We start from the raw sequence: 57,050 nt of genomic DNA, 5'->3' as shown, positions 1-57,050 counted from the left end.
GAACTCGGCCAGCGCCCAGCCCAGGGGCAGCAGCGAAGAACGGAAGACCTTCACCTGGCTGCGCGCCCCAGGCCCCGAGCCGACGATGACATTGTCCGCGCTCGTTCCATCGATCTGGGCGACGGCGACGCTGACGCCGCCCTTCTCGGCCGGGTCGAAGGCCGTGAAGCGGGCCAGCTCCCGGGAGAAGGGGAGGGCGCCGTTCCTGGCCGCTCCCGAATAGACGACGACCTCGGGCGCCTGGCCCGGCCCGGCGCCGACGACGAGGTCGTAGACACCGTCCCCGTCCACGTCACCCATGGCAACGCTCGCGGTTCCCTCGAAGCCGGCGAACGGGGTGACCGTGGCGATCAGCCGGTCGCCGTTGCCGTCGAGCACCCGGACCGTCGCCGGCCGCCCCGGCGCGCCGGGGACGGACACCGCGTAGGATGAGACCGCCGGGATGACGTTGACCAGCGCCATCAGGCCGTTGTCCTCGTGATTGAGGCGATGGCAGTGCATGACGAAGAGCCCGGCATAGTCCAGGAACCGCGTGCGCATGGCGAGCGTGCCGGGCTGGATCACCGATTCCCCGGGGCCGAGGTTCGGCGCCGGCACGTTGGCGTTGTCGACGGCCTGCATCTCCGGCCCGATCTTCAGGTCGATCGTCGGGTCCGACGCGGCGGTGACCTGGAAATCGTTGACGTGCACATGGATCGGGTGCTCGTCGTTGTTCTCGTTCCGGAACACCCATTCCTCCACCGAGCCGAGGCGCGGCTGGATCAGCGGGACATTGGGGAAGGCTTCGCTGTCGAAAGCGTAGATGAAGGTCTTGGGGTCGGCCTTGCTGGCGAGATCGTTGAGGAATCCGCCGTTGATCAGGATGTGTCGCGTCAGGTCCGGCGTGAGCTTCGACAGATCCTCGAAGACATTGGGGGTGCCCAATGGCTGGCCGTCCGCAAACGCCGTGGTCTCGCCCTTGCCGCCGGCCGGCACGGCCCGCAGCAGGCGCTGGGTGGGAAAGAAGAAGAAGCCGTCGAAATAGCTGACCGCCGACGGCGCGACGCTCAGCGTGCCCAGCACGCCGGGCGGGTTCGCGGTGCCGTTGCTGGTGTAGAGGATGCCCGGCGCGTTTTCCGTGCGCGCGCCGCCGCCCAGGGGTGGCATTTCGAGGACCAGGTCGCCCTCCTCCGGCATGGTCACCGCGATGGCGAAGCGCGACGCTGGCGGGATCAGCAGCCGGGTGCCGCCTTCGCCCACAGGATAGCGGACGACAGGGCTGGGATTGCCGTCCTGCCCGACGATCGCGAACCGGGGGTGGCGACCGGTCGCCGTCTCGGTGAGGCGGAGGTTCATGTAGCCGATGTCGCTGATGTTGGAGAGGACCCAGATCTCCGTCTGCCCCGGCTTGCTGCGGAGGGTGGGCTGGAACTGGCCGTTCACGGTGAACTGCATGTCGCGCAGGTGGTCGGGGAGGCTCGGATTGGCCGGGACCCGCTCTCCGGTGCCGGCATGGGGGGTGAAGGCTTGCAGGTTGTTGGGAATGAACTGGAAGCGCCCGCGCATGTTGTTGATCGACAGGGGGCCGGCATACCAGACGGTGGCAAAGCGCGTGCCGGGCCTGGAGGCCGTGAAGTTCACCGGCGCGAGCAGCGGCCGATAGGTGCCGTTCGCCAGCGCCTCCCCGGCCGGCGGCTCCAGCGTGCTGACGAACTGGCTCCAATACGGGTTGTTGAACTGCGGGTTCGGGCCCTGGCGGTCGAACACGAAATTGTACTGGAACGCCATGTTGCGGATCGAGATGGCCTTCTGCGTCACCACCGGCAGGTTGCCGTCGGTGCGCCCGATGTTGAGCAGGCCGGCGAGACCGAAATAGACATGGGTCGTCGTCAGCGTGTGGAGGTGAGGGTGGTACCAGTAGGCCCCCTGCGGATGATCGGCGGGGATGCGGTAGGTGTAAGTGTTCGATGTGCCCGCCGGCAGGTGCAGGAGCACATTGTCCGAATTGCCCTTCGGGCTCACATGCAGGCCATGGGTGTGCAGGTTGAGCGGCGATTGCGTGAGCTGCTCGGGATAGGTCGGGACCGTGCCGCCCAGCGGCGTGTATTTCGGATCGAAGAACTCCCGGATCGTCAGGTCCTGGAGGCCGTTCTCAAGATGGATGACCAAGGTCTCGCCGGGGGAGACCTGCAGCGTCGGGGCCGGGTAGCTATCCGTCGCGGATGCGGCGCCGTTCGACGCCGTGCCGCGGATCAGGGTGTAGCCGAAGACCAGTGCGTTCCCCACCGGGGCGCTTGCCGTGTCGAGCCGGACCGACCCCTGGCGCGCCGTGAGCGTGACTTCGAGCACGCCGTCCTTGCTGGCGAGCGTCACCGGCTCCCGGAGTTCGGGCGCCGTCCGCTCCTGCGCATGGACGCGGTCCTGGGCAAGCACGAGACCGACCCCGGAGAGGGCCCAGAGCGCGAGCATCGCCTGGACGGCAGGAAAGCGACCGCTTGGAGGTCGTTCAGCTTGAGCCGATGTCATGGATTTCCCCCTGCCGATCCCGCCTGGGCAGGACCTTAGCACCAAGCGGGACGCCCCGCCCATCATCCGCCCGCCGTCGCGGCGGTGTCGTCGGCCGGCGGGTAAGGGGGTGGCGTTCGGCCGATCTCGGTCGATCAGGCGGGGCGCGGGGATGTGAGCGTGGCGCCATCCTGCGCGCCACGAATTTGGTCAGCTCGCGCAGCCACAGCACCGAGCTCGCGACCGCCACGCACAGCAGCCAATCCCCGGCGCCGAGGCCGACGGTGGAGAACGCCTGCTGCAGCACGGGCACGTAGATCGCCAGGGCATGCATCATCAGCGAGGCGACAACGGCGAGGAGCAGCCACCGGTTGGCGAAGGGCCGGAGGAACGCGCTCTGCTCGTCCGAGCGTGCGTTGAACACGTTGAACAGCTGGAACATCACCAGCGTGGTGAAAGCCATGGTCTGGCCGTAGGCGAGCGTGCCCGATCCCTCGATCCATCCACCCGGCAGCGAAGCGTCGAGCACGAGCAGGGTGCCGGCCGCCATGACCGTGCCGACGAAGAAGATGCCGCGCCACATGCGTCCGGTGATCACGCCCTCGCCGGGCGAACGGGGTGGGCGGAGCATCACGTCCGCATCGGCCGGGTCGACCCCCATGGCGAGCGCCGGCGCCCCATCGGTGATGAGGTTGATCCAGAGGATCTGCGTCGCCAGCAGCGGCAGCGCGATGCTGCCCGCAGCCGCGGCGGAAAGCCCGATGGCATCGGCGAAGAGGATGCCGAAGAACATGGTCATCACCTCGCCGATGTTCGACGAGAGCAGGTAGCGCAGGAACTTGCGGATGTTGGCGAAGATCGCGCGCCCCTCCGCGACGGCGGCGACGATGGTGGCGAAATTGTCGTCCGCCAGCACCATGTCGGCCGCCTCCTTCGACACGTCGGTGCCGGTGACCCCCATGGCGATGCCGATATCGGCGGTCTTCAGCGCCGGGGCGTCGTTGACGCCGTCGCCGGTCATGGCAACGGTCTCTCCCGTGCGCTGGAGCGCCTGCACGATCCGGAGCTTGTGCTCGGGATCGACGCGCGCATAGACCGAAGCCTGCCGCACCGTCCGGTCGAGTTCCTCCCCGGTCATGGCCGCGACCTGCGCGCCCGTGACGGCAAGGCCGTCCGACGAGATGCCCAGCTCGATGGCGATGACGGCTGCGGTCTTGGGGTGGTCGCCGGTGATCATGATGGAGCGGATGCCCGCGCGCTGCGCCCGCAGCACCGCCTCGCGCGCCTCCGGCCGCGGCGGGTCGATCATCCCGATCAGACCGATGAAGACAAGGTCGCGCTCGTCCTCCTCGTCGAACGTGGCGCCGTCGGGGCGATCGATCGGAAGCGAGCGGAACGCGACGCCGAGGGTGCGCAACGCCTCCTCGGCCAGCCCGTCATTGCTGGCCGTGATGGCGGCCCGGCGCCCGGCGCCCAGCGGAACGGCCTCATGCCCGACCAGTTCGTGGGCGCAGCGCGCGAGCAGGACGTCGGGGGCGCCCTTGGTCACCATGACGAGGCGCTCGGGGCGCTCGGCATCCGAGTGGATCGTGCTCATCAGCTTGCGTTCGGAGGAGAACGGCACCTCTCCGATGCGCGGGAAGCGCGCATCGAGGATCTCGGCCGACACTCCGGCCTTGCGCGCGGCAACGATCAGGGCCCCCTCCGTCGGATCGCCCTGCACGACCCAGCCGGCATCGCCCTCGCTCAGAAGGGCGTTGTTGGCGCGCTCGACGGCGGTCAGGGCGCGGATCAATTCCAGTTGCAGCGCCGCGCCGGAGCCTTCGGCCGCCACCAGGTCGACCGCGCCGTGCGGCGCATAGCCGGTCCCCGTGAGGGTCGCGCTTCCGCTCGCCGTGACCACCCGGCGCACGGTCATCTCGTTCTTGGTCAGCGTGCCGGTCTTGTCGGAGGCGATGATGGTGGCCGAGCCCAGCGTCTCCACCGCCGAGAGGCGGCGGACGATGGCCTTTTTACGCGCCATGCGCTGCATGCCCAGCGACAGCACCGCGGTGACCACCGCCGGCAGGCCTTCGGGCACCGCGGCGACGGCGAGGGCGACGCCGAGAATGAGCACGTCGAACGCTTGGGCGAACCCATGCACGCCGCCCATGAGGAAGATGGTGCCGATCATGGTGACGGCGATCGCGACCACGACGATCGCCAGCGACCGGCCGACGCGCGCCAGTTCCCGCTGAAGCGGCGTCACCTCGTCCGGCGCCTTCTCCAGCATGCCGGCGATGCGCCCCATCATGGTCCGCATGCCGGTGGCCGTGACCACCGCCAGCCCATGGCCGTAGACCGCGGTGGTGCCGCTGAAGAGCATGTTGCGGCGGTCGCCGAGCTCGGCCTCCCCCGGGATCACGGCGACATCCTTCGAGGTCGGAATGCTCTCACCGGTAAGCGCCGCCTCCACCGTCTGCAGGGCGGCGGACTGGATGAGCCGCGCGTCGGCCGGGATCGTATCCCCCTCGGCGACCCGTATGATGTCGCCGGGCACCAGCTCGGCAGCGTCGAGGCTGGTCTGCGCGCCATCGCGGATGACGTTCGATCGCGTGGCGGACATCTGCTGCAGGGCCGCCGCCGCCTGTTCCGCCCGCGCTTCCTGGATGTAGCCCATGAGGGCGTTGAGGAGCACGATCGCCAGAATCGCCAGGGCTTCGTAGGGCAGGGGCGCATCGCGCTCATGCAGCCACACCGCGGCCGAGATCAGCCCCGCGACGAGCAGAAGCAGCACCAGCACGTCGGCGAACTGGGCGAGGAACTTTCGCCATTCCGGGCGCGGCGGCACCGCGTCGAGCACATTCCGCCCGTGGGCCTTCAGGCGTTGCCCGGCCTCGGCCCGGCTGAGGCCGGAGCGGGGATCGGCACCGAGCGCGGCGAGAACCGCCTCGGGGTATTCCGGTAGGAGTCGTCAGGTGGGATAACGGCTGGGGCAATCGGCATGCCGTAAAGATAATCGGCTTCCGGCCGCGCGTACCCTGATCCAGGCCAAAGTTCGAGCAAATCCTGCCGAAGCGTTCCTCCGCCCAGAAAAGGTGGGAGTTCCCGATCGGCAGGCGCCGCCGCCCGCAACGGCCGACGCCATGACCGCACGCGCCATGACGGCACGCGCGATAACCGCGCCCGGGCCCGACCTCAAGCACCGTGTCGCTCTCCTATCGCGGGGCTGACGGTGATCTGCCTCTTCGACGCAACCATTTGAGGCGCGGGTCCGCTTGGTGCCCGGCTCGAGGCGGCCCTTGCCGGCCGGACGGCGGCGCGCGACTATCCCGCCCCCGTGCCGAACGACAAAGCATGCAGCGGCGCGGGCCGGTGGTCGCCGTGGCCGACCGGACAAGAGGCCCGCCGCCACCTGGAACCCGCAAGACATGTCCGTCGCCTTCACGCGCGAGAATGACCTCGAAGCCACCGCCGCCGACCTGCCGGACCGGCCGATCTCGCCGCATCCCAATCTGGTGACGGCGGCCGGGCTGGCGGCGCTGGATGCGGCCTTGGCCGAGGCGCGGGCGGCCTATGGGGCGGCGCAGACCGGCGACGTGCAGGCCGACCGCACCGCCATGGCACGGGCCACCCGGGACCTGCGCTATTACAGCGCCCGCCGGGCCAATGCGCAGCTGATCGAGAGTCATCCCGACCCCCGGACGGTGCAGTTCGGCACCACCGTCACCCTCGACCGCGAGGATGGCCGCCGGCAGACGTTCCGCATCGTCGGCGAGGACGAGGCGGACCCGGCGAGGGGCTCGGTGTCCTACGTCTCGCCGCTGGCCAGCGCCGTGATGGGCAAGACGGTCGGCGACGTGGCTCTGGTGGCCGGTCGCGAGGTGGAGGTGGTGGAGATCGCCTGAGGCCCGCCCCGGGGCAGGGGCAGGGGCGGCTTGCCCGGAACCCCGACCATATCGGCGTGGTGGATCGCCTTCACGGCAATCCGCCTCAGACCGGAGCGGGAACTTGACCATTGCGCGGGAGCCAGACCGGCCGATACATTCGGTAAAATAGCACGTCCTGCCCCTGCGTGCCGCGGCGACAAACCTGGTTCAACGCCAAAAAATCCGAGTTGCGCATGACCCGCCTCATCTCATCGCGTCTGCTCGCTTCCACCTCCGTCATCGCCATCGCCCTGGCGGCTTCCGGCGCCCGGGCTGAAGATTTCATCATCCCCTCCGGCACGGTCTTCACGACCCCCGTGGTGGTGGACATGAACACCGCCGGCGCGCCCTTCGGGAGCGTTCTGAACCTCGGCGGCATCGTCATCACCGAGAACACCAGGAACAGCGCGGAGGCGCTGACCATCTACCGCACGGCGATTTCCGGAAGCATCGTCAATTCCGGCACGGTCAACATCGCGCAGACCCTGTCGAAGCTGGACATCCACGGCGGCGGCACCTCCGTCTCCGCGTCGGGGGAAACCAAGGGCATCGTGCTCTACAACAGCGCGCCGCTGAATGGAGGCTTCCAGAACAGCGGGTCGGTCACGGTGAGCCGGAACGCCGTCGCCGACGTCGTCGTCAAGACCAGCGGCACCGTGGCGCTCTCCGAATATGCCTACGGCGTGCAGCTGGACAGCTACATGGCCGGCGGCATCGTGAACACCAACACCGGCGTCATCGACGTCTCCAACGACATCACCGCCGCCCTCACCCCCTCCGACCACTACTCGCAGCTCAATCCGGTGACGACGGTCTACGCCTACGGCGTGATCGCGTACGACACCGCCGCCGCGAGCGGGTTCGACAATGCCGGCTCCATCTCCGCGAGCGCCAGGGGCACGATCACCCATAACCTCGCCCGCTCTTCGAGCGCGACCTTGCTGGCTGCCTCCACGGCGCGGGCGGTGGGGGTGGTGATGTCGCAGAGCGGCGCGGCCATGCCGTCCGGGGTGACCGGAACCTCGATGACCAATTCCGGCATCATCGACGTCGTCGGCGCCATGACGCAGGCCACCAATTTTTCCGTGGTCGCAACCTCCGCCAATGCCGGCCTCGGCCGGCTGATCGAATCGAGCGCGGTTGTCTTCGCGGCCGGCGTCCTGGCCAACGAGGCACAGGTCACGAGGTTCGAGAATACGGGCACCCTCTCCGTGTCCGGCACGGCGAGCGTCGTTGCCGTGGGCAGCGTGATCGGCCCCGGCAAGGCCTCGCTCATCAACCACAATTCGCCCACCAGTCCCGAGACGAGCTTCGAATCCGGCTCCGTGGGCGGTTCCGTGACCGCCTACGGTGTCTCCATCGCCAATGGCAGCCTGGGCGGCCTGAGCAACACCGGCGTCATCGACGTCAGCGGGCAGGCGACCACGACCCTCACCGGGACCGCCACCGGAACGACCGCCGCCGAGGTGGGGCTGCAGGCCTTCGCGGCGGTCCAGCTCACAGGCATCGACGTCGCCACCCAGACCCTCACCGGGCCCGTGCTGAACAGCGGACAGGTGACGCTGGATGCCACCGCCGCTTTCACCAGCCAGCAGACGGCGACCGGATCGGGCGGGGCCACCAGCCATGACGCGAAGGTGGAAAGTTCCGGCTTCGTGCAGACCCGGCTCGCCGGCATCAGCGTGGCCTCGTCCGGCTTCGAGGCGGCGAACTACAACGCCACGGTGGGCAATTCCGCCCAGATCACCCTCTCCGCGACCGCCACCGGAAGCCAGGGGGGCACCGCCCAGTCGCAGGGCGAGGCGGTTGCCGATGTGAGCTTCAGCTCCGGCTCGTCCTTCCTCGTGGGCGCCCTGCTGTTCGCTACCAACACGGCGAGCGGCATCCTCGTCGACGCGCCGAACGTGGCCGAGGTCACGAACTCGGGCATCATCGACCTCTCCTCGGCTTTCTCCTCCGGCCTCGTGGCGACGGCGACGGGCGGCACCAAGGCGACCGCCTCCGCCAATTCGGCCGCCCCCTCCCTCACCAGCTTCGGCCTGAACATCCAGGAAGTCGCGGGCGGCCCTTCGGCCGGGACGGTGCCGACCACGCGGATCGCCAATTCCGGCACCATCGGCCTGAGCGCGACTGTCACCATCGCCAACGTGGCGAGCGCAGCGGCGAACCTCGCCGGCGGCACGGCAAGCGCGAGCGCCGCGAGCCAGTCGACCACGGTGAGCACCACGCCGGGCCTGGATGGGGCCGTGGCGGCAAGCTACGGCATCTACCTGTCGCTCGACGGACTCGCGGGCAGCCTCTCCAATTCCGGCGTCATTTCCGTCAGCCAGGCGCTGTCGATCACCGATCGCGCGACGGCGACCGCCGACAAGGCGGAGGCGATGGCCGTGTCGGACGGCCTGTCGCTGGCGCTCGGCGTCCTCGCCGCGCCCGGCGCCGTCACCGGCTCCTTCCTCAACACCGGCGCCATCTCCGCGGCGGCCCTCGGAAACTTCACGGCCTCCGCCACCGCCACGGGGGGACCGGACAGGCGAGCGCGGATGCCGGCGCGACCGGGATCGTCTTCGGCGGCGGCGTCCTTCTTGCCACCGCCGGGCTGTCCGGGTTCGACAATAGCGGCACCGTGCGGGTGACGGCACAAAACACCACCACGGTCACGGCCTCCGCCGGGGGGGCCGGGAGCACTGAGGCCACCGCCGCCGGCAACGGCAGCGCACTGGGCCTCGGCCTCATGGTCACCGGCTCGGCGGGGATTTCCGGTTCCCTCGCCAATTCCGGCGACATCAGCGTCGGGACGACGGCGCGTGTCACCGCGGACGGAGCGGCGGGGCCCCTGGCGACGACGGCGATCGCGAACGCGTCGTCCATCGGACTTCTGACGGCGGGTGGCGCCGGGATCGGCGGCGATTTCTCCAACAGCGCGCGAATTCTCTCTTTGGCCAATGCTGCGGCGAGGGCCGGCGGCACCGGCACCGCCGAGGCATCGGCCTATGCCTACGGCATCGCCATCGACGCCACGGGCGGCATCGGCGGCAGCATCTCGAATTCCGGTTTCATCGGCGCGGCGGCCGAGGCCACGGCGACCGGGAGCAGCACCGACGCCCGCGCCGTCGCCACGGGTCTGCAGATCGCGCAGGGCAGCGTGGGGGGCTCCATCAGCAATAGCGGCACGCTGGCGGCCGTCGCCTCCGGCACCGACGTCACCGTGGTGGCGCTGGCGCTCGGCACGAGCCTCGCCGGCGGCACGCTCAGCCCCGCCGAAAGCACGCTTCTCGCCACGCTCGGAGCGCCGGCCACCCTCGCAGGCGATGGACCGGTGACGGTGGCATCCGGCATCGTCAACAGCGGCCTCATCAGCGCCAATGCCATCGGAACGCAGTCGGCGAGCGCAACCGCCATCCGCGTGGCCGGAGGCAGCGTCATCGGCACGCTCACCAATACGGGCACCATCAAGGCCACCGCATCGGGGGGCTCCGCCACGGCCATCGACCTCGCCGGCGAGGGCGGGGCGACACGCGTCTTCCTCCAGGATGGCGGCGTCATCGGCGACATCGTCCTGTCGTCCCACCATGTCGACACCATCGTCTGGAGCGGCGGCACCTTCGCCGGTGACGTCTTCGGCGGCGGCCTCGGCAGCCTCGCCGTCCTGGCCGGCACCGCCAGCAGCTTCGCCTATTCCGGCACGCTCGAAAGCCTCGCCTCGGTGACCGTGGGCGGGGAGGGGCGCCGGTGGCGCTGGCATTCACCGGCTCGGCGGTCGCCATCGGCACCTTCACCGTGGCAAATGGCGGCAGTTTGCTCCTCGCCGCCGACAGCGCCATCTCCGCCTCCTCCTACATGCAGGCCCCCGGCGGCACCCTTGGTGTCTACCTCTCCCCCGAATGGACCGCCGCGCCCATCTCCGCCACCAGCGCGAGCCTTTCGGGCACCCTCGCGGTGCAGGGCGCCTCGGGCCTCAGATCGAGGACCACCACCTACGATCTCGTGAGCTCGACCGATATCGACGGCGCCTTCACCGACGTGACGACGCCCAACCGCCTGCTTTCCGCCGGCGTCATCTATGACGCGGACGGCGCGAGCCTGGTCCTGACGCGCAACGCCACCACCTCCCTGGCGGGGTTGAACGCCAGCGGCCGGTCGCTTGCCGCCGGCATCGACCTGAACTATGCGCGCCTGTCCCTCGCATCGCCGCTGAGCCCGGTGATCGATAGCTTCTATTCCGGCACCGACGCCCAGGTCGCGACGCTCATCAACCAGATGTCGGGCGCGCCGCTGGCTCAGGCGAAATCCGCCGGCGGCGCCATGTTCGGCACGCTGAACGGGCAGATCAGCCAGCAGCTCGCCGCCACCCGCGACCTGCCCCTCGCGCCCGGCGGCGGCAGCGCCCTGCTCTCCTATGCCGGGGGGCAGGTGAGCCTCGAAGCCCCGAGCCCATGGGCCGGGCTGGCCGGCGCACCTGGCGACGGCGGGGGCGCAGCGCCCACATCCGGGGTCTGGCTGCGGCCGTTCGGCAGCTGGGGTAGCCTTTCCACCGGCGACGGCACGGTGTCCAGCTCCGGCGGTGGTGTCCTCGGCGGCGTGGAGCGCGCCTTTGGCGACGACGCGCGCGGCGGCGCCGTGTTCAGCTACCAGACCGCCGACCTGTCATTCACCATGCCGGCCGCGGGCTCCATCGACCAGTGGACCGGCTCGCTCTATGTGGAGCGGCAATGGGGCCCGCTCTATGCCAACCTGTTCGGCACCTATGGTCACCAAGCCTATGACCTGAACCGCAGCATCGCCTATGCCGGTTCCGTGCGCACGGCCCGCTCCGCCTATGCCGGCAATGCCGGCGCGGTGGTGGGGAGGTGGGCTACGATTATGCCTTCGCCGCATCGAGCCGGTTCGAGCCCTATGCGCGGCTCGCCTATGCGGCGCTGGCCACCGACGCCTTCGTCGAGCGCGGCGCGGGCGTCTTCAATCTCGCCGCGACGGCGGACACCACCAACTCCCTGCAGTCGACGCTCGGGTTCCGGCTCGTCCAGCCCCTCGGCCTGCCCGGCGGCGTGCCCCTGACCGCCCGGCTGGAGGCGGGCTGGCAGCATGAGTATCTCGACGCCGACGCGAGCCTCGGCGCCGCCTTCCTCGCCGACAGCACCATTTCGTTCGATATCCTCAGCAACGGCCCGCGCGACCAGGCGCTCGCCGCCGCCGGCCTGTCCTTCGCCTTCAGCCGCAATCTGGACGGCTACTTCGAATATCGGGGAAGCTGGGGCGACGGCTATTCGAACAGCACCGCCTCCGCCCAGCTGAGGCTGCGCTTCTGAGGGGATGGTCCATGGGGAGGAAGGCGGAATGAGTCCGGCGCGGCCGGGGCCCGTGCTCGGCTCGGCCCAGGCCCTAGTGCAGGCGTGGGACCTCTATCGCGCCGGGCAATGGCCGGCGGCGGAGGCGCTGGCCCGCGCGGTGCTGGAGAAGACAGGCGCGTCGGCCGAGGCGGCGCATCTCGTCAGCGTGATCCTTGCCCAGTCCGCGCGGCTGGCGGAGGCTGCGGCCTTCATGGAGCAGGCGGTCGCCCTCGACCCCGGCCGCAGCTCCTATCACAGCAACCTGTGCGAGATGCGCCGGCAGCTCGGCGATCTCGCCGGCGCCATCTCCGCCGGACGGGCGGCGGTGGCGTGCGATCCGGCCTACGCGCCGGGCGCCAACAATCTCGGCATCGCCTTGTTCGAAAGCGGCGACCTGGACGAGGCCATCGCCCTCTACCGCAAGGCCATCGCGCTCAAGCCCGCCTTCGCCGAAGCCCACAACAACCTTGGCAATGCGCTGAGGGCAGGCAAGCAGCCGGGCGAGGCCATCGCCGCCTTCAAGACGGCGATCGCATGCCGGCCCCATTATGCCGAGGCCCACAACAACCTCGGCAACATGCTGCGGGAGCAGCAGAACTTCCGGGAGGCGGACCTCGCCTTCCAGCAGGCGATCGCGCTCAAGCGGGATTATGTGGAGCCCTACACGTCCCTCGCCTTGTCCCTGTTCGACCAGCAGCGCAGCGAGGAGGCGTTCGCGGTCCTCGCGCTCGCCATCTCCGCCGCGCCCGATCGCCCCGAGCCGGCCTTCTACCTGGCGCAGGGCCTCCTGCAGGAGCGTAAGGCGGAGGGCGCGCGCTCCGCCTGCCAGCGGGCGCTGCGCGCCAATCCGGACCATGTGCCGACACTGACCATCCTCGCCCGGATCCTGCGCGAGCTGGAGCGCGTCGAAGACGCCATCGCCATCGCCCGGCGTGCGCTCGACATCGACCCCGACCATCTTGATGCCCTCAACATCCTCGGACTGCTGCTGATGGAGAGCGGCGACCTGCGCGGGGCAAGGGCGCAGTTCGAGCAGGCCCTGCGGCTCGATCCCGGCTCGCTGAACAGCCTCATCAACCTTGTCTCGGCGCGGAAGGTGACGCGGGACGACCCCTGCATCGGCGCGCTCGAGGATGCCGTCGCCGGGGAGGCTGGGGAGGAAGCGCGCATTCCCCTGCACTTCGCCCTCGGCAAGGCCTATGACGATGCCGGGCGGCACGCGGACGCGCTGGCCCAGTTCATGAGCGGCGCCCGCCTCAAGCGGGCGCTCCTGACCTATGACGAGGCCGCCACGCACGCGATCTTCGACCGCGTGCGCACCATCTTCACCCGTGCCTTTCTCGCGGAACGATCCGGGCGCGGCGACCCGCAGGCCCGGCCCATCTTCATCGTCGGCATGCCGCGCTCGGGCAGCACGCTGGTGGAGCAGATCCTCGCCAGCCACGCCCGGATCCAGGGCGGGGGCGAGATGGACCATTTGCACCGTGCGGTCGGCAGGATCGACCAGGACTTCGGCGGCATGGTTCATTACCCCGAGCTCATGCATCTGATGGAGCCGGATCAGATGCGCGACATCATCGCCACCTACGGCGCCTCAATGCCGCGCCTCGCGCCGGGAAGGCGCGTGGTGATCGACAAGATGCTCAACAATTTCTTCTATGTGGGCCTGATCCACATCCTGTTTCCGCATGCCACCATCATCCATTGCCGACGGGATCCGGTGGACACCTGCATCTCCTGCTTCTCCAAGCTGTTCCGGGACGACATCCACTACAGCTACGACTTCGGCGAGCTGGCGCGCTACTACGGGAAATATGCGCAGCTGATGGAGCACTGGCAGCACGTGCTCCCTGCCGGCGCGATCCTCGACGTGCAGTACGAGGAGGTGGTCCGCGACATCGAGAGCGCGGCGCGGCGCCTCATCCAGCGATGCGGCGAGGAATGGGACCCGGCCTGCCTGCGTTTTCACGAGACCGACCGTCCGATCCGCACCGCCAGCATCACGCAGGTGCGCGAGCCGCTCTATGCCACCTCCGTGGGGCGCTGGCGCCGCTACGGCCCGGCCCTTCAGCCGCTGGTCGACGCGCTGGGACCGGGGAGCGCCTCGGCCAGGTGATGCATCGGCGCCCCGGTGACGGGGGGCATCAGGGCCGTGAGGCGCGAGAGCACCCGGTTCACGCGCGCCACGGCGGCGACACCCATTCGATTCGCGATTTCGCGCATTACACCGGCCATTTGACGGCGACGCCCTGGGCCGATCGGGGCCCAAGGCCACCGCAGCGGTTCCAGCGTGGCTATCGAGCACGCCACAGAGGCGTCGCGATCCGATTCAAATTTTTGATTTTCTGGTGAGCCCGTCGGGATTCGAACCCGAGACCCCATGATTAAAAGTCACGTGCTCTACCGGCTGAGCTACGGGCTCACTCAGGGCAGTGGTTAGGCGGTCAAGGCGGCAGGGTCAAGGCCGGCGGGGCAGGGCGGGGCCACTTCGCCTGCGTGGTGCACCGCGAAGAGCCATTGACCCGCTCGCCCGCGTTCCGCACCATGGGTCTTTGCAAGCTTTCGGAATTGCCATGCCCGTCAACAACCACATCGCCGCCCGCGCCGAACAGATCGCGGCCTGGCGGCAGGATCTCCATCGCCACCCCGAGCTCATGTACGATCTGCCGCGCACCAGCCACGTGGTCGCGGAGAAGCTGCGGGCCTTCGGCTGCGACGAGGTGGTGACGGGTCTCGGCGGCACCGGCGTGGTGGGCATCGTGCACGGGCGCGGCGCAGGACGGATGATCGGCCTGCGGGCCGACATGGATGCGCTGCCCATCCTGGAGCGCAGCGGCGCGCCTTACGCTTCCGAAACTCCCGGCAAGATGCACGCCTGCGGTCATGACGGACACACGGCGATGCTGCTCGGCGCCGCCCAGCACCTGGCGGAAACCCGCGCCTTCTCGGGCACCGCCGTGCTCATCTTCCAGCCGGCGGAGGAGGGTGGGGCAGGCGCGCGCGCCATGATCGACGAGGGGCTCTTTGCCCGCTTCCCGGTGGACGAGGTCTACGGGATGCACAACCTGCCGGGGCTGGACGTGGGCCGCTTCGCCATGCGCGTCGGCGGCATCATGGCCTCGGCCGACCATATCGAGATCGAGATCGAGGGACGGGGCGCTCATGCGGCGCGTCCCAATCAGGGGGTGGACGTGGTGCTGGTGGGCTCCGCCATCGTCACCGCACTTCAGCAGGTGGTGGCTCGCAACGTGGATCCGCTGGAGGCGGCTGTCATCTCCATCTGCATGTTCCACGCGGGCGAGGCGGACAACGTGCTGCCGCCCACCGCCAAGCTGGCCGGCACGGCGCGCACGCTCGACCAGAATGTTCGCCTGCAGCTGCGCCAGCGCATTACGGCGGTGGCGGAAGGCGTGGCCACCGCCTATGGCGCGACGGCGAAGGTCACGTTCGAGGAAGGCTATCCCGTCACCCGCAACCATGCGGCGCAGACCGCCTTCGCCGCCGAGGTGGCGGCCGAGGTGGCAGGGGCCGCGGACGTGGACGCCGCCGCCCCCCCGCTCATGGCCGCCGAGGACTTCGCCTACATGCTGGAGCAGAAGCCGGGCGCGTACATCTTCGTGGGCAACGGTCCCTCGGCCGGGCTGCATCATCCGCAGTACGACTTTGCCGACACCGCCATTCCCTACGGCACATCCTATTGGGTGCGCCTCGTGGAGCGGGCGCTGCCGCTGACTCTCTGAGGCGCCTCCCCCGTCGAGCTGTCAGTCGAGCGTCACTTGCCCTTGCGCAGCACGAAGGTGAGGCGGCCCTGCTCGACTGTGCGCTCTTCCAGGGCGGCTCCCGTCTCCTGCGCCACGTGGGGAATGTCGATCGCCGCCATAGGATCGGTGCAGGTGACGATGAGCCGGGTGCCGGTCGCGACGGTGGCCAGCGCCTTTCGGGTGCGCAAAGCGGGGAGGGGGCACTTGAGCCCCCGCAGGTCCAGCTCCACGGTGGCCGGTGCGGCCGCCTTCACTCTGCCAGTTCCCTTTTTGCCTGGTCCTTCAGGCGGCCGAGGCTCTCCTCGCGGCCCAGCACCGTCAGCACGTCGAAGATGGGCGGGGAGGTGGCCTTGCCGGTGAGGGCGGCACGCAAGGGCTGCGCCACCGCGCCGAGCTTCACGCCCTGCGTCTCGGCATAGCCGCGCACCACGGACTCCGTGGCCTGCGCCGTCCAGTCCGCAGCCTCCAGCAGCGGCACGAGGCGCCCGAGATGGGCGCGCCCCTCGGCGGTGAGGAGGGTGGCCGCCTTCTCGTCGAGGGGGATCGGGCGCTCGACGAAGATGAACTCCGCGTTGTCGAGCAGTTCCACCACCGTCTTGGCCCGCTCCTTCAGCCCCGGCATGGCCGCGGCGAGCTGGGCCCGGTGCGTGGGCGTCATGCGGGCGAGCCGGTGCGCGGCATCCGGCAGGTGCGGCACGAGGGCGTCCACGGCGTCGAGCAGCTCCGCATCGCCCGCGGCGCGCATGTACTGGCCGTTGAGATTCTCGAGCTTCTGAAAATCGAAGCGCGCGGCCGAGCGGCCGACCCGGTCGAGGTCGAAATAGCGGACCATCTCCTCGGTGGAGAAGAGTTCCTGATCGCCGTGGCTCCAGCCGAGGCGGACGAGGTAATTGCGCAGCGCCGCCGGCAGGTAGCCCATGTCGCGATAGGCATCCACGCCGAGCGCACCGTGCCGCTTGGACAGCTTGGCGCCGTCCGGCCCGTGGATGAGGGGGATGTGGGCCATGTGCGGCACCTCCCAGCCCAGGGCACGGTAGATCTGGGTCTGCCGGGCGGCGTTGGTGAGGTGATCGTCGCCGCGGATGACATGGGTGACACCCATGTCATGATCATCCACCACCACGGCGAGCATGTAGGTGGGCGTGCCGTCCGAGCGCAGCAGCACCAGATCGTCGAGATCCTTATTGGGGAAGGTGACGGTGCCCTGCACCATGTCCTCGATGACGGTCTCGCCCGCCTGCGGTGCCCTCAGGCGGATGGCGGGCAGGCGGTCCTTCGGCGCCTCGGAGGGGTCGCGGTCGCGCCAGCGGCCGTCGTAGCGGGGCGGGCGCCCCTCCTTGCGGGCGAGCTCGCGCATCTCCTCCAGCTCCTGCGGGGTCGCGTAGCAGGGATAGGCGTTGCCCTTCGCCAGCATCTCCTCCACCGCGGCGCGGTGCCGGTCCGCCCGCGCGAACTGGTAGATCGGGTCGCCGTCCCAGGTGATGCCCATCCAGCTGAGCCCGTCGATGATGGCGGCGATGGCCTCCTTCGTCGAGCGCTGGCGGTCGGTATCCTCGATGCGCAACAGCATCTTTCCGCCCGTGTGCCGGGCAAAAAGCCAGTTGAACAAGGCCGTCCGCGCCCCGCCGATGTGCAGGAAGCCGGTGGGGGACGGGGCGAAGCGGGTGACGATCTGCGACATCGGCAACTCGGACATGGGGCGAACTCGGACTTGCGGGACTCGGCGAGGCTCGATCCGCAGGCAGCGGACGGGCGGGCGGGCAGCGGCGTCCGGCGGCACCGTCGGCACCGCCACATGGCGCGCGAGAGGCGCCCGTGTAGCATAGGCGCGGGACACAAGAAACACGGGCGGCCGAAAGGGCGCGGATGACCGGCACGCAGGGCGGGACTGGCGGAAGGGGAGCAAGGCGCGCCGGCGCCCGCTCCGCCATTCTCGGCGGGGCCGCCGCCGGCCCGGCCACGCGCCGTGCAACGCCGCTGGGCTTGCTTCCTCTGCTCGATGCTCTGCAGGCGCGGGGCGTCCGCGACCTCGCCGCCGAGGCAAACTCGGGCCGGCTGATCCTCTGGCTCCCCGTCGCCTATGCACTGGGCATCCTTGCCTATTTCGGCGCGGCCCAGGAACCCTCGCTCGCCGTGGCCCTCGGGCTCGCCCTGGTGCTCGCGGTGTCCGCCGTGCTGGCGCGCGCGCGGCCCGTGGCGTTCGCGGCGCTGGTCGGCGCCGCCGTGGTAACGGCAGGCTTCGCCACGGGGGCCCTGCGCACGGCCCTGATGGGCCACGCCACGGTGGAAATCCCGCCCAAGGGGCCGGTGCGACTTTCCGGTTTCGTGGAGCGGGTGGAGCACCGCACCACCGGCGACCGCATCCTGCTGCGGCTGGACCCCGGGCCGGTGCGCGGACTCGATCCGGTCCCCGAATTGGTGCGCCTGTCCTTGCGGCGAGGCTATGCTCCGGCGGTGGGCACCCATGTGACGCAGCTGGCGCAACTCCTGCCGCCCCTCGGCGCGGCCATGCCGGGCGCGCACGATTTCGGCCGGGCGCCGTGGTTCCGGGGCATCGGCGGGGTCGGCTACGGCCTCGGCCGGCCGAAACCGGCGCCGGCGGCGGATCCCCCCCTTTCCGTGCGCGTCGCCATGGGCGTGGACGCGGCGCGCGACGGCCTCGCCCGGCACATCCGCGCTTCCCTTTCCGGGACCCCGGCGGAGATCGCCGTGGCGCTTGTGGCGGGTGATCGCTCCGCCATCCCGCCGTCCGTGGAGGAGAGCATGCGGGTGTCGGGCCTCACCCACATCCTGTCCATCTCCGGCCTGCACATGGCCCTGGTGGCCGGCACGCTGTTTGCGCTCGTGCGCGCCGCGCTCGCCATGGTGCCGGCGCTGGCGCTGGGCTTTCCCATCAAGTCCCTCGCCGCCGTGGTGGCCCTGGCGGGCAGTGCCGCCTATCTCGTGCTTTCGGGGAACGACGTGCCGGCGCAGCGTTCCTTCGTGATGACCGCGCTGGTGCTGTCCGGCGTGCTGGCCGGGCGACCCGCACTCACGTTGCGCACGGTGGGGGTGGCGGCGGTGGTGGTGCTGGCCCTCACCCCCGAGGCGGTGCTCGATCCCGGCACCCAGATGTCGTTCGCCGCCACCTTGGCGCTGGTGGCCGCCTATGAGCGCCTGCGGCCCCTGCGCGCCGTGCCGCGGCCGGACGGCTGGGCCGGACAGGTGCTGGTATGGATCGTGGTGCTGGTGGGCGGAACCGCGCTCACCTCCCTGGTCGCGGGCCTCGCCACGGCGCCCTACGGGGTCTTCCATTTCCAGCGGGTGGCCCCCTATGGCCTCCTCGCCAATCTGGCGGCCATGCCGGCGGTGTCGTTCCTGGTGATGCCGTTCGGCCTCCTCGGCGTGCTGTTGATGCCCTTCGGATGGGACCATCTCGCCTGGCCGGTGATGGGGTGGGGCATCGAGATCATGGTCGCGGTGTCCGACCGCATCGCCGCCTTGCCGGGCGCGGACGTGCGCCTCGATGCGGTGGGCCCGGCGACGCTCTGCCTGCTCAGCCTCGCTTTGCTCGCCCTCTGCCTGCTGCGTGGGGTCCTGACGGCGGTGGCCATCGTCCCCCTCGGCCTTGCCCTCGCACTGGCGGGGCCGCCGCCACGACCGGACATGCTCATCGCCCCGGATGCGCAGGCGGTGGCCGTGCGCGGCGCCGACGGTCGCCTTTCGGTGATCGGCGCGCGCGGCCAGAAGCTCATCGTGGAGCAATGGATGACGCGTGAGGGCGACAGGCGGACAGCGGCGGACAAGACCCTCGCCTCCGCCTTCTCCTGCGACGCCTTCGGCTGCACGGCGCCGCTGCCGGACGGCGGCACCATCGCCGTCTCGCGCCGGGCGGAAAGCCTGGAGGCGGACTGCCTTGAATCGCGCATCGTCGTCACCCGCGACGCCCCCCTGCCGATTGCCCCGCCAAGGTGATCACGCCAGCCACGCTGGCCCGCACCGGCACGCTCGCCTACTTCCTGAAGGACGGCATCTGGCGTGAGGAGCCGACGCGCCGCCCCCATGTCCAGCGCCCCTGGATGCCACGCCTGCCGCCGGCGCCGGCCGAGGTGAGCGTCGGCACTGCCGAGGATGCCGAAGCCGACGCGGCATCCCCGTGAGCGTCCGCGGCCTTTCGGCGACCTCCTCATTTCCGCACCTCACGTTCGCCCCCACGACCAAGGAGGGCATTTCGTGACGGAATGACGCGCCTGCGCCCACGCAGGGATGTGCGCCGCCGCGCAGGGCGAGGCCCGGACGCTGACTGTTGAAGAGAAGGGTCGGGGTGAGGAGCTGCATTCCCGAAGGAACCGGCCCCGTTGAGCATGGCGACCGTCGCCGCCCCTCACCCCATTCCTCTCCGCGGGGGAGAAGAACGCAAAGGCGCCGGAGCGTCAGTAGCGCCGCATCAGGCCGATGAGGCGGCCCTGGATGCGCACGCGGTCGGGACCGAAGATACGGGTCTCGTAGGCCGGGTTGGCGGCTTCCAGCGCGATGGAGGCCCCCTTCTTGCGCAGGCGCTTGAGGGTGGCTTCCTCATCGTCCACCAGCGCCACGATGATGTCGCCAGTTTCCGCGGTCTCGCACTTGCGGATGAGGACCGTGTCGCCGTCGAGGATGCCGGCCTCGATCATGCTGTCGCCGCGCACTTCCAGGGCGAAGTGCTCGCCGCTGCCCAGCATCTCGGGGGGAATGTTGAGGGTGTGGCTGCGGGTCTGAATGGCGGAGATGGGCGTGCCGGCGGCGATACGGCCCATGACCGGCACCGATACCGTGGGCGCCGTTTCGTCGTCGCCGGAGGCGGGGCGCACCTTGCCGAGGCTGCCCTCAATGACAGATGGGGAAAAGCCGCGCCCGCCGCTGTGGGCCGCAGCGAGGCCCGGAGCCACGCTGTCCGGCAGGCGCACCACTTCCAGCGCCCGGGCGCGGTTGGGCAGGCGCCGGATGAAGCCGCGCTCTTCCAACGCCGTGATGAGACGGTGAATGCCCGACTTCGACCTCAGGTCCAGCGCCTCCTTCATCTCGTCGAAGGAGGGGGGCACGCCGGTTTCCTTCAACCGCTCGTGGATGAAGCGAAGCAGGTCATATTGCTTGCGCGTCAGCATTCTCTTGCCCCCTAGCGGCGCCGCGTGCGCTCCGGTTCACTCCGGCGCCCCAGCCCTGCGCGCCGCGAAACAAATCATGAACAGTTCTTATCTGTTCCTTTTGTGTTCCGCAAGTAGTGAACGCACGGTTAAGGCGGGATCAATCGTCGAACGGAATGATCTCGCAGGGATCTCCGGCCTTGCCGGCGGGGGCGAAAGGCGGGCGGATCAGCAGGCAGTCGGCCGCCGCAAGCACGCTGAGCATGGCGCTGTCCTGCGAGGCGAAAGGGGTCACGCGCGCCGATCCGTCGGCATGGCGCTCCAGCCGCGCCCGCATGAAGTCGCGGCGGGCGTCGTTGGCCGGAACGTCCACGGCGAGGCGCGCCGGGGCGGCGAGAGGGCCGGGCGCGGCATCGCCCTGCAGCGCGCGCACCAGGGGCACAAGGAACACCATGGCGCAGACGTGCGAGGACACCGGATTGCCCGGCAGGCCAAGCACGCGCACGCCGCCGCGGCTACCGAACATCAGCGGCTTGCCCGGCCTGAGCGCGATCTTGTGCACCGAAAGGTCGACGCCCTCCGCCCGCAGCGCCGGCCCCATGAGATCGTGATCGCCCACCGACGCGCCGCCGGAAGACACCACCAGGTCGAACGCGCCGGAGAGCGCATGCGCCACCCGGGCGCGAATAGCCGCAAGGTCGTCGCCGATGAGGCCGAGGTCGGTCACCTCGGCGCCGGCACGACGGGCGAGGGCGGCGAGGCCGAAGGCGTTGGAGACGACGATCTCGCTGTCCTTGCCGGTGCCTTGGCCCGGCAGCACCAGTTCGTCCCCCGTCTGCATCAGGGCCACGCGCGGGCGACGGGCGACGGGGAGCGTGGGGTGGTCCATGGCGGCGGCGAGCATGATGTCGCGCCCGGTGAGGCGCCGCCCGGCCACAAGGCCGGGCGTTCCGGCCGTGAAGTCGCAGCCCTTCAGGCGCACGTTGCGCAAAGTGGCGGTGGGCGCGGTGGTGGTGACGATGGCGCCGTCACGCGCGGTGTTCTCCTGGATCACCACCGTATCGGCGCCCTCCGGCACCACCGCGCCGGTAAAGATGCGCACCGCCTCGCCCAGACCCACCGGCCCGGCGAATGGCCGACCGGCCGCAGATTCGCCGATGACGGCAAGGCGGGCCGGCGTTTCGGCGATGTCGGCTCCGCGCACCGCATACCCGTCCATGGCCGACATATCGGCGGGGGGCTGGGTGCGGCGAGCCAGGAGGTCGCGGGCCAGCACGCGCCCGGCGGCCGCAGCCACGGGCACATCCTCGGTGCCGAGGGCGGACACCTCGGCCGTGACGAGGCCGATGGCCTCCTCGACGCTCATCAGCGCCATCACGCGCCTCCTGCTCTCGCGCTTGGTTTCACCATGGGCCCGTCGTATCAGCCGGTCGGCGGGTCGGCGCGGAAATGACCGCTGCGGCCGCCGGATTTCTCCAGAAGCCTTATGCCTTCCATCCGCATGCCACGGTCGGCCGCCTTGGCCATGTCATAGATGGTGAGGCAGGCGACCGAAACCGCCGTGAGCGCCTCCATCTCCACGCCCGTCTGCCCGGTGGTCTTCACCCGCGCCGTCACCTGGAGGCCCGGCAAGGCGGGATCGGGGGACACCTCCACCTCGACCTTGGTGAGCATGAGCGGGTGGCACAACGGAATGAGCTCGTGGGTGCGCTTGGCCGCCATGATGCCGGCGAGACGCGCGGCGCCGAGCACATCGCCCTTCTTGGCGTTGCCGGAAAGAATGAGCTCGAGGGTCGCCGGCGCCATCACCACGCGCCCCTCGGCGAGGGCCTCGCGGGTGGTCGCGACCTTGTCGGACACGTCCACCATGCGGGCGGCGCCCTGGTCGTCGAGATGGGTCAGGCTGGCCATGGGCGTGCTGTGCGTCCCGGAATCGATCTTCGCTTCCGGCGAAGATGGCGGTCGCAGCCGGCCCTGTCCACCTCGGCAGGCTCCCCCGGACGTGCCGGGGGATGATGGCGGGGTGGACCCGGCCTCAGCGCAGGCGCGTCCAGCTCTGGGTCTTGCAGAGCGGGGCGACGATGCAGCCGCGCAGCTTCAGCGTGTCGTCGCCGTCGAGCGTGATGGAGCCGGAATAGGTCTTGCCGTCCTCGGCATTGTAGATGCTGCCGCCCGTCCATTCCTTCGGCCCGCCCGAAAAGCCCGACAGGATGGTGACGCCCTTCAGCGGCCGGCTGCGCAGGGACGCGTTGGAATTGTTCACGTCCTTGAGGGCGGGATCGGCCTTGAGCCCTTCGGAGGAGACGAGGCGGCCGCAGAGATTGGCGCCGCATCGGGAGATTTCCACCTGCCCGCTGCGGCTCGGGGTCTGCCACAGCCCGGTGGGATCGGCGGCGAGCGCCGGTGCCGTCATAAGCATGCAAAGGGCGAAGGCGGCGAAGAGACGCGTGTTCATAAGGTTCCTCCATGCGTGCGGCTTCTTTGGCCGTCGCGCGCATTAAGGCGGAACTTTACGTTTAGGGCAACCTTAGCCCTTAAGGAGCTGGCAGGTGGCTGATGCGACATTTTCCTGCCGCATGAGACTCTCGCCCACCAGGATGGTGCCGATGCCCACCTGCGCCAGCCGCGCCACGTCCTGCGGCGTGAAGATGCCGCTCTCGCCGATGGCGATGCGATCCGCCGGCACCCGCGGGGCGAGGCGCTCGGAGGTCTCCAGCGTGGTCTCGAAGGTGCGCAGGTTGCGGTTGTTGATGCCGATGAGCCGGCACGGCAGGGCCAGCGCCCGGTCGAGTTCCGCGTCATCATGCACCTCGACGATGGCATCCATGCCGTAGGCGGTGGCTGCGGCGGCGAGCTCGAGGGCGAGGGCATCGTCGACCCCGGCCATGATGATGAGGATGCAGTCCGCTCCCCAGGCGCGGGCTTCCGCCACCTGGTAGGTGTCGTACATGAAGTCCTTGCGCAGCACCGGCAGGCTCACCGCGGCCCGCGCCGAGCCGAGGAATTCCGGCGCGCCCTGGAAGGAGGGCGTGTCGGTGAGCACGGACAGGCAGGTGGCGCCGCCGCGCTGGTAGGCGCGGGCCAGCGCCGGGGGATCGAAGTCGGCCCGGATCAGGCCCTTGGAGGGGCTGGCCTTCTTGATCTCGGCGATGAGCGCGGTGCGTCCCTCCGCGAGACTCTGCGCGATGGCGCCGGCGAACGGCCGCACGCGCGGGGCGGCGCGGGCGGCGGCTTCGATCTCCGCCAGCGGATGCGCGCGCTTGGCCGCCGCGATCTCCTCGCGCTTGTAGGCTTCGATCTTTTTCAGAATGTCGGTCATTGCGCAGCCTCCGGCGCCATTTTTTCGGATACGGCCACGAGATGTTCGAGCCGGGCGCGGGCGGAACCGGTGTCGAGGCTGGTGCGGGCCAGGGCCACGCCCTCCGTCAGGTCCTTGGCCCGGCCCGCCACCACGAGGGCGGCCGCGGCGTTGAAAAGCGACACGTCCCGATAGGCCCCTTCCGCGCCGTCCAGCACCGCGCGCAGCGCCGCGGCGTTATGCACGGCATCGCCGCCCTTCAGCGCCTCCGCGGGATGGCGCTTCAGCCCGACGTCCTCCGGCATCACCGTGAAGGTGTGGATGTGGCCGCCATCCAGCGCGGCGATGTCCGTTCCGCCGGAGATGGTGATTTCGTCCAGCCCGTCCGAGCCGTGCACCACGAACGCCTTCTGCGACCCCAGCGCCTTGAGCACCTCGGCCAGCGGCACGATCCAGGACTTGGCGAACACGCCCACCATCTGCCGCCTGACGCCGGCGGGATTCGAGAGCGGTCCCAGAAGGTTGAAGATGGTGCGCGTGCCCATTTCCACCCGGGTCGGGCCCACATGCTTCATGGCCGGGTGGTGGGACGGGGCGAACATGAAGCCGATGCCGGCCTCCCCGATGCAGCGCGAGATTCCCGCCGGATCGAGGTCGATGCGCACGCCCAGCGCCGCCAGCACGTCCGCCGCCCCCGATTTGGACGACAGCGCCCGGTTGCCGTGCTTGGCCACCGGCACCCCGGCTCCCGCCACGATGAAGGCGGCGCAGGTGGAGATGTTGTAGGAGCCGGAGGCGTCGCCGCCCGTGCCCACCACGTCCACCGCCCCGTCGGGTGCCTCCACGGGCAGCATCTTGGCGCGCATGACGGAGACGGCGCCGGCGATCTCCTCCACCGTCTCGCCGCGCACGCGCAGGCCCATGAGCAGCGCGCCCATCTGCGACGGCGTCGCCTCGCCCGACATCATCGCGTCGAACACGTAGGCAGCCTCGTCGCGGGAAAGGCTCGCGCCGGTGGCCACCTTGCCGAGCAGGGGTTTGAACTGGTCCATGTGGTGTCCTCTCCCGCGCTCAGCCCTTGGCCTTCCCGGCGTTGAAGGCGGCGGCGATCTCCAGGAAGTTGCGCAGCAGCGCGTGGCCATTCTCCGAGGCGATGCTCTCCGGGTGGAACTGCACGCCATGGATGGGCAGGCTCTTGTGGGCGAGGCCCATGATGAGCCCGTCCGCCGTGTGCGCCGTCACCTCCAGCGTCTCCGGCAGCGTATCCCGCTCAACGATGAGGGAGTGGTAGCGCGTCGCCTGGAAGGGGTGGTTGATGCCCCGGAACACGCTTTTACCCTCGTGCAGGATCTCGCTCATCTTGCCGTGCATGGGGGTGGGGGCGCGCACCACGTCGCCGCCGAACACCTGGCCGATGGCCTGGTGGCCGAGGCAGACGCCGAAGATGGGCACCTTGTCCCCCGCCTTGGCGATCAGCTCGCAGCAGATGCCAGCCTCGTTGGGGGTGCAGGGACCGGGGGACAGCACGATGGCGTCGGGCTTCTCGGCCAGCACCTGCTCGATCGTCACCTTGTCGTTGCGGTGGACGGTGACGGTGGCGCCGAGCTCGCCCAGATAGTGCACGAGGTTGTAGGTGAAGCTGTCGTAATTATCGATCAGCGTGACGGTGGTCATGGCGTGTCCAACGGGCGAGGTGAATGCCGGAAAAACGGGCGGTGAGGAGTAGGCCTAGCCTGCCTACGCCCTTGTTTCAAATTCCCCGCTACCGCGCCACCCGATGATGAGGGCGAGACCGGCCAGCGCAAGCATGGTCGGGAACGTGGCGACGGCGACAAAGGCTGAAATGAACATGCCCGTGCCCAGTCCATGGGAAAGACGCTCACCGGTGGTGAAGCTGGCCAGCACGCCGTTCGACGATGCGAGCGCGACGACAATGACCGACACCCAGATGAGAACGACAGTCCCGCCCCACGCGGTCACTGCCGCGAGGCATCCGCCGCCGGCATAAAAATTTCCGCGCCGCAGCGCGACCCGGCGCCACAGGGGCACGACCAGAATGGTCATGCAGGCACTCAGCATCAACCCCGCCGTCGCTTTCGGCGGCCGGTGAAGCTGCCCGACCATCCAGTGGAACATCGGCCATGGCAGCGCAAAGGCCAGAACGCCGGCAGCGAGCGTGCCGTCCCGCACCAGGTCCCGCAGTGCGGATACGAGGCGCAAGGGCATGCCCATCCCCTCACTGCCCCTTGCCGGCGCGGGCGGCGAAGCGCACCGCCTCTTCCCCGGCACGGAACAGGGCCTTGGCCTTGTTCACGCATTCCTGCTGCTCGCTCTCGGGCACCGAGTCGTAGACGATGCCGGCGCCAGCCTGCACATACATGCGACCATCCTTCACGATGGCGGTGCGCAGGACGATGCAGGTGTCCATCTCGCCGTTGGCGCCGAAATAGCCGATGGCACCGGCATAGATGCCGCGCTTGTCCTTCTCCAGCTCGTCGATGATCTGCATCGCCCGCACCTTCGGCGCGCCGGAGACGGTGCCGGCGGGAAAGCCGGCCGCCAGCGCGTCGATGGCGTCGAAGCGGGCGTCGATCTGTCCCTCCACGTTGGAGACGATGTGCATCACCTGGCTGTAGCGCTCGATGAAGAAGCTGTCCGTCACCTTCACCGTGCCCATCTGCGAGACGCGGCCGGCATCGTTGCGGCCGAGGTCCAGCAGCATCAGGTGCTCGGCACGCTCCTTGGGGTCGGCCAGGAGCTCGGTTGCCAGCGCGTCGTCCTCCGCATGGGTGGCGCCGCGGCGGCGGGTGCCGGCGATGGGCCGGACGGTGACCTTGCCGCCGCGCAACCGCACCAGGATCTCGGGGGAGGAGCACACCACCGAGAAGCCGTCGAAGTTGAGATAGACGAGGAACGGCGCCGGATTCACCCGCCTGAGCGCCCGGTAGAGGGCGAACGGCGGGAGGGTGAAGGGGCTCTCGAAGCGCTGGGACAGCACCACCTGGAAGATGTCGCCGGCGCGGATATAGTCCTTCGCGGTCTCCACCATGGCGCAGAACTCGGCCGCGCCGGTGTTGGAGATCGGGGAAACCTCGCCGTGGAAGGGCTCGGGCGCCGGATGGGCGATGGCCCGTTCAAGGCCCGCCACCACCTTGTCGAGCCGTTCCAGCGCCGCCTCGTAGGCGGCGCGGGGAGGGACGCCGGCCTTGGGCCGCACGGGGGTGACGGCGGTGAGCTCGTCCTTCACCGCGTCGAACACCACCATCAGCGTGGGGCGGATGAGCAGCGCCTCGGGCACGCCGATGGGGTCCGGCTTGGCGGGAGCGAGCTGCTCCATCTGCCGCACCATGTCGTAGCCAAGATAGCCGAACACGCCGGCCGCCATGGGCGGGGCACCCTCCGGCAGGTCGATGGCGGATTCGGCCAGGAGCGCGCGCAGCGCCACGAGCGGCGGCTCGGGGCAGGGGGCGAAGGCGGTCTTGTCGGTCGCCGGGCTGCGGTTGATCTCCGCCGTGTCGCCGCTGGCGCGGAAGATGAGATCGGGCGCGAGCCCGATCATGGAATAGCGCCCCCGCGTCTGCCCGCCTTCCACCGATTCCAGGAGGAAGGCGTTGGGCTCCTCGCCGGCCAGCTTGAGGAAGGCCGAGACGGGGGTCTCCAGGTCGGCGACGAGGGTGGTCGCCACCACCTGCGCCTCGCCCCTGAGATAGCGCGCGGTGAAGAGGTCGAAGTCGGCGGGAGCGTTCACGGGCCGCCCGCCTAGTTCGCCGTGCCCGCGCCCACGGCCTGGGCGTAGACGCGGTCGTTCACCTTCACGCCGATCTCCTTCTGGATCGCGTCCAGATATTGCATCAGCAGGTCGTTCTCCAGCTGGCGCGACAGCTCGGCCGCCACCTGGGTGGCCTCGGGGGCGCTCTCGGGCACGGTGACCTTGGTCACCTGGAACACCACCTTGTCAGGCTCGCTCGCTGCGGCGGTGATGCCGAAGCCGCCTTCCTTCACGTCGAACACCGCCGCGACGCTCTCCGTGGAGAAGGGTCCTTCCGCCCGGCCGCGCCGCAGCGGCTCGGCCACCTGGATAGGCCGGTCCGCGGCCCCCGCCACCTCGGCGAGGGGCGTTCCGGCCTGCGCCTTGTCGAACAGTTCCTTGGCCTTGGCCTCGATCGCCTTCTCGGTCTCCGCCTCGGTCCAGCGGACGGTGACGGCGGCCTTCGCCTCCTCGAAGGTCCGCTCGCGGGCGGGCGTGATGCCGGCGGTTTCGTACCAGACGAAGCCGCCGTTTTGCGGCAGCTGGACGGTGTCCGTCTCCACCCCCGGCTGAGTGGCGAAGGCGCCGCCGATCACGTCGGCGCCGCCGGGCACGGCCACCATGTTGCCCTCCGGATCGCGGCCGGAGCGGTCCACCGCGTCGAACACCTGGAGCGTGAGGCCGAGCTTCTGCGCCGTCTCGGCGAGGGTGGCGCCGGATGCACGCTCGTCCTCCACCGCGTCGTGCTTGTCGAGCAGGGCGCGGCGCGCCTTGTCGAGCTGGAGGTCGGCCACGATCATCGGCTTCACTGCCTCGAAGGGCTGCTGCATGCCGGGAACAATCTTCGTCACCTCCACGAGGGCGGTGCCGAATCGTCCCTCGACGGGCTCACTTACGGCGCCCTCGGCGAGGGCGAAGGCGGCATCCGCGATCTTCGGGTCGAGGATGCCGGCCTTGGTGACGAGCCCGAGATCGGTGTCCTTGGCGGAGAGGCCGCGCGCGGTCGCCACCTCCTCGAAGGGGGTGCCGGCCTTGATCTTCTCGAATGCGGCCTTCGCCTCGGCCGCGTCGGTGAAGACGATCTGCTTCACCACCCGCTGCTCGGGGGTGCCGAAGCGGGCGTGGTTGCGATCGTAGAAGGACCGCGCGTCCGCATCGCTCACCGCCTCGCCGGCGGCCAGCGCCGCCGGGGTCAGCGCCAGCACCGCGATCTTGCGGAACTCCGGCGCGCGGAAGGTAATCTTGTGGGCATCGAAATAGGCCCGCAGTTGTTCCTCGGTGGGGGCGGGCAGGGGGCCGGCGACGGCCGCCGTCACCAGGATATAGGACGCGGCGCGGGTCTCGCCCTCATAGCGGTTCACCGCATCGAGCAGCACCTGGGGCACGGCGACGCCCGCCCCGAAGGACTGGAGCACCTGGTCGCGCACGGCGCGCTTCTTCTCCGAATCCACGAAGCGCTGCTCGGTGATGGAGTTGGACCGCAGCAGCTGCTGGAAATAGGCCGGGTCGAACGCCGTAGCACCGGGCGGACGGAACGCCGGGTTGTCGGCGATCTCCCGGGCCACCTGCGCGTCCGAAACGGCGAGGCCGAGGCGGGCCGCCTTCTCGTCCAGCGTGGCGTCGGCGATCATCTGGTTGAGGATCTGCCGGTCGAGGCCGAAGGCGCGGGCCTGCTCGGGCGTGACCGCCCGCCCGGCGCGCCGGCTCAGCTGCTGGAGCTGGTCCAGATACTGCCGGCGGAACGCATCGGCGGAAATGTCGGTCGAGCCGACGCTCGCCACCGTGGTGGTTCCGAAGCCACGAAACACGTCGGCGATGCCCCACACCACGAAGGAGAGGGTGAGCACGACGAGGAAAATCTTGGCGATCCAGCCGGAGGCGCCCTTGCGGAGTGTCTGAAGGACCATCGTTCATTCGTTTGAAGAGCACCGGGGGCCGGCGCGGAAGCGGCGCATCATAGGGAGGGGGCGGGGACCCCGCAACGGCGCAGGTTCGCACCCCTTTCGGCCGGCTCCGGGCTCTGGTAGGTGACCCGACGAAAGGCCGACGCAATACGGAGGGGATCCATGCCGAACGCGCGCCGCACGCTGATCGCGGGCAACTGGAAGATGAACGGCCTGCGCCAGTCGAAGGCCGAGCTGCGTGGCATGGCCGCCGGTGCCGAGGCCCTGGCGGTGGAACTCCTCGTCTGTCCGCCCGTCACCCTCCTCGCCGCCTTCGCGGCGGACGTGGCCGGCACCCGGCTCATGATCGGCGCGCAGGACTGCCATCCGGCCGAGAGCGGGGCCCACACCGGCGACGTCTCCGCCGAGATGCTGAAGGACGCCGGCGCCGTGGCGGTGATTCTCGGCCATTCCGAACGCCGCGCCGACCATCAGGAGGGCGACGCCATCGTGAAGGCCAAGGTGAAGGCCGCCTGGCGGACCGGCCTGCTCCCCATCGTCTGCGTCGGCGAGACGTTGGCCGAACGCGAGGCCGACGAGGCCGCGGCCATCGTGACGCGGCAGGTGCGCCAATCGGTGCCGGACGGGGCGAGCGCGGCAAACCTGGTCATCGCCTACGAGCCCATCTGGGCCATCGGCACCGGCCGCACCCCCACCACCGACGACGTGGCGCAGATCCACGGCACCATCCGCCACGTACTCGCCGAGCGCTTCGGCGGCGAGGCCGACGGAATACGCATCCTCTACGGCGGGTCGGTGAAGCCGGACAATGCCGCCACCCTCCTGGCCACCCCGGACGTGGACGGGGCGCTGGTGGGCGGGGCGAGCCTGAAGGCGGCCGATTTCCTCGCCATCGCCCGCGCCGCGCCGCAGGGGTGAGCGCAGGCGTTCAGCGCGGGGGAGGGTCGGACACGAACCGGAACTCGATCTCCCGCCAGGCGGAGTACTTTTCCGCCGGCAGCTGCGAGAAGGGCGCGCATCTCGACACGGCCCTGACGGCGCTGTCGGCAAACATCTTTGCGACAGTGGGGTCCTTGGCCGAAACCTCGGTGACCTTGGGGGCGCCGTCGAGGCCGCCGTCAGGCTTGAACCTGATGAGCACCACCGCAGACAGCGCTTCGCCGGTGGGAGCGTAGGGCCGCGCCCAGCAATTGAAAATGCGCGTGCGGAACGCTGCAATCTCATCCGGGGTCAACACGACGGCCGGCTTCTGAAACGGCTGGACGCGGACCATCGGTGCCTGGGCGCCCGCCGGGATGGCGAGAAGCATTGCCGCAAGCGCGGCCGACAATGGCAGGGCGATCTTTGGCGAGGCGATCTTCATGGCAGCGTCCGCCCGGAAAAGACCTTCAGCCTAGCCGCTCATTCGGCGGCGGTGAAGGCGCAGGTGGCAGCGACAGTGGGGAGTGATCGTTCAGCCCACCCGCCGTTGCGCCCATCCGGACCTTTCGGGATACTCCGCGCCCCGCATGCTCACAGCGCCGAAGGGCGCGTATTCCAAAGGCGCACATCCCATGAAGATCACCTGGTTCGGCCACGCCGCGTTCCGGCTCGATTTCGCGGACAAGGTCGTGCTCATCGACCCCTTCTTCACCGGCAACCCGTCCTTTCACTCCACCGTCGAGGACGCCTCCCGCGGGGTGACGCATATCCTTCTCACCCACGGCCATTCGGACCATGTGGGCGATACCATCTCCCTCGTGGAGGACGCCGCGGACGCCAGCCGCACCCTGCCCGTGGTGGCAAATCCGGAGCTGTGCAGCTTCCTCGCCGCCCGAGGCGCCGGCAATGTCGGGCGGATGATGAATACCGGCGGCACGCTGGATGCCGGCGGCTTCACGGTGACCATGGTGCGCGCCGATCATTCTTCGGGCGGCGACGCCAAGCCCGCCGAATATCTCGGCAATCCCACGGGGCTCATCATCAAGGCGCCCGGCGAGCCCACCGTCTGGCACATGGGGGACACCGACATCTTCTCGGACATGGCGCTCCTCGCCGAAATCCACCAGCCGAAGGTGGTCTTCATTCCCATCGGCGACCGTTTCACCATGGGGCCGGAGGTGGCGGCGCTGGCGGTCAAGCGCTTCCTGCCGGGTGTCGAAGTGGTGGTGCCCTGCCATTACGCCACCTTCCCGATGCTGGTCCCCGATGCTTCCGCTTTCGTGGCGGCCCTCGAAGGTCATCCGGTGAAGGTGGTGGTACCGCCGAGCGGTGGCTCCTTCGAGATCTGAGCATTACGCACTCTGTCGGGGTTCGTCGACGACGGCCGGCCTTGGTGCCGGCCGTCTGCGCTTTGTGGCGGGACCGAACGGCGCCGGCGGCCGCCGCGCATCGATTCGGCGAACCCGATGCCCTGTCAAAGCCCACGCCGCCGGGGCGCCACACATCATTTCATTCACCCAGTTACCAGTCCGCAACGAAGAGTGGCGACAAAGTCAGGGAGGGGGTGCGTCTGTCACATTTTTGCACCAGTGTCGTTCCAGTGCATCACCTTCGCCAGCGGACTGAGTCGCGGCGGCATACCGATGGGGGACCCCGGGCCATATGATGGACGCACCGGTTCAGAACGCCGCACAGGGAACAGGGCCGCGGCGCAGCCTCGCCGGTCGCCTGTTCGCGCCTGTGGTGGTCGTGCTGTCGCTGGCGCTCGCGGTGGCCACCTTCCTCATCCTCATGGGGCTCACCTCCATCGTCCCGACGCCGCAGGTGGTGGCGGGCGTGCTGAGCGCGTCCGGCGTGGCGGTGCTCATCCTCCTCGCCATCATCGGCCTGGAAGTGTGGCGGATCCTGAGGGCGCGGGCGCGGGGACGCGCCGCTTCGCGGCTCCATGTGCGGATCATCGCCCTGTTCGCCGGCGTGGCGGTGGTGCCGGCCATCGTGGTGGCCGTGGTGGCGAGCCTGACGCTGGACCGCAGCCTCGATCGCTATTTCTCCACCCGGACCCAGGAGATCGTCGGTTCCGCCGCCTCGGTGGCGCAGACCTATGTGCGCGAGCACGCGCTCTCCATTCGCGGCGACGCGCTGGCCATGGCCAACGACCTGTCGCGCATGCGGTCGACCTACGACAGCGACATCGAGAAGTTCCGCCAGGTGCTCACGGCGCAGGCGGCGCTGCGCAACGTGCCGGGGGCGCAGCTCATCCACAAGGACCTTTCGGTGGTGGATCGGGCCAACCTTCGCATGGACCGCGAGTTCACCGTTCCCCCGGACATCGCCATCAACGAGGCGAGCGCCGAGCAGCCCATCATCTACCTGCCGTCGGATGCCGATTTCGTCGGCGCCGTGGTGCCGCTCACCGGCTTCGACAACCTTTACCTCTATGTGGCCCGGCCCATCGATCCGCGGGTCATCGGCTACCTGAAGGTGACGCGCGAGACGCTCGCCGACTACCGGGCGCTGGAGGAGCGGCGGTTCAATGTGCAGGTCGCCTTCGCGCTCATGTATTCCATCGTCACGCTCATCGTCCTGCTTTCGGCGGTGTGGCTGGGCATCAACTTCTCCAAGTGGCTGGTTGCTCCCATCCGCCGTCTCATGTGGGCGGCAGGCCGGGTGGCGGCGGGCAATCTCGACGTGCAGGTGCCGGTCAACAAGGCGGAGGGCGACCTCGCGACCCTCGGCGAGACCTTCAACAAGATGACGGTGGAGCTGAAGACCCAGCGCAACGCCCTGGTCACCGCCCGCGACCAGATCGACAGCCGCCGCCGCTTCACCGAGGCGGTGCTCTCCGGCGTCGGCGCCGGGGTGATCGGCATCGATTCGAAGGCGCGCGTCACCATCCTCAACCGTTCCGCCGAGAAGCTGCTCGGTCTGTCGGAGGCCGAGGCGCTGGGGCAACCCCTCGCCGAGGTGGTGCCGGAGACGGGGCCCCTCGTCGAAGAGGCGAAGGGCGCGGGCGAGCGCATCATCCAGGGCAACATCACCATCCAGCGCGAGGGGCGAGAGCGCATCTTCGCCATGCGGGTCACCACCGAGCAGTCGGTGGCCGACGACCACGGCTGGGTGGTGACCCTCGACGACATCACCGCCCTCATCTCCGCCCAGCGCACCTCCGCCTGGGCGGACGTGGCCCGGCGCATCGCGCACGAGATCAAGAACCCGCTGACCCCGATCCAGCTTTCGGCCGAGCGGCTCAAGCGCAAGTACGGGCGCCACATCACCCAGGACCGCGACGTGTTCGACCAGTGCACCGACACCATCATCCGCCAGGTGGGCGACATCGGCCGGATGGTGGATGAATTCTCCTCCTTCGCCCGCATGCCGAAACCCGTGGTGGACGCGCAGGACCTGGCGGAAACCGTTCGCCAGGGCGTGTTCCTGATGCGCGTCGGCCATCCCGAGGTGACTTTCGAGGCGGAACTGCCGGCTTCCCTGCCGGCGCGCTTCGACCGGCGGCTCATCTCCCAGGCCCTCACCAACATCCTCAAGAACGCCGCCGAAGCCATCGAGGGCGTGCCGGAGGCGGAGCGCGGCAAGGGACGCATCCGCGTGAAGGTGGATCGCTTCGGGGAGGACCTCGTCATTGATGTGATCGACAACGGTGCCGGCCTGCCGAAGGACAAGCGCAGCCGGCTTCTGGAGCCGTACGTGACCACCCGCGAAAAGGGCACGGGCCTCGGCCTCGCAATTGTCGGGAAGATCATGGAGGAGCACGGCGGCTCCATCGAACTCAACGATTCGCCCGAAGGCCGAGGGGCCTGGATTCGCCTGCGGATGCGGGCGGACGGGCTACCACCGGCCGGCGCGGGCGGGGCGCAACCGGTCCCTGAGACAGGGAGAGCCTGACAATGGCCATGGATATCCTCATCGTCGACGATGAGGCCGACATCTGCGAACTGGTCGCCGGCATCCTGGAGGACGAGGGCTATTCCGCCCGCACCGCCCGGGACGCCGACAGCGCCCTCGCATCGCTGGCGGCACGCCGTCCCAACCTCGTGTTCCTCGACATCTGGCTCCAGGGCAGCCGCCTCGACGGGCTGGAGTTGCTCAACGAGATCAAGGCGCAGCATCCGGACGTGCCGGTGGTGATGATTTCCGGCCACGGCAACATCGAGACCGCGGTGGCGGCCATCAAGCGCGGCGCCTACGACTTCATCGAGAAGCCGTTCAACGCCGATCGCCTCATCATGGTCGCCGAGCGGGCCCTGGAGACCCTGCGCCTCAAGCGCGAGCTCAAGGAACTGAAGCAGCTGGCCCCGCACGGGCACGTCCTGGTGGGCCGCTCAAGCTCGATCCAGCAGTTGAAGGCGACCATCGAGCGCGTCGGGCCCACCAACAGCCGCATCCTCATCGTCGGCCCATCGGGGTCGGGCAAGGAACTCACCGCACGCCTCATCCATGTGGCGTCGGGACGGGCGCAGGGGCCGTTCGTGGTGCTCAACTCCGCCGCCATCATCCCGGAGCGGCTCGAATTCGAGCTGTTCGGCATCGCGGAGGGGGAAGGTCGCGAGCCCAAGCGCGGCGCCCTCGACGATGCGCACGGCGGCACGCTGTTCCTGGACGAGATCGCCGACATGCCGCGCGAGACGCAGAACCGCGTGCTGCGCGTGCTGGTGGAGCAGACCTTCACCCGCATCGGTTCCAACGACAAGGTGAGCGTGGACGTGCGCATCATCTCGTCCACCGGGCGGAACCTGGAGGATGAGATCGCCAAGGGCCGTTTCCGCGAGGACCTCTACCACCGGCTCTCCGTGGTCCCGATCCGCGTGCCGCCCCTGGCGGAGCGGCGCGACGACATTCCCGATCTCGTCGAATTCTTCGTCGACACCATCTCGCAGACCACCGGCCTGCCGCGCCGGCCCATCGGCGAGGACGCCATGGCGGTGCTGCAGTCCCACGACTGGCCGGGCAACGTGCGCCAGTTGCGCAACAACGTCGAACGCCTGCTCATCCTCGCCGGCGGCGATCCGGAGGCGACCATCACCGCCGCCATGCTGCCCCCCGACGTGGGCGCGCTGGTGCCCACGCTCCCCAATGGCAATGGCGGCGAGCATCTCATGGGACTTCCGCTGCGGGAGGCGCGGGAGGTGTTCGAGCGCGAGTATCTCGCGGCGCAGATCAACCGCTTCGGCGGCAATATCTCGCGCACGGCGGAATTCGTGGGGATGGAGCGCTCCGCGCTTCACCGAAAGCTAAAGGCTCTCGGGGTAGGCTGACACGCCGGTTGACGGAGTGCCCAAAAAGGGGGCTGCATCGAGGCGTGGGGATTTCGGCGCGTAGGGTCGTCTGGGGCGTAGGGACGTGGGTCGGCGAGGCAGCCGGACCGGGGCGTCCGGGGGAGGGTGCATGAAGGTCGTGATCTGCGGCGCGGGCCAGGTGGGGTTCGGCATTGCCGAGCGCCTCGCCGTTGAGCAGAACGACGTGTCCATCATCGATACGAACGCACGTCGCATCCAGGCTGTCACCGAACAGCTCGACGTGCGTGGCGTGGTGGGGCAGGGGTCCCATCCGGACGTGCTGGCCCGCGCCGGCATCGAGCAGGCGGACATGCTCATCGCCGTGACCTTGCACGACGAGGTGAACATGGTGGCCTGCCAGGTCGGCCACGCCTTGTTCAACGTGCCGACCAAGGTGGCCCGCATCCGCGCCCAGACCTACCTGGCCCCGGAATGGCGCGACCTGTTCTCGCGCGACCAGCTGCCCATCGACGTGGTGATCTCGCCGGAGGTGGAGGTGGGCGAGATGGTCCTGCGCCGCCTCTCGCTGCCCGGCGCCACCGACACCGTAAGCTTCGCCGATGGCGCGGTGGTGGTGGTGGGCGTCGCCTGCGGCGAGGACTGTCCCGTGGTGGACACGCCGCTGAGCCAGCTCACCCAGCTTTTCCCGGACATGCCGGCCACCATCGTGGCGGTGAGCCGCAACGGACGCACCCTGGTTCCCCGCTCCAACGACCAGCTGGCGGTGGGCGATATCGTTTATTTCGTCGCTCAGGCCGATCAGGTGCAGCGCGGCCTTTCCCTGTTCGGCCACGACGAGGTGCCCGGCCAGCGCATCGTCATCGCCGGCGGCGGGAATATCGGCTACTACGTCGCCAGCGAGCTGGAAAAGCGCAACGCCGCCGCGCGGATCAAGCTCATCGAATCCTCCCGCGAGCGGGCGCAGACCATCGCGGAAGTGCTGTCGCGCACGGTGGTGCTGAACGGCGACACGCTCGATCGCGGCATCCTCGACGAGGCCGGCGTGGGCGAGGCGGACACCATGATCGCCCTCACCAACGACGATCGCATCAACATCCTCTCCTGCCAGCTCGCCAAGCAGATCGGGGCGAAGCGGATCCTCGCCCTGCTCAACGAGCAGGGCTACGCCACCTTCGCCAGGGGCCTCGGCATCGATGCCCATGTCAACCCGCGCCAGATCACCGTTTCCAAGGTGCTCCAGCACGTGCGCCGCGGGCGCATCCGCGGCGTGCACGCCTTGCTCGATGGCACCGGCGAGATGATCGAGGCGGAAGCGCTCGAAACCTCCCCCCTGGTGGGCAAGCCCTTGCGCGACCTCGACCTTCTGGAGGGCCTGCGCATCGGCGCCATCGTGCGCGGTGGGCAGGTGCTGCTGCCGCGCGGCGATACCGTCGTACGGGCGCACGACCGGGTGGTTCTGTTCGCCCTCGCCGACCGCATCAAGCGCGTGGAACAGCTGTTCCGCGTCGCGCTCGAATTCTTCTGATCCGCGGCCGCCGGAATGATCAACGCCGCGCATCCGCTCGCTGCCGCCCTCGCCGGGATGGGTGCGCTGGCCCTTGTGCCGGCGGCGGTCGCGGCGCGCACGGGGAGCGGGCATGCGCCCATCTTCCTGGCCACCTTCGCCTTCGCCTTCTTCGTCGCCGGCCTCTTGCGCTTCACCATGCAGGATCGGCCGGTGCGCCTGACCCGGACCGGCGGCGTCGCCCTTGTCGCCGCCATCTGGCTGCTGGTGCCGCTCGCCGCCACCCCCTCCATCGCCATCGCGGCTGGCCTGCCGCCGCTTGCGGCGTGGTTCGAGGCGGTCTCGGCCTTTACCGCCACCGGCCTCACGGCGCTGAAGCAGGGGCCGGCGAGCCTGTTCGTCTGGTTTGGCCTGCTGCAATGGGCCGGCGGGCTCTTCACCGTGGTCTCGGCAGTGGCGGTGCTCGCGCCCGCCGGCCTTGGCGGCCTGCCCGACCGGACACCCCGCGGCGGCGCGGCGCTGGACGTGGTGGACCTGGTTGCGGTGCTGCGCGAGACCGCCCCTGCTTATGTCGCGGCGACCGGGCTCATCGTCGTGCTGCTCCTGATGGGGGGCGAGAGCTTCTACGTGGCCTTCACCCTGGCGACGGCGGTGGTGTCGGCCGGCGCACACCTGCCGCCCGAGGCGCAGCTCGCCCTCACCTTGGATGAGAGCCCGAAATGGCTGCTGCTACCGTTCCTGCTCTGGAGCGCCACCAGCGTGCGCTGGCATCGCGCGCTCCTCACCCGACGGGTCAACGCGGCGCCGGAGCAGGTGGAGAGCCTCGTCATCATCGGCTGGTGGGCGGTCCTGGGCGTCGTCGTCGGTGCCATCCTCTACCGCACGGCGGACGCGCCGTCCCTGGAGGCGCTGCGCGACGGACTGTTCTCCGCCGCCTCGCTGATATCCACCAGCGGCATCGGCCCGCGCGACGGCAGCTATGAAAGCCTGCCCGCCGGGCTCGTGATCCTGGTGGTCCTGCTCGGAGGCGGGGCGCTCTCGGTGGCGGGCGGGCTCAAGATGATGCGCCTGCGCGCCATCCTGCTGCGGACGCGCGGCGACCTGATGCGCCTCGTCTATCCCCACCTCGTGCAGCCGGCGGCGCTGGAAGGCGGCGTGGGCTCGGTCATGCGCGGCATCTGGGCCGGCGCGGCGAGCCTCGCCTTCCTGTTCGGCGTGTGCGCCATCGCCCTCAGCCCCGGCTTGCCGAGCTTCCAGGCGGCGTTGGCCGCCGCCGCGGCGGTCGTCACCAATACCGGGCCGGTCTACGACGCCGCAGGCCTCGGCTGGCCGGCCATCTCCTCCCTGCCGGTGGGGTCCGTCCTGGTGGCGGTGCTGGGCATGGTGGCGGGGCGGCTGGAAATCATCGGGCTCTTCGTGGTCCTCCATCTCGCCGTCTGGCGCACCTGACCGAAGCAGGGATTCATGTCGCGCATCGCCTATGTCAACGGACGCTATTTGCCTCACCGCCACGCCAGTGTGCACGTGGAGGATCGCGGCTATCAGTTCGCCGATGGCGTCTACGAGGTCTGCGAGGTCCTCGGCGGCCGGCTCGTGGATGAAAGGCGCCATCTGGAGCGGCTCGACCGCTCGCTCCGGGAACTGGCGATTCCCACCCCCATGACCCACGCCGCCCTCTCCGCCGTGCTGCACGAGGTGGTGCGCCGCAACAGCGTCACCGACGGCATGGTCTATCTCCAGGTGACCCGGGGCGTGGCGCGGCGCGACCACCCCTTTCCACCGCCCGGCACGGCCCCTTCGGTTGTGGTCACCGCCCGCCGCACCGATCGCGCGGCGCAGGATGCCACCGCGGCCAAGGGCGTGGCGGTGATCACCGTGCCCGAGAACCGCTGGCCCCGGGTGGACATCAAGTCCACCTCGCTCCTTCCCAACGTGCTGGCCAAGCAGCAGGCCAAGGAGGCGGGGGCACGCGAGGCCTGGTTCGTCGCCCCCGACGGCACGGTGACCGAGGGCGCCTCCACCAATGCGTGGATCGTCACCCCGGACCGACGCATCCTCACCCGCCCCGCGGAGGGCGGGATTCTGCGCGGAATCACCCGCACGGTGGTGCTGGAGGTGGCGAAGGCGCTGGGCTACCAGCTGGAAGAGCGGGCCTTCACGGTGGCCGAGGCGCACGCCGCGTCCGAAGCCTTCATCACCGCCGCGACCACGGTTGTGATGCCGGTGGTCCGGCTCGACGGCGTGCTGGTGGGGCAGGGCGTGCCGGGGCCGATCGCCACCACCTTGCGCTTGAAATTCCACGACTTTTCGGAAGTGAGCTGAGCCTGTCCAAGGCCACGCCTATGTTGCGGGGCAAAATATTATTGCGCCGCGACGGGGCTGTGCCATTCTAGCGTCCCCAACTCCCACTGCGGAGGCACAGTCGTTGCGTGTGTCCGCCGTGGGCTTAACGCCGAAAGAAACGGATACGAAAATGGCGGCGGAACGGACACAAAATCTCCAAGACACTTTCCTCAACCACGTCCGCAAGAACAAGACACCTCTCACGATATTCCTGGTAAACGGGGTGAAATTGCAGGGCGTCGTCACTTGGTTCGATAATTTCTGCGTGCTGCTGCGCCGCGACGGACATTCCCAGCTGGTTTACAAGCACGCCATTTCCACCATCATGCCGGGACATCCGGTGCAATTGTTCGATCCCACCGATGATGCGGGAGAAAAGGCATAAGCAGCGTGGAGCGCGGATCCGCCAAGGGGGCCAGATCGCAAGGCGAGGGGGCTGCCAGCAAGCCGGAACGGGACACGGGTCCATCCGGCGGGCGGGAGAAGGAGGGCCGCGGCGGCATCGACCGCCGCGCGCCGCCGACGCGATGCGCGGTGATCACCCCAATTCTATCGAAGCGTGCCACCCGCGGCGTCCCTGAGCGCCGTGGCCCGGACGCGCGCCTTGAGGAAGCGGTGGGCCTTGCCGCCGCCATCGACCTCCAGGTGGTCTATTCGGGCATCGTGCCTTTGTCGGAGATCCGCCCGGCCACCTACCTCGGCACCGGCAAGGTGGAAGAACTGGCCGGCATCGTGAAAGCCGAGGAGGTCGACCTCGTCTTCTTTGACGCGGCGCTCTCCCCGGTGCAGCAGCGAAACCTGGAAAAAGCATGGTCCGCCAAGGTGGTGGACCGCACCGCTCTGATTCTGGAGATCTTTGGCACGCGCGCCCGCACCAAGGAAGGCGCGCTGCAGGTGGAGCTCGCCCATCTCAACTACCAGCGCTCCCGCCTGGTGCGGTCCTGGACCCACCTTGAACGCCAGCGCGGCGGCTTCGGCTTCCTCGGCGGCCCGGGCGAGACCCAGATCGAGGCGGATCGCCGGCTCATCGGCGAGCGCATCGTGCGCATCGAGAAGGAACTGGAGCAGGTCAAGCGCACCCGCGGCCTGCACCGCAAGAGCCGGAAAAAGGTGCCGTACCCGGTGGTTGCCCTCGTGGGCTACACCAATGCCGGAAAGTCCACCCTCTTCAACCGGCTGACGCGGGCCGAGGTGATGGCGAAGGACCTGCTCTTCGCCACCCTCGATCCCACCCTGCGCGCCGTCGCCCTGCCCCACGGCACCCGCATCATCCTGTCCGACACGGTGGGCTTCATCTCCGAGCTGCCGACTCAGCTCGTCGCCGCCTTCCGGGCGACGCTGGAGGAGGTGCTGGAGGCGGACGTGATCCTGCACGTGCGCGACATCTCCCATCCCGACACCGACGCCCAGGGGGCGGACGTGGACGACGTGCTCACCGACCTCGGCGTCGATCCGCAGCCAGGCGGGCGGGTGATCGAGGTGTGGAACAAGATCGACCGCCTCTCGCCCGAGGCGCGCGAGCAAACGCAGAACCGGGCCAGTCGCGCCGACGTGGGCGACGGCCCCGTCCCCGTCTCGGCCCTGACCGGGGAGGGGACCGACAACCTTCTGGCCCTGGTGGAGCGGCGCATCACCGCCGACCGGGTGACGGTGGCGGTGACACTCCCGCCTGAGGACGGGGAGGGGCTCGGCTGGCTCTATCGCCACGGGGAGGTGCTGGAGCGCTCCATCGGCGACGACGGGCAGGTGCATGTGGCCCTGCGCATTCCGCCGGATCGGGCGGGTCTCATCGCCCGGCGCTTCGGAGCCCGCCGCGTCCATCCCATGTAGGGTGCGAAAGGCAGGTCGTGAAAAGCCGGGGGCGAGCGCTTCACGCGCCGCCTCCGCAGCTTCCCGCAAGTATCGATCGCCGATATGATTCCCTGTAAGGGTGCGGGCGATTCGGCGGACGAGGCGGAACACAGGTGGGCGACGCGCGCGAGACGGAGAAAGCTCCGGACGCCTTCCGGACCATCAGCGAGGTCGCGGACGACCTTGACCTGCCCCAGCACGTGCTGCGTTTCTGGGAGACGCGCTTCCCCCAGATCAAGCCGGTCAAGCGCGCTGGAGGGCGTCGCTTCTATCGCCCGGAGGACGTGGACCTCCTGCGCGGCATTCGCCATCTGCTCTACACCGACGGCTATACCATCAAGGGCGCCCAGCGCATCCTGAAGGATCAGGGCGTCCGCTTCGTGCAGGATCTCGGCATCGAACGCGAGGTCGCGGTGATGCGGACTGCCCGGATGCCGCGCGACGCCGCGTCCGAGGGCGTCACCTTCGGCGGACTGCTGGGCCTGTTGCCGCGGCGCCGGCCCAAGGGCAATGGCGGGCGGGACGACGCGGCCCTGCCCGATCTGCCCCCCATGGCGGAACTGCCTCTGCCCTTCCCCGACCGGGACGCCGATCGCGATCTCGACGTGGAAGCCCCCGTGCCGCCCATCGCTTTGCGGCCGGCCGCCTCCGATCGTCCCCGGCGCCCGTCCGCCGGCGAACGGATCGAGCCGCCGGTGGAACGGCGCGAGCCACCGCGCCGCGAGACCGAGGAACGGCGCGAGCCCCGGATGGAGGCGCGCGCCCCTCTGGAAGAAGAGTGGCGCGCCTCGGCCGACATCACGCGCCAGGACCCGTCCTTCGAGGCTGCGCCCGCCCGCGACCCGCACCGGCCGTCCCTCGGCCCTGCAATGGCCCAACCCCGTCGCACCCAACAGCGCCCTGCCGGGGAGGCGGAGCGGCGCATCGAGCCGGCCTTTGCCCCCCAGCGGCCGACACGCGGGCCCGCGGCCCGAATTGCCGCAGGCGACGAGCGCCGGCCCCATTCGCCCGAGCTGGACGATCCGCTGCTGCCCTTTCTCGACGACGATCCGCAGGCGCCACCGAGCCTGTCCGAACCCATCGAAGCACGCATCCGCCGCCTGAAGGCGCAGGATCGCGCCAGCCGCAGGGCCTTCGAGGAGGACGACTGGTCGCACGAGCCGGATGCGCCGCACCCCGGCGGCCGCGAGCCGGAAGCGCGACAGCCGGATGTCCGGCCGGAACCGCCCATGCGCCATGCCGCTGCGCGGCCCGATCCGGGCCCGCCGGAGGAGTATATTCCCGCCCGCGCCCGCCGGCCGGCACCGCCACGCGCGGCGGTTCAACCGCAGGAAGAGGACGATTTCGACGACATGCGTCCCGCCCGCGAAGCGGGAGCGGAGCGGTCAACGCGCCCCCGCTTGCGCGAGGAAGACACGCGCCGGCGCCAGATGCAGGACGGTGACTGGCGGCAGGCCGACTGGGTCGAGGAGGCCGGGGACAATGTGCGGTCCGGGGACACGGGCCGCACCGCCGAGCGCGCGGGCAGGGCGGCCCCGGGGGCGGCGGTTCATCCGGCCAGCGATCTATTCGCCGATGATCGGTTCGCTGCCGATCGGTTCACCCAGAATGGGCCGATCGAAGATCGCTTCGGCCTGGATCGCGCCGGTCCCGTCGACGAGGACGTCTTTCCGGAGAACAGAAGCATGGACCAAGACCGGCGCAGGCCGCCCGCCGCGCCCCTGCCGACGGGTCGGCGCGATGCGATAACGCCGGCGGACGCACGCCCCATGCGGCGCGACGCCGAGCCCCCTGCGTTTCGACAGGACGGACGCAGGGATGCCCTGGACGACGGCCGCACCGGCGCCTGGAACGCGGCGTGGAGCGACGCCTGGGGCGATGCCCCGCCGCAGACCCTGCCGCGCGCGACTCGGGTCGGCCCACTCATCGGCCCTATCGACGAGGAAGAGCCGCCCCACCTGCTGCCGCGCCATCCGCAGCCCGGGCCTGCGCCCGGCATCAATCAGCGGGTCGATGTGGAAGCCAGCAGCGCGCCATGGTCACGCCCCGAGCCTTCCATGATCGGGCCGGCGGCGGCGCGACCGGGCGCGCCTTTCGCTTCACCGGAGGCGCCGCAGGGGGCGGAACCCGCCCGTGCTCCACGCGAGCCGCTGCGGCATGGCCCGCCGGAACAATACCTGCCGCCCCACCTGAGGTCCGAGCCGCGGGTGGTGGGACATGCCCCCGTTGCGGCTCCGGTGCTCTCGCGGGACGACGTCCATCGCCTGCAATCCGTGCTCTATGAGCTTGGCGAATGCCGGCGCCTGGTGGAGGGCGTGCTCGTCACCCGCGACGAGGCGCGGGACGCCGGCTGAGCCCTGCCGCGGTCGCGGTCAGTCGATGACCGCGAGATGCACGCGGGTGATCCCGTTCCCGGTGAAGCCCAGCTCGCTGGCCGCAGCCTTGGAAACGTCGATGATCCGGCCGCGCGTGAAGGGGCCGCGATCGTTGATGCGCACGACGATGCTGCGGCCGTTGCGAAGATTTGTGACACGCACTTTGGTGCCGAAGGGAAGGGAGCGGTGCGCCGCCGTCATGGCGGAGGGGTTGAAGCGTTCACCGCTCGCGGTGCTACGGCCTTGCCAGTAATAGGAGGCGATGCCGGTGGAGGTGTCCGCACGCGCCGTGCTTGAGGCGGCCATTGCGGCCGAGACAGACAGGGCAACGCAGGACAGGACCACGCGAATCTTCATGCGTTCAATCTTCCGTGTCATTGAGGAAGATTGCCAAATGGCCGGCGAATCAGGCGGGAGTGTCCCATTTCGCCGGCAAAAAGGAGGCGATTGGGCCACGCCAGACCACAATCCTGCCGCGATTCAAGCTTGGCTATGCAATCCCTGAGAGAGGGAAGGGGGCATGGAAACGACGCCTGGGGAGAGCGGCCCACAGGTGTCGCATTTGGGCTTGTCGCCGTCGAAACGATGGTCTAAGCCTCGCCTCCACGTCGGAGCGTAGCGCAGCCCGGTTAGCGCACTAGTCTGGGGGACTAGGGGTCGGAGGTTCAAATCCTCTCGCTCCGACCATTCAAGCCCTTAAAATCACTGAAGAAATTAGCGATGCCAGGAGCGTCGTTTTAATTTTTTGCTGTGACGGTCCGCACCGGGTCCGCACAGGGGTGCTTTGGACCTCACGAAATTCCAGCTCTTAAAATTCCAGCTCTTAAAAAGCAGCTCGAAAAAATCCGTTTGAAATTTTTGAACCCAAATTCCATATCCTCAGTTTGTATGTCGCCTACGCGTATGTCAGATTGGCGTATGTCACGGCGTGAGGGTACGGACATGAGCGCGCTCAAAAAGCCTATCGAGCACCACGTTGAGCCTTTTGATACGGCGCGCGTGAATGCGGCTTTGCGCGCGTCCGGCATCGACTATCAGGCGGCTGACAAGGTGGACGCGCGGGCATTTGCGCGGGCCTTTGGCAAGCGCTTCCCTAAGACGATGGCCAAGCTTGCCGAATGAGCGAGCCGGTTTGGCTTACTCGCGAAGACATCGCAGAGCTGAATGAGGAGATCATCGCGGAGAAGGGGGAGCCCTTCTTAATCCGCGACGAGACCCTTTTGGGCGGTGCCGTCTGTCGCGCTCCGGACCACTGGTATTATGGGCAAGAGCGGGACATTTTTACCCTTGCCTGTGTCCTGTGCTTCGGAATCGCGGAAAATCACCCATTCGAGCAGGGTAACAAGCGGACCGGCTGGGCCGCGGCCGGTATGTTCTTGATTCTCAATGGCTACGCGATCGAGATCGAGGACGACGTTAAGCTTGCTGAGGACATGATCGCTGTTATTGGGCACGATCAGCCAATGGAATGGTTCGTCGAGACCCATCGGGCCTTCGTGCGCCCGGTTGAAACCGAGAGCGCGTAAACAAAGGGGCGGCTCTTTGAGCCGCCCCTTTGTGCGCAATCGGGGACCTTGAACAGTGTGGTTGAGAGACGGGGGCCGCAGGTCCTCTTTCCGCTGTGGGGCCTCGCGCGTGGCCCGGCAATGTCTCCCCCGAAGCTAGGAGCCCGGCCGGGGCCACGGGATATCGCCAGGGCGCGGCCGGGGAATCGTGATCGGGCGCGGCCGCATCACGCCGCGTATCCGTAGACCAGCACTTGCGGCCAGATGCTGAAGTGAATCAATGCGCGAATCATGCATCGCAAGCCATTGATTAGAAATAGAAAGTTCCATGCCTTAAAGTGCAGGCGGCAGCCTCTCGAAGCCGTGTCGCGATTGCCGGTCCCGCCGCTGTTGCATCCAGCAAGTGATCGCCCCCGACATGCCCAAGCTTGGATCTGGGGCGCGTCAGGATTTAGATGAGGCTTTCCGGCGAATCCGCTCCCTGAGCACAATATCGGGGCCCACGGATGAACGAGGTTGCCCGACATGCCTTTGCTTTCCGCGCCCGGCGAGAACCTCACCTTCACCATCCTCGGCTGCGGATCCTCGGGCGGCGTTCCGCGGGTAGGGCAGGGCTGGGGCGCCTGCGATCCCGCCAATCCGCGCAATCGCCGGCGCAGGTGCTCCATGCTGGTGGAGCGCCACGGCGCGGCGGGCACCACCACGGTCCTCGTGGACACTTCCCCCGACTTGCGCGAACAGCTGCTGGATGCGGGCGTCGCGGCCCTGGACGCGGTGCTTTTCACCCATGCGCATGCCGATCATACCCATGGCATCGACGATCTGCGGCCGCTGGCCATCCTGCACCGGCGCCGGCTCGACATTTTCGCGGACGAGGAAACCTCCAGCGCCCTGCATCAGCGCTTCGGCTACTGTTTCTCGACCCCACCCGGCAGCGCCTACCCGCCCATCCTCACCGAGCATCGCTTCCGCGAAGGCCGCGAGATCGTGGTGGACGGGCCGGGCGGGCCCATTGTCGCGCTCCCGTTCCGCCAGCACCACGGCGACATCGACGCCTTCGGGTTTCGCTTCGCCGACGTGGCCTATTCCAGCGACGTGAACGGCTTCCCGGAGAACAGCCTCGCGCATCTGCGCAATCTCGATGTGTGGATCATCGACGCCCTGCGCGAGATCCCGCACCCCTCGCATTTCACGCTTCAGGAGGCGCTGGAGCATGTGACCCGGATGAAGCCGCGACGCGCCATCCTCACCAATCTGCACACCGACCTGGACTATGGCGCGCTGGAGCGGAGCTTGCCGCCCGGCGTGGTGCCGGCCCATGACGGCCTGCGGTTCATATCGCCAGTCCGCTGCGGAGCCGCGCCGGCCGATGCCACGGCCAACGGCTGAGGCAGCCCGCCCACGGGTCGCCGCACAGGATTTCCGATTCGCTCAATTGATTCAGATCCCCAGACAAGGCACTGAAATGCTGGATTTATTTTGTGAACATTCAGCCTGGGTGAAACCCGATCGGAGCGGCGGCGTGATGCGGCGCATGAGGCTGCGCCCGCCCCTGTCACTCACTCTTATGTTCCATAATATTTCTTCTGCGACTCGCTTGTATGGGATGCTTGCGCGGCGTCCGGGTTGGCTGGTGACGGGCATGCTGGCGGTCGGGATGCTGATGCTGCCGGCCCCCGTTCAGGCCGCCGATGTCATCATGCCAGCGGATCTGTCGCGCTGCGTGAACATCAGAGCCTTCGCCGACGATCCGGATCCGGCCGGCCTCAACCTCCGCACCGGGCCATCCCTCGACTCCCCGATCATCGGTGCGCTGAAGCTCCACGTCTTCGCGCGGGATGCCGTGGGGCGCGATCTGCTCCAGGCGCCCGGCTTCGCGGTGCTCGGCTCCTATCGCGGCTGGCTGCTGGTGAGCGAGATCGCCTATCCCGACCCGCCGGCCGATCCGCTGCCCGCCGGGCCGGGCTGGGTCCACGGTTCGCGGGTGTCCGTGCGCACACTCAGCGCCGCGGACGCGGCGCCGCGTCTCCACGCGAAGGCCGGCGGCGGCGATGCCGGCACGCCGGCGGTGGGGCTGCGCTTCTCGGTGCTGGGATGCTCCGGCGGTTGGCTGAACGTGCGTGAGCGTCTGTCGCCCGGCGAGGCCCGCCCGCCCCTCGCCGGCTGGCTGGCTCCCGGCGACGCCTGTTTCGAGCAGGCCGGCCTCAGCCGCCCGGTCAATCCCTGCACCCGCCGATGATGACCTCAGGCGTGCTGGACCTTGAGATCGAGAAGCGGCGTGCCGTCGAGGCAGTCGAGACCGCGCACCCGCACGCTCAGGCCCTCGACGCCGACGAGGCTCACCACCGACGAGGCGATGGGGTTGGGCCGCACCGGCGAGCGCAGGGCGAAGGTGCCGTGCGTGGCGCCGTCGTGGCGCGGGCTCTGCAGCACCAGGTCACGCCGCGACCGGTTCATCCAGTACAGAACCTGAAGGCGCGGGCAGTCTTCCAGGCCCACCAGCGCTTCGGCCCAGCGCGGATCGATCTCGAGGGTGCAGATGGGACCGTCCTGCGCATCGCCACGACGCGGGCAGCTGCGGCGCTCGGTCCAGGGGGTGCGGATGCGGCCGACGAAATAGAGGCCGGCATCGAAGCCCGCGGGCAGTCCCACCGCTTTCTCCCCTGGCCGGATGTCGTCGTCGATGGGGCCGGCAGGCGCAATTTCCAGCATCTCAACTTTCCTCACCTGTCGCGCGGGAGCATAGGACGGCGGCAGCGATGGTAAAGGGGCCGGCAGGGTGGATCGCCGCGCCGCCCTGCCCCGCCGCGGCGAAACGCAGGTAAACTTCCCCAAGTCCGGCAACGGAGAATTCCATGAACCCCTCCCGCGACATCGCGCGCCTCATCGAGATCATGGCCGCCTTGCGCACGCCGGGCACCGGCTGCCCCTGGGACCTGGAGCAGACCTACGCGACCATCGCGCCCTATACGCTGGAAGAAGCCTATGAGGTGGCGGACGCCATCCAGCGCGGCGATATGCCGGACCTCAAGGAGGAGCTGGGAGACCTGCTGCTTCAGGTCGTCTTCCATGCCCGCATGGCGCAGGAGGAAGGCAGCTTCGACTTTGGCGACGTGGTGGAGGCCATTACCAGCAAGCTCATCCGCCGCCATCCGCATGTGTTCGGCGCGGCACGCGACCTCTCGCCGGATCAGGTGAAAGGCTTGTGGTCGCAGATCAAGGCGGAGGAGAAACGCGCCCGCGCGGCTGCCCGCGGCGCCGCCGGACGACCGGAGGAGCCCGTCGCGACGGGCGCTCTGTCCGGCGTCGCCTTGCCCCTGCCGGCCCTCACCCGTGCGCTCAAGCTCCAGGAGAAGGCCAGCCACGTGGGCTTCGACTGGAACGATGCCCGGCAGGTGCTCGCCAAGATCCGCGAAGAAACCGAGGAAGTGGACGAGGCGCTGGAGGCCGGCGGCGCGGCGGCGATCCGCGACGAGGTCGGCGACCTGCTCTTCGCCGTCGTCAACCTCGCCCGTCATGCCGGAGTCGACCCGGAGGCGGCTCTGCGCGGAACCAATGAGAAGTTCATCCGGCGCTTCGGCCATGTGGAAGCCACCCTCGCCGGAGAGGGCCGCCGCCCCGAGGAGGCGCACCTCGACGAGATGGAAGCGCTCTGGCAGGACGCCAAGCGGAAGGAACGCGATGACGTGGCTTAAATGACGTGGCTTAACCGGCGCGTGCCCTGGGCACGCGCCGGTCTCGGGCTCGCTTCACTGCCAGCCCAGCCGATGTGGTGCCATGGTGAGGCAAGATCCGGCTAACCGCCCGGGGACGATGGGCAGAACGACCCGGGGCAAGAGGACCGGTGGCAAGAGGACCGGTGGCGGAGGATCGAGCGCTTAAGATACCGGCCCTGGCTCGACGCGCGCTCGAAGCCGTGGCACGGCCGTCGTCCGCTTAGCCCCCCGCTCAGTCCCGTCGAGCGGGCTCGTCGCCTCAGTCCTCGTCGAGGCCGTCGCCGACAGTGCCGTTGATGCGGTGCTTGAGAATGGAGGATGGCTTGAACACCATCACCCGCCTCGGCTCGATGGGCACTTCCTGGCCCGTCTTGGGATTGCGGCCGATCCGTTCGCCCTTCTCGCGCACCACGAACGAGCCGAACGAGGACAGCTTCACCGTCTCGCCACGGGCGAGGCAATCGGCGATTTCCTTCAGCACCATCTCGACGAGCTGGGCGGATTCGGTGCGAGACAGTCCCACCTGCTGATAGACGGCCTCACACAGATCCGCCCGCGTCACGGTCCGACCAGCCATGTGTCTCCCCGGCCCCAGAAAACTATTGCGGATCCCGCGACCGCCCCGTCCGCGGAATCGCATTGGAAATCCCGTACGATTTTAACAGAGTAGGATTCACGAATGTGACGGTTGGAACGTCGCACTTCCCTGCTACTCCGCACTTGCGAAGGAAGGCGTCCGGCAAACTAGCCGCGCGTGCCGAGCAAGGTCAACGCAAAAGCGCCCTACCAGCGCAACAGCGCCGAACCCCACGTGAATCCGCCACCCATCGCCTCCAGAAGGACGAGATCGCCCCTGCGGATCCGCCCGTCCCTGACGGCCAGGTCGAGCGCCAGCGGGATGGATGCGGCGGAGGTGTTGCCGTGGTGGTCGACGGTGGTCACCACCTTGGCCGGCGCGATGCCGAGCTTCTGCGCGCTGGCGTCGATGATGCGGCGGTTGGCCTGGTGCGGCACGAACCAGTCGATGCTCTGCGCGCTCTCGCCGGTGGCGGCGAAGGCATCCTCGATCACGTCGGTGATCATGCCCACGGCGTGCTTGAACACCTCCCGGCCTTCCATGCGCAGATGGCCCACCGTGCCCGTGGAGGACGGCCCTCCATCCACGAACAGCTTGGAGCGATGGCGGCCGTCCGAGCGCAGGTGGCTGGTGAGCAGGCCCGCGCCGTGGGCGTCGTCCGCCTGCACCGCTTCCAGCACCAGGGCCCCTGCCCCGTCGCCGAACAGCACGCAGGTGCCGCGGTCCTCCCAGTCGAGGATGCGCGAGAAGGTTTCCGCGCCGATCACCAGCGCCCGCTCGAACGCGCCGCTCTTGAGAAAGGCGTCGGCAGTGGCGAGGCCGAACACGAAGCCCGAGCACACCGCCTGCAGGTCGAACGCCGCGCCACGGGTGATGCCGAGCTCGGCCTGGACCGTGACGGCCGTGGCGGGGAAGGTCTGGTCGGGCGTTGCCGTGGCCAGCACGATGAGATCGATGTCCGAGGCGGTGAAACCCGCGTCGGCAAGCGCCCGCTCCGCCGCCTTCAGCGCGAGGTGGGAGGTGAGTTCACCCTCGGCGGCAATATGCCTCTGGCGGATGCCGGTGCGCTGCACGATCCATTCGTCGGACGTGTCGATACGCCGCGCGAGCTCTTCGTTGGTGAGAATGTGCTCGGGAAGATAGGACCCGGTACCCCGGGCGACGGACCTGATACCGCTCACGATTGCCCTTCCGCACCTGCGGCCTGCGTCTCGCGCACCGGCGTCGCCGGTGGATGGAGGCGCCCGAGGCTCTTTTCGATGCGCGCGAGAAGCTCGTGGCGCACCATGTCATAGGCAAGGTCCACGGCGGCGGCGAAGCCCTCCGCGTCGGTCCCGCCGTGGCTCTTGATGACGATGCCGTTGAGGCCCAGGAACACCCCGCCGTTGGAGCGGCGCGGGTCCATCTTTTCCCTCAGCACGCGGAAGGCGTCGCGGGCGAGCAGATAGCCGATGCGCGCGCGCAGCGTGCGCCCCATGGCCGAGCGCAGATAGGAGGCGAGCTGCTTGGCCGTGCCTTCCGCGGTCTTGAGCGCGATGTTGCCGGCGAATCCCTCCGTCACCACCACGTCCACCGTGCCGGCCCCGATGTCGTTGCCCTCGACGAAGCCGTGATAGTTCACCGGCATGCCGTCCTCGCGCAGGATGCGCGCGGCTTCCTTGACCTCCTCGACGCCCTTCATCTCCTCGACCCCCACATTGAGCAGGCCGACAGTGGGGCTCTCGATGTCGAACAGGACACGGGCCATGGCCGAGCCCATGACCGCCATCTCGACCAGGCTCTTGGCGGTGGCGCCAATGGAAGCGCCCACGTCCAGCACCACGGTCTCCCCGCGCAGGGTCGGCCAGATGGCGGCGATGGCCGGGCGGCTGATGCCGGGCATGGTGCGCAGGTTGAAATTGGCCATGGCCATCAGGGCGCCGGTGTTCCCGGCGGAAACGGCGGCGTCGGCATCCCTGGTCTTCACCGCGTCGATGGCCCGCCACATGGACGACTTGTAGCGGCCGCGCCGCAGCGCCTGGCTCGGCTTGTCGTCCATGCCCACCACCACTTCGGTGTGGACGATGCGGGCGGCCGCGGCGAGCTTGGGATGGCTCTTCAGCGCCTCGCGGACGCGCGATTCCTCACCATAAAGGACGAAGGCGATATCCGGATGGCGTCCGAGGGAGATTTCCGCCCCGGCAAGGACCGTCTCGGGTCCATGGTCGCCGCCCATGGCGTCGAGGGCGATGCGGACGGGTGCGGTCATCTCCTGTGTCGGTCCTTCCGATGCTCAGCGGTCGTGGTGTAGCTGCAATGCCGGACGATACCCCGCGCAGGGCGGTCCGACCGGCGCGCGGACAATAGCGTCTCGTGCCCTGATCGCAACTGCCACAGGGCTCACTTGGGCTTCTTCAGCTCACTCTGGGTCCTTCAGGCGCGCAAGGGCGGCGAACGGCGACACCTCCGCAGGGTTCGTCGCCGGCGCCTCGAACACCGCTCCGGGCTTGCGCGGATACGGGTCGACGCCGAGGACGAGAAACTCGCACAACAGCGCGCCGGCATCGATCGCGCCATCCACGATCTCGTCCGGCGGATCCTCGCCGTCGTCCTCCTCGCCGGGCGCGGGAGGCTTGGGCACATAGCTGCCGGCCGGCACGAAATGGACGTCGATCTCTTCGCTCAGCGGGGCGTCGAACGGCTCGAGGGTGACGCCGCAGGTCTGGCGCACGGTGGCCGTGACCCGTCCGGTGACGTGCACGCCATCGGCCCGCTCGGGATCGAAATGCAGCTGCGCGGCCAGGTCGCTGACTGCGAGCACACCGGCGTAGCTTGCCAAAGCGTGGCAGGTCCTCGCGTCCGGCGCGAGCTTGAGGTCGAGGCCGTGCGGCGGCAGGTCCACCACCCGCACGGATTGGGAAAAGGGCAGATCGCTCATGTCTCGTTCTCCCGCCGTGCGGGGATCGCCAGCGGGAGGTCGCCGCGGGCCAGGGCGTCGAACGGCGTTGCCCGGAGGCCTTCCGCCGCATCGCGGATATACACGGCGAGCGCGGCGGCATCCGCACCCGGCGCGCCGTCCTTCTGGTTGAGGATATTGCGCGCGACGGCCTGGGCAAGGGCATCGCCCCCCGCCTGCGCCAGCGCCGAATCATAGGCTGCGGCGCGGCCGTAGAACGCCGCGCCGATCTTTTTCATTTTTTTCGGCACCGAGAGGTCGCCGACGCCCATCTCGCGCAGGGTGCGGTCCATATCGGCCGCGAAGGCGTCGAACACCTCCTGCGAAAGCGCGCGCTCCAGCTCGGTTCCGTCCTTCAGCCGGTGACAGACCAGCACGGTATGCAGGAGCAGCAGCTCGAAGCGCCCCTCCATCGTATCGGGAACGCCGAAGTCGGTGTAGAACTCCGCCCGCCGCGACTGTGCCACGATCGCGCCATACAGGCGCTCGATGGTCGCACGGGTTTGCGCGCGGGTCTTGGATGGGCGGAACAGGCTGAACATCGGGATCCGGGGCACGTCCGCCCCTTCGGGCGGTGGACAGGAGTGATCTGGTCGGCCAAGCGGCGTAACGCGCCGCCGGCCGCTTAGCAAGGGGCGGTATCGGTAAAGGGCGGTATCGGCATCCGCGTATCACAGGGCCGGCTCGCGCCGGTCGATCAGCGCGGCGGGGCGGAGACAGATGGGGAAGCGTGTGGCGTCACAGCAGATGAAGACACGGCAGGGCAGGTCGGGTTCCGGCAAGGGATGCGGCGTGCGCCGCGGCTCGGCCCTGGCCCCGGTGGCACTCCTCCTCGTGGGCGCCTCCCTCGCGGGATGCGACGGTGCGAACCTTGCCAACGGGACCGGCGGCGGCCTCTCGGGCATCACCCGCACCTATCAGCGCGGCTATGTGCTGGCCGAGGGGGCGCTGGACCAGGTGCCGGTCGGTTCGAGCCAGGAGCAGGTGCTCCTCGTGCTCGGCACGCCATCGACGGTCGCCACGGTGAATGGCGAAGCCTTCTTCTACATCTCGCAGACGGCGCAGAAGGTGGCCTTCCTGAAGCCGGAGATCACCGACCAGAAGGTGCTCGGCATCTATTTCGACAAGAACAAGAAGGTGACCCGGATCGCCCAATACGGGATGAAGGACGGCAAGGTGTTCGACTTCGTCTCCCAGACCACACCCACCAGCGGCGAGGAGCTGAGCCTCATCCGCCAGATGATCGGCCTCGTCACCTTCTGAGGTCGGCCCACTCCTGACCAGTCAGCGCAAGGGCGGGCAAGGAGCGCCCTGCCCCGCGCCGGCGTTTCAGCCCAGCGTGGAGAGCGCCGGGAAGGTCTCGATCAGCCAGTAGCTCGCATGGGCGATCCAGCCGGACATGAAGGCGATGCCGGTGAGCACCAGCAGCGCGCCCATGGCCTTCTCCACCACCGGCAGCATCTTGCGCATGTGCACGAGGCTCCGCAGGAACGGCCGCACCGCGAATGCGGCGAGCAGGAACGGCACGCCCAGGCCCAGCGAATAGACTGCCAGCAGCCCGGCCCCTTTCGACACGGTCGCTTCCGATCCTGCCACCGCCAGGATCGCGCCCAGCACCGGGCCGAGGCAGGGCGTCCAGCCGAAGGCGAAGGCGAGCCCCATGACGAAGGCCCCCCACACGCCGGTCGGTTCGTGCACGTGCGCCCGCGCGGTGCGGTGGAGCAGGTGAATGCGGAACACGCCGAGAAAATTGAGTCCCATTACGATGATGGCGACCCCGGCGATGATGGAGAGCAGGTCCAGGTGGGCGCGCAAAAGATCCCCGACGGCGGAGGCCCCCGCGCCCAGCGCCACGAACACCACGGTGAAGCCGCAGACGAACAGCACCGCGCCCAGCATGGCCCGGCGGGCCACCTCCTTCACCGGCTCGGCGCCGGCGAGGTCATCCAGCGTGCTGCCGCCGAGGAAGCACAGATAAGGCGGAACCAGCGGCAGGACGCAGGGCGAGACGAAGCTCACGAGGCCGGCCAGGAAGGCGGCGGGCAAGGTCACGTCGGCCATGGGTGGAATTGCGCTCTCTCTCTATGGCCCGTCCGGCGGGCTGGCCGCGCAGGGCCCTTTTGCCGTGCGCATCGGACGGGATCGCCAGGCTCGGGTTCGTGGCCTCTCATGAGCCGCGGGGCGCCGCGGAGCAAGCCGCACATCGCCGCGCTCGCCGGGATGTGAGCGCGCGCCCGCGCCCGGGGCGAGAACAAGATGCAATCGGGCCATCGCCTTTCACCGGCGATTTCGCCTAAAAGAAGCGCCGGAGGCCTCCTCTTGCGCAATCTCCTGACCGATGTGCCCGGCATCCGCGTGGGCCATGCCACCGACCTTCACATCGGCACCGGCGCCACCGTGGTGCTGTGCGAGGCGCCCTGCGTCGGCGCCGTGGACGTGCGCGGCGGCGGACCCGGCACACGGGAGACCGATCTTCTCGATCCCGCCGCCACCGTGGAGCGGGTGGATGCCGTCTGCCTTTCGGGCGGCTCCGCCTTCGGGCTCGATGCGGCGTCCGGCGTCATGACCGGCCTGGCCGCGCGGGGGCGGGGCTTTGCGGTCGGGACCGCGCGGGTGCCCATCGTGCCGGGCGCCATCCTGTTCGACCTGCTCAATGGCGGCGACAAGGGATGGGAGGAGCATCCGCCCTATCACCGCCTCGGCCGCGCGGCGCTGGAGGACGCGGAGGCGAACGGGCTCGACTTCCCCCTCGGCTCGGTCGGCGCCGGCACCGGCTGCACCACGGCCACGGTGAAGGGTGGCCTAGGCTCCGCCTCCGCCGTCACCGCGTCCGGCCATGTGGTGGGGGCCATCGTGGCAGTGAACGCGGCCGGCAGCCCGCTGTTCGGCGTCGGGCCGCATCTGCGTGCCGCGCCCTACGAGAAGGACGGGGAGTTCGGCGGCCTCGGCCTGCCGCCCTTTATTCCCGACGAAGGGTTCTCGCCGCACCTCAAGGGCGGCGTCGCGCGCTTCGCCACCACCCTCGCGGTGGTCGCCACCGACGCCGTGCTGACCACGGTCCAGGCCAGCCGGCTCGCCATCATGGCGCAGAACGGGCTGGCGCTGTCCCTGTTCCCGGTGCACACGCCCCTCGACGGGGACGTGGTGTTTGCCCTCGCCACCGGCCGGCGCCCGCTGGAAGCCCCCCTGCCCGACCTCGCGCGGCTGGGCGCCCTCGCCTCGCTGGTGCTGGCACGCGCGGTGGCGCGGGCCATCTACGCGGCGCGGCGCCTGCCCTTCCCCGAAAGCCAGCGGAGCTGGCACGACCATTTCGCCGCCGGTGACGGCGCAGCTGCAGGATCCAAGGAATGACCATGCCGTCCCAGCCGCCCCAGCGTGCCGCCGCCCCCGCCCTCGGGCCTCGCCTCGGTGGGGCCCTCGCCGTCATCTTCTGGTGCGCCTGCGGCATCACGGCGCTGCCGCTGGCTGGCCTGTTCTCTCTGGTGGCGGGGCTGGGCGTGGCGGGAGCGAAATCGGCGCTGTTCGATTCGTTCGCCGGCGCCGGCGTGGGGCAGCAGGTGTTGCGGCTCGGCCTCGTGCCCCAGCTGGTGCTGTTCGCATGGGCGGCGAGCCTCGTGGTGCTCACCGTGGCGAAATCGAGCCTCGCCCGCTCCGTCTCGCCATGGATCCTGGTCGCCTGGGTGCTGGCCTCGGCCTACAGCCAGTTCGCCATCCGCGACGCCATCTCGCCGGACGGGGCGGACCTCGGCGCGTTCGCGGCACTGATGCCCGGCCTGTTGCTGCAGGCGGCGAGCGCGGCGGCCTTCTTCGGCTACTTCCGCGAAGGCGCGCGGCCGCTCGCCTATTACCGGCGCTGAGGCGGAACGTCCTCGTCGGTCTCGGGGCGCAAGCGCCGGCGGCGCGGCTCGGCCGCCGCGCGGGCGGCCAGCCCCTCGGCCCAGCCGGATGCCGCATGGAGCGCTGCCCGCGCGGCCCGGCGGGAGGCCGAGGTCGCGGCAGCGACCCGGCGGCGGGCCTTTGCCGGAGAGGCATCCAGCGCCGGCGGCAGCACCGGTGCCTGTTCCGGCAGCGCGGTCGCATCCGTGACGGCTGGGATGGGTTTTGCTTCGCCATAGAGCTTCGCGGCGAGCCGCGCGTGCCAGAAGCCGGCGAACCGCGCGATGCGGCCGGCCCATCCCCCGCGTGCCGCGGCGGCGAACGGCTGCAGCAGCGCGATGCGGTCGTCCCGCTCGGCAATGGCGCCGACGATGAGCGACGCGGCCATGAAGCCGTGTGTGATCTCGCTTCCCGAGGAGGCGAGAGCGTACCAGACGCCGCGCTCACCCTCATGGATCAGCGGCATGCCGCCGGTATCGGGAAGCCGCAGCCGGGCGCGCCCGCCCTCCACCACGCCCTGCCCCACCTCGGCATAGACCTCGCGCGCATGGCGCCGCACGACGCGGGCCGCGCCGACGCGGGTAAAGGCTGTGGTGGCGGCGGATGCGGCGAAGGCCAGGCGGTCGCCGGTCCAGTGGAAGCGCGCGCCGGCGGGTCCTCGTT

47 protein-coding genes, 2 tRNA genes and 3 pseudogenes (2 of these 52 cut by a window edge) are annotated in these 57,050 nt (G+C 69.4%); 27 read left to right on the top strand and 25 right to left on the bottom strand.

Annotated features, from left to right (window positions below; genetic code table 11):
• Both EZH22_RS20880 and EZH22_RS20875 read right to left on the bottom strand, forming a co-directional pair.
• On the bottom strand, positions 1–2,448 hold the 5' portion of the coding sequence (locus EZH22_RS20880; RefSeq protein ID WP_203192367.1) for a multicopper oxidase domain-containing protein. Its footprint begins 714 nt before the window's first position; 2,448 of the gene's 3,162 nt are visible here — the first part of the coding sequence; the start codon lies at positions 2,446–2,448; its stop codon lies beyond the left edge, outside the window.
• Between the two features lie 37 nt (positions 2,449–2,485).
• Positions 2,486–5,416 (bottom strand): annotated as a pseudogene (locus EZH22_RS20875) (cation-translocating P-type ATPase); the annotation flags it as partial.
• Between the two features lie 478 nt (positions 5,417–5,894).
• On the opposite strand from EZH22_RS20875, the gene greA reads away from it, so the two are divergent.
• The 5 genes and pseudogenes from greA to EZH22_RS20850 all read left to right on the top strand — a co-directional run bounded on the left by greA (position 5,895) and on the right by EZH22_RS20850 (position 13,835).
• On the top strand, positions 5,895–6,371 hold the full coding sequence (gene greA / locus EZH22_RS20870) for a transcription elongation factor GreA (protein ID WP_203192366.1): 477 nt from the start codon (positions 5,895–5,897) through the stop codon (positions 6,369–6,371).
• Positions 6,372–6,586: 215 nt separating this feature from the next.
• Entirely contained in the window at positions 6,587–9,025 is a 2,439-nt protein-coding gene (locus tag EZH22_RS20865; protein WP_203192365.1) for a beta strand repeat-containing protein, read from the top strand.
• The gene (locus tag EZH22_RS20860; RefSeq protein WP_231711077.1) at positions 9,022–10,380 is read left to right on the top strand and encodes a beta strand repeat-containing protein; all 1,359 of its coding nucleotides are present in this window, start codon (positions 9,022–9,024) and stop codon (positions 10,378–10,380) included. Before EZH22_RS20865 ends, EZH22_RS20860 begins: the two co-directional genes overlap by 4 nt.
• A pseudogene (locus EZH22_RS32660) lies at positions 10,329–11,681 on the top strand (autotransporter outer membrane beta-barrel domain-containing protein); the annotation flags it as partial. The gene EZH22_RS20860 and the pseudogene EZH22_RS32660, both read left to right, overlap by 52 nt.
• Positions 11,682–11,726: 45 nt before the next feature.
• A complete protein-coding gene (locus EZH22_RS20850; RefSeq protein WP_203192362.1) occupies positions 11,727–13,835 on the top strand; it encodes a tetratricopeptide repeat-containing sulfotransferase family protein in 2,109 nt (702 codons plus the stop codon).
• 230 nt (positions 13,836–14,065) lie between these two features.
• Here the strand turns inward: EZH22_RS20850 and EZH22_RS20845 are convergent.
• Positions 14,066–14,141: transfer RNA gene (locus EZH22_RS20845), tRNA-Lys, on the bottom strand.
• A gap of 151 nt (positions 14,142–14,292) precedes the next feature.
• On the opposite strand from EZH22_RS20845, the gene EZH22_RS20840 reads away from it, so the two are divergent.
• Complete coding sequence (locus EZH22_RS20840) at positions 14,293–15,459, top strand: M20 aminoacylase family protein (protein ID WP_203192361.1); 1,167 nt, start codon at positions 14,293–14,295, stop codon at positions 15,457–15,459.
• Positions 15,460–15,491: 32 nt separating this feature from the next.
• Here EZH22_RS20840 and EZH22_RS20835 read toward each other — a convergent pair whose 3' ends face one another.
• Complete coding sequence (locus tag EZH22_RS20835; protein ID WP_203192360.1) at positions 15,492–15,734, bottom strand: sulfurtransferase TusA family protein; 243 nt, start codon at positions 15,732–15,734, stop codon at positions 15,492–15,494.
• On the bottom strand, positions 15,731–17,161 hold the full coding sequence (gene gltX, locus EZH22_RS20830) for a glutamate--tRNA ligase (RefSeq protein WP_203196667.1): 1,431 nt from the start codon (positions 17,159–17,161) through the stop codon (positions 15,731–15,733). Before gltX ends, EZH22_RS20835 begins: the two co-directional genes overlap by 4 nt.
• Positions 17,162–17,346: 185 nt before the next feature.
• Here gltX and EZH22_RS20825 point away from each other — a divergent pair, with 185 nt between their 5' ends.
• Complete coding sequence (locus EZH22_RS20825; protein ID WP_203192359.1) at positions 17,347–19,434, top strand: ComEC/Rec2 family competence protein; 2,088 nt, start codon at positions 17,347–17,349, stop codon at positions 19,432–19,434.
• Positions 19,431–19,619 (top strand): hypothetical protein, encoded by a 189-nt coding sequence (locus EZH22_RS20820; RefSeq protein ID WP_203192358.1) that lies wholly within the window; start codon positions 19,431–19,433, stop codon positions 19,617–19,619. The genes EZH22_RS20825 and EZH22_RS20820 overlap by 4 nt, the downstream gene beginning before the upstream one ends.
• A gap of 273 nt (positions 19,620–19,892) precedes the next feature.
• On the opposite strand, the gene lexA is transcribed toward EZH22_RS20820, so the two are convergent.
• The 10 genes from lexA to EZH22_RS20770 form a co-directional block, all read right to left on the bottom strand.
• Positions 19,893–20,603: a transcriptional repressor LexA gene (lexA, locus tag EZH22_RS20815; RefSeq protein WP_203192357.1), complete on the bottom strand. Its 711-nt coding sequence runs from the start codon at positions 20,601–20,603 to the stop codon at positions 19,893–19,895.
• A 139-nt stretch (positions 20,604–20,742) separates the two neighbouring features.
• Positions 20,743–21,957, bottom strand: coding sequence for a molybdopterin molybdotransferase MoeA (locus EZH22_RS20810; RefSeq protein WP_203192356.1), 1,215 nt, complete (start codon positions 21,955–21,957; stop codon positions 20,743–20,745).
• A gap of 47 nt (positions 21,958–22,004) precedes the next feature.
• On the bottom strand, positions 22,005–22,493 hold the full coding sequence (gene moaC / locus EZH22_RS20805; RefSeq protein WP_203192355.1) for a cyclic pyranopterin monophosphate synthase MoaC: 489 nt from the start codon (positions 22,491–22,493) through the stop codon (positions 22,005–22,007).
• Between the two features lie 124 nt (positions 22,494–22,617).
• Complete coding sequence (locus tag EZH22_RS20800; protein ID WP_203192354.1) at positions 22,618–23,037, bottom strand: DUF2147 domain-containing protein; 420 nt, start codon at positions 23,035–23,037, stop codon at positions 22,618–22,620.
• A gap of 72 nt (positions 23,038–23,109) precedes the next feature.
• Positions 23,110–23,901, bottom strand: coding sequence for an indole-3-glycerol phosphate synthase TrpC (gene trpC, locus EZH22_RS20795; protein ID WP_203192353.1), 792 nt, complete (start codon positions 23,899–23,901; stop codon positions 23,110–23,112).
• Positions 23,898–24,932, bottom strand: a complete 1,035-nt coding sequence (gene trpD / locus EZH22_RS20790; protein ID WP_203192352.1) for an anthranilate phosphoribosyltransferase — start codon at positions 24,930–24,932, stop codon at positions 23,898–23,900. The genes trpC and trpD overlap by 4 nt, the downstream gene beginning before the upstream one ends.
• A gap of 19 nt (positions 24,933–24,951) precedes the next feature.
• Positions 24,952–25,554, bottom strand: a complete 603-nt coding sequence (locus EZH22_RS20785; protein ID WP_203192351.1) for an anthranilate synthase component II — start codon at positions 25,552–25,554, stop codon at positions 24,952–24,954.
• 63 nt (positions 25,555–25,617) lie between these two features.
• Complete coding sequence (locus EZH22_RS20780) at positions 25,618–26,106, bottom strand: hypothetical protein (RefSeq protein WP_203192350.1); 489 nt, start codon at positions 26,104–26,106, stop codon at positions 25,618–25,620.
• A gap of 10 nt (positions 26,107–26,116) precedes the next feature.
• The gene (trpE, locus tag EZH22_RS20775; RefSeq protein WP_203192349.1) at positions 26,117–27,628 is read right to left on the bottom strand and encodes an anthranilate synthase component I; all 1,512 of its coding nucleotides are present in this window, start codon (positions 27,626–27,628) and stop codon (positions 26,117–26,119) included.
• Positions 27,629–27,639: 11 nt separating this feature from the next.
• Positions 27,640–29,535, bottom strand: a complete 1,896-nt coding sequence (locus EZH22_RS20770; protein ID WP_203192348.1) for a peptidylprolyl isomerase — start codon at positions 29,533–29,535, stop codon at positions 27,640–27,642.
• A 159-nt stretch (positions 29,536–29,694) separates the two neighbouring features.
• Here EZH22_RS20770 and tpiA point away from each other — a divergent pair, with 159 nt between their 5' ends.
• The gene (tpiA, locus tag EZH22_RS20765; protein ID WP_203192347.1) at positions 29,695–30,450 is read left to right on the top strand and encodes a triose-phosphate isomerase; all 756 of its coding nucleotides are present in this window, start codon (positions 29,695–29,697) and stop codon (positions 30,448–30,450) included.
• Between the two features lie 10 nt (positions 30,451–30,460).
• Here tpiA and EZH22_RS20760 read toward each other — a convergent pair whose 3' ends face one another.
• Complete coding sequence (locus tag EZH22_RS20760; RefSeq protein WP_203192346.1) at positions 30,461–30,895, bottom strand: energy transducer TonB; 435 nt, start codon at positions 30,893–30,895, stop codon at positions 30,461–30,463.
• A 190-nt stretch (positions 30,896–31,085) separates the two neighbouring features.
• Here EZH22_RS20760 and EZH22_RS20755 point away from each other — a divergent pair, with 190 nt between their 5' ends.
• The 9 genes and pseudogenes from EZH22_RS20755 to EZH22_RS31945 form a co-directional block, all read left to right on the top strand.
• The gene (locus EZH22_RS20755; protein WP_203192345.1) at positions 31,086–31,802 is read left to right on the top strand and encodes a metal-dependent hydrolase; all 717 of its coding nucleotides are present in this window, start codon (positions 31,086–31,088) and stop codon (positions 31,800–31,802) included.
• A gap of 313 nt (positions 31,803–32,115) precedes the next feature.
• On the top strand, positions 32,116–34,353 hold the full coding sequence (locus EZH22_RS20750; protein ID WP_203192344.1) for a sensor histidine kinase NtrY-like: 2,238 nt from the start codon (positions 32,116–32,118) through the stop codon (positions 34,351–34,353).
• Between the two features lie 2 nt (positions 34,354–34,355).
• Entirely contained in the window at positions 34,356–35,723 is a 1,368-nt protein-coding gene (ntrX, locus tag EZH22_RS20745) for a nitrogen assimilation response regulator NtrX (protein ID WP_203192343.1), read from the top strand.
• A gap of 130 nt (positions 35,724–35,853) precedes the next feature.
• The gene (gene trkA / locus EZH22_RS20740; RefSeq protein WP_203192342.1) at positions 35,854–37,230 is read left to right on the top strand and encodes a Trk system potassium transporter TrkA; all 1,377 of its coding nucleotides are present in this window, start codon (positions 35,854–35,856) and stop codon (positions 37,228–37,230) included.
• A gap of 15 nt (positions 37,231–37,245) precedes the next feature.
• Positions 37,246–38,658 (top strand): TrkH family potassium uptake protein, encoded by a 1,413-nt coding sequence (locus tag EZH22_RS20735; protein ID WP_203192341.1) that lies wholly within the window; start codon positions 37,246–37,248, stop codon positions 38,656–38,658.
• 15 nt (positions 38,659–38,673) lie between these two features.
• Positions 38,674–39,531, top strand: a complete 858-nt coding sequence (locus tag EZH22_RS20730; RefSeq protein ID WP_203192340.1) for a D-amino-acid transaminase — start codon at positions 38,674–38,676, stop codon at positions 39,529–39,531.
• A 151-nt stretch (positions 39,532–39,682) separates the two neighbouring features.
• Positions 39,683–39,937 carry an RNA chaperone Hfq gene (gene hfq / locus EZH22_RS20725; RefSeq protein ID WP_203196666.1) on the top strand — a complete coding sequence of 85 codons (255 nt, stop codon included), beginning with the start codon at positions 39,683–39,685 and terminating at the stop codon, positions 39,935–39,937.
• Between the two features lie 116 nt (positions 39,938–40,053).
• Complete coding sequence (gene hflX, locus EZH22_RS20720) at positions 40,054–41,382, top strand: GTPase HflX (RefSeq protein ID WP_203196665.1); 1,329 nt, start codon at positions 40,054–40,056, stop codon at positions 41,380–41,382.
• A gap of 134 nt (positions 41,383–41,516) precedes the next feature.
• Positions 41,517–41,790 (top strand): annotated as a pseudogene (locus EZH22_RS31945) (MerR family transcriptional regulator); the annotation flags it as partial.
• 1,985 nt (positions 41,791–43,775) lie between these two features.
• On the opposite strand, the gene EZH22_RS20710 reads toward EZH22_RS31945, so the two are convergent.
• Complete coding sequence (locus EZH22_RS20710; protein WP_203192338.1) at positions 43,776–44,135, bottom strand: septal ring lytic transglycosylase RlpA family protein; 360 nt, start codon at positions 44,133–44,135, stop codon at positions 43,776–43,778.
• 252 nt (positions 44,136–44,387) lie between these two features.
• On the opposite strand from EZH22_RS20710, the gene EZH22_RS20705 reads away from it, so the two are divergent.
• The 5 genes from EZH22_RS20705 (at position 44,388) to EZH22_RS20685 (ending at position 47,522) form a co-directional block, all read left to right on the top strand.
• A tRNA-Pro gene (locus EZH22_RS20705) sits at positions 44,388–44,465 on the top strand.
• A 255-nt stretch (positions 44,466–44,720) separates the two neighbouring features.
• Entirely contained in the window at positions 44,721–44,900 is a 180-nt protein-coding gene (locus EZH22_RS20700) for a hypothetical protein (RefSeq protein ID WP_203192337.1), read from the top strand.
• On the top strand, positions 44,897–45,304 hold the full coding sequence (locus EZH22_RS20695) for a type II toxin-antitoxin system death-on-curing family toxin (RefSeq protein WP_203192336.1): 408 nt from the start codon (positions 44,897–44,899) through the stop codon (positions 45,302–45,304). The genes EZH22_RS20700 and EZH22_RS20695 overlap by 4 nt, the downstream gene beginning before the upstream one ends.
• Positions 45,305–45,808: 504 nt before the next feature.
• Positions 45,809–46,672 carry an MBL fold metallo-hydrolase gene (locus EZH22_RS20690; protein WP_203192335.1) on the top strand — a complete coding sequence of 288 codons (864 nt, stop codon included), beginning with the start codon at positions 45,809–45,811 and terminating at the stop codon, positions 46,670–46,672.
• A gap of 253 nt (positions 46,673–46,925) precedes the next feature.
• Positions 46,926–47,522 carry an SH3 domain-containing protein gene (locus EZH22_RS20685; protein WP_203192334.1) on the top strand — a complete coding sequence of 199 codons (597 nt, stop codon included), beginning with the start codon at positions 46,926–46,928 and terminating at the stop codon, positions 47,520–47,522.
• A 5-nt stretch (positions 47,523–47,527) separates the two neighbouring features.
• Here EZH22_RS20685 and EZH22_RS20680 read toward each other — a convergent pair whose 3' ends face one another.
• Entirely contained in the window at positions 47,528–47,995 is a 468-nt protein-coding gene (locus EZH22_RS20680) for an SAM-dependent methyltransferase (protein ID WP_203192333.1), read from the bottom strand.
• Between the two features lie 143 nt (positions 47,996–48,138).
• On the opposite strand from EZH22_RS20680, the gene mazG reads away from it, so the two are divergent.
• Positions 48,139–48,978 carry a nucleoside triphosphate pyrophosphohydrolase gene (gene mazG, locus EZH22_RS20675; RefSeq protein WP_203192332.1) on the top strand — a complete coding sequence of 280 codons (840 nt, stop codon included), beginning with the start codon at positions 48,139–48,141 and terminating at the stop codon, positions 48,976–48,978.
• A 280-nt stretch (positions 48,979–49,258) separates the two neighbouring features.
• On the opposite strand, the gene EZH22_RS20670 is transcribed toward mazG, so the two are convergent.
• From EZH22_RS20670 to EZH22_RS20650, 5 genes are all read right to left on the bottom strand, one after another.
• Positions 49,259–49,576 carry an integration host factor subunit alpha gene (locus tag EZH22_RS20670; protein WP_203192331.1) on the bottom strand — a complete coding sequence of 106 codons (318 nt, stop codon included), beginning with the start codon at positions 49,574–49,576 and terminating at the stop codon, positions 49,259–49,261.
• Positions 49,577–49,782: 206 nt separating this feature from the next.
• The gene (locus EZH22_RS20665) at positions 49,783–50,757 is read right to left on the bottom strand and encodes a beta-ketoacyl-ACP synthase III (protein WP_203192330.1); all 975 of its coding nucleotides are present in this window, start codon (positions 50,755–50,757) and stop codon (positions 49,783–49,785) included.
• Positions 50,754–51,824, bottom strand: coding sequence for a phosphate acyltransferase PlsX (plsX, locus tag EZH22_RS20660; protein WP_203192329.1), 1,071 nt, complete (start codon positions 51,822–51,824; stop codon positions 50,754–50,756). Before plsX ends, EZH22_RS20665 begins: the two co-directional genes overlap by 4 nt.
• Positions 51,825–51,974: 150 nt before the next feature.
• Positions 51,975–52,493, bottom strand: a complete 519-nt coding sequence (locus EZH22_RS20655; protein ID WP_203192328.1) for a YceD family protein — start codon at positions 52,491–52,493, stop codon at positions 51,975–51,977.
• Positions 52,490–53,068: a ubiquinol-cytochrome C chaperone family protein gene (locus EZH22_RS20650; RefSeq protein ID WP_231711075.1), complete on the bottom strand. Its 579-nt coding sequence runs from the start codon at positions 53,066–53,068 to the stop codon at positions 52,490–52,492. Before EZH22_RS20650 ends, EZH22_RS20655 begins: the two co-directional genes overlap by 4 nt.
• Before the next feature lie 175 nt (positions 53,069–53,243).
• Here EZH22_RS20650 and EZH22_RS20645 point away from each other — a divergent pair, with 175 nt between their 5' ends.
• Positions 53,244–53,774, top strand: a complete 531-nt coding sequence (locus tag EZH22_RS20645; protein ID WP_231711074.1) for an outer membrane protein assembly factor BamE — start codon at positions 53,244–53,246, stop codon at positions 53,772–53,774.
• A 66-nt stretch (positions 53,775–53,840) separates the two neighbouring features.
• On the opposite strand, the gene EZH22_RS20640 is transcribed toward EZH22_RS20645, so the two are convergent.
• Positions 53,841–54,572, bottom strand: coding sequence for a cytochrome c biogenesis CcdA family protein (locus EZH22_RS20640; RefSeq protein ID WP_203192327.1), 732 nt, complete (start codon positions 54,570–54,572; stop codon positions 53,841–53,843).
• Positions 54,573–54,830: 258 nt separating this feature from the next.
• Here EZH22_RS20640 and EZH22_RS20635 point away from each other — a divergent pair, with 258 nt between their 5' ends.
• Together EZH22_RS20635 and EZH22_RS20630 are read left to right on the top strand one after the other, a co-directional pair.
• Positions 54,831–55,862: a P1 family peptidase gene (locus EZH22_RS20635; protein WP_203192326.1), complete on the top strand. Its 1,032-nt coding sequence runs from the start codon at positions 54,831–54,833 to the stop codon at positions 55,860–55,862.
• Positions 55,859–56,368 (top strand): hypothetical protein, encoded by a 510-nt coding sequence (locus EZH22_RS20630; RefSeq protein WP_203192325.1) that lies wholly within the window; start codon positions 55,859–55,861, stop codon positions 56,366–56,368. Before EZH22_RS20635 ends, EZH22_RS20630 begins: the two co-directional genes overlap by 4 nt.
• Here the strand turns inward: EZH22_RS20630 and EZH22_RS20625 are convergent.
• Positions 56,356–57,050: the 3' end of an FAD-binding oxidoreductase/lyase gene (locus tag EZH22_RS20625; RefSeq protein ID WP_203192324.1), read on the bottom strand. The gene runs 805 nt beyond the window's last position; 695 of the gene's 1,500 nt are visible here — the last part of the coding sequence; its start codon lies off the right edge, out of view; its stop codon occupies positions 56,356–56,358. The two genes, EZH22_RS20630 and EZH22_RS20625, sit on opposite strands and share 13 nt — an antisense overlap.

Origin of the sequence: Xanthobacter dioxanivorans (assembly GCF_016807805.1) — a bacterium.
Classification (GTDB): domain Bacteria; phylum Pseudomonadota; class Alphaproteobacteria; order Rhizobiales; family Xanthobacteraceae; genus Xanthobacter; species Xanthobacter dioxanivorans.
The sequence above is the reverse complement of the archived record's forward strand: the minus strand, read 5'-3'. Positions and strand labels throughout refer to the sequence as shown.

What these genes read in the sequence shown, in the direction of transcription:
- greA (WP_203192366.1), top strand. Translation starts at nt 5,895, where the DNA reads ATGTCCGTCGCCTTCACGCGCGAGAATGACCTCGAAGCCACCGCCGCC.
- EZH22_RS20865 (WP_203192365.1), top strand. Translation starts at nt 6,587, where the DNA reads ATGACCCGCCTCATCTCATCGCGTCTGCTCGCTTCCACCTCCGTCATC.
- EZH22_RS20850 (WP_203192362.1), top strand. Translation starts at nt 11,727, where the DNA reads ATGAGTCCGGCGCGGCCGGGGCCCGTGCTCGGCTCGGCCCAGGCCCTA.
- EZH22_RS20840 (WP_203192361.1), top strand. Translation starts at nt 14,293, where the DNA reads ATGCCCGTCAACAACCACATCGCCGCCCGCGCCGAACAGATCGCGGCC.
- gltX (WP_203196667.1), bottom strand. Translation starts at nt 17,161, where the DNA reads ATGTCGCAGATCGTCACCCGCTTCGCCCCGTCCCCCACCGGCTTCCTG.
- EZH22_RS20825 (WP_203192359.1), top strand. Translation starts at nt 17,347, where the DNA reads ATGACCGGCACGCAGGGCGGGACTGGCGGAAGGGGAGCAAGGCGCGCC.
- lexA (WP_203192357.1), bottom strand. Translation starts at nt 20,603, where the DNA reads ATGCTGACGCGCAAGCAATATGACCTGCTTCGCTTCATCCACGAGCGG.
- EZH22_RS20810 (WP_203192356.1), bottom strand. Translation starts at nt 21,957, where the DNA reads ATGGCGCTGATGAGCGTCGAGGAGGCCATCGGCCTCGTCACGGCCGAG.
- moaC (WP_203192355.1), bottom strand. Translation starts at nt 22,493, where the DNA reads ATGGCCAGCCTGACCCATCTCGACGACCAGGGCGCCGCCCGCATGGTG.
- EZH22_RS20800 (WP_203192354.1), bottom strand. Translation starts at nt 23,037, where the DNA reads ATGAACACGCGTCTCTTCGCCGCCTTCGCCCTTTGCATGCTTATGACG.
- trpC (WP_203192353.1), bottom strand. Translation starts at nt 23,901, where the DNA reads ATGACCGACATTCTGAAAAAGATCGAAGCCTACAAGCGCGAGGAGATC.
- trpD (WP_203192352.1), bottom strand. Translation starts at nt 24,932, where the DNA reads ATGGACCAGTTCAAACCCCTGCTCGGCAAGGTGGCCACCGGCGCGAGC.
- EZH22_RS20785 (WP_203192351.1), bottom strand. Translation starts at nt 25,554, where the DNA reads ATGACCACCGTCACGCTGATCGATAATTACGACAGCTTCACCTACAAC.
- EZH22_RS20780 (WP_203192350.1), bottom strand. Translation starts at nt 26,106, where the DNA reads ATGCCCTTGCGCCTCGTATCCGCACTGCGGGACCTGGTGCGGGACGGC.
- EZH22_RS20770 (WP_203192348.1), bottom strand. Translation starts at nt 29,535, where the DNA reads ATGGTCCTTCAGACACTCCGCAAGGGCGCCTCCGGCTGGATCGCCAAG.
- tpiA (WP_203192347.1), top strand. Translation starts at nt 29,695, where the DNA reads ATGCCGAACGCGCGCCGCACGCTGATCGCGGGCAACTGGAAGATGAAC.
- EZH22_RS20760 (WP_203192346.1), bottom strand. Translation starts at nt 30,895, where the DNA reads ATGAAGATCGCCTCGCCAAAGATCGCCCTGCCATTGTCGGCCGCGCTT.
- EZH22_RS20755 (WP_203192345.1), top strand. Translation starts at nt 31,086, where the DNA reads ATGAAGATCACCTGGTTCGGCCACGCCGCGTTCCGGCTCGATTTCGCG.
- EZH22_RS20750 (WP_203192344.1), top strand. Translation starts at nt 32,116, where the DNA reads ATGATGGACGCACCGGTTCAGAACGCCGCACAGGGAACAGGGCCGCGG.
- ntrX (WP_203192343.1), top strand. Translation starts at nt 34,356, where the DNA reads ATGGCCATGGATATCCTCATCGTCGACGATGAGGCCGACATCTGCGAA.
- trkA (WP_203192342.1), top strand. Translation starts at nt 35,854, where the DNA reads ATGAAGGTCGTGATCTGCGGCGCGGGCCAGGTGGGGTTCGGCATTGCC.
- EZH22_RS20735 (WP_203192341.1), top strand. Translation starts at nt 37,246, where the DNA reads ATGATCAACGCCGCGCATCCGCTCGCTGCCGCCCTCGCCGGGATGGGT.
- EZH22_RS20730 (WP_203192340.1), top strand. Translation starts at nt 38,674, where the DNA reads ATGTCGCGCATCGCCTATGTCAACGGACGCTATTTGCCTCACCGCCAC.
- hfq (WP_203196666.1), top strand. Translation starts at nt 39,683, where the DNA reads ATGGCGGCGGAACGGACACAAAATCTCCAAGACACTTTCCTCAACCAC.
- EZH22_RS20710 (WP_203192338.1), bottom strand. Translation starts at nt 44,135, where the DNA reads ATGAAGATTCGCGTGGTCCTGTCCTGCGTTGCCCTGTCTGTCTCGGCC.
- EZH22_RS20700 (WP_203192337.1), top strand. Translation starts at nt 44,721, where the DNA reads ATGAGCGCGCTCAAAAAGCCTATCGAGCACCACGTTGAGCCTTTTGAT.
- EZH22_RS20695 (WP_203192336.1), top strand. Translation starts at nt 44,897, where the DNA reads ATGAGCGAGCCGGTTTGGCTTACTCGCGAAGACATCGCAGAGCTGAAT.
- EZH22_RS20690 (WP_203192335.1), top strand. Translation starts at nt 45,809, where the DNA reads ATGCCTTTGCTTTCCGCGCCCGGCGAGAACCTCACCTTCACCATCCTC.
- EZH22_RS20685 (WP_203192334.1), top strand. Translation starts at nt 46,926, where the DNA reads ATGCTGGCGGTCGGGATGCTGATGCTGCCGGCCCCCGTTCAGGCCGCC.
- EZH22_RS20680 (WP_203192333.1), bottom strand. Translation starts at nt 47,995, where the DNA reads ATGCTGGAAATTGCGCCTGCCGGCCCCATCGACGACGACATCCGGCCA.
- mazG (WP_203192332.1), top strand. Translation starts at nt 48,139, where the DNA reads ATGAACCCCTCCCGCGACATCGCGCGCCTCATCGAGATCATGGCCGCC.
- EZH22_RS20670 (WP_203192331.1), bottom strand. Translation starts at nt 49,576, where the DNA reads ATGGCTGGTCGGACCGTGACGCGGGCGGATCTGTGTGAGGCCGTCTAT.
- plsX (WP_203192329.1), bottom strand. Translation starts at nt 51,824, where the DNA reads ATGACCGCACCCGTCCGCATCGCCCTCGACGCCATGGGCGGCGACCAT.
- EZH22_RS20655 (WP_203192328.1), bottom strand. Translation starts at nt 52,493, where the DNA reads ATGAGCGATCTGCCCTTTTCCCAATCCGTGCGGGTGGTGGACCTGCCG.
- EZH22_RS20640 (WP_203192327.1), bottom strand. Translation starts at nt 54,572, where the DNA reads ATGGCCGACGTGACCTTGCCCGCCGCCTTCCTGGCCGGCCTCGTGAGC.
- EZH22_RS20630 (WP_203192325.1), top strand. Translation starts at nt 55,859, where the DNA reads ATGACCATGCCGTCCCAGCCGCCCCAGCGTGCCGCCGCCCCCGCCCTC.